The 56,164-nt window shown below is 56.4% G+C and carries 66 protein-coding genes (1 of these 66 cut by a window edge); 56 read left to right on the forward strand and 10 right to left on the reverse strand.

The genetic code is table 11. The features are described 5' to 3' along the window. Positions 1–308: 308 nt before the first annotated feature. The 37 genes from HX778_RS13040 to HX778_RS25140 all read left to right on the forward strand — a co-directional run bounded on the left by HX778_RS13040 (position 309) and on the right by HX778_RS25140 (position 35,298). Positions 309–1,430: a site-specific integrase gene (locus tag HX778_RS13040; protein WP_176982220.1), complete on the forward strand. Its 1,122-nt coding sequence runs from the start codon at positions 309–311 to the stop codon at positions 1,428–1,430. Between the two features lie 104 nt (positions 1,431–1,534). Next, complete coding sequence (pilM, locus tag HX778_RS13045) at positions 1,535–1,963, forward strand: type IV pilus biogenesis protein PilM (protein WP_176982221.1); 429 nt, start codon at positions 1,535–1,537, stop codon at positions 1,961–1,963. A gap of 4 nt (positions 1,964–1,967) precedes the next feature. After that, on the forward strand, positions 1,968–2,579 hold the full coding sequence (locus HX778_RS13050; RefSeq protein WP_176982222.1) for a prepilin peptidase: 612 nt from the start codon (positions 1,968–1,970) through the stop codon (positions 2,577–2,579). Further along, on the forward strand, positions 2,564–3,037 hold the full coding sequence (locus HX778_RS13055) for a lytic transglycosylase domain-containing protein (protein WP_176982223.1): 474 nt from the start codon (positions 2,564–2,566) through the stop codon (positions 3,035–3,037). The genes HX778_RS13050 and HX778_RS13055 overlap by 16 nt, the downstream gene beginning before the upstream one ends. A 3-nt stretch (positions 3,038–3,040) precedes the next feature. Then, on the forward strand, positions 3,041–3,460 hold the full coding sequence (locus HX778_RS13060; RefSeq protein WP_218167128.1) for a hypothetical protein: 420 nt from the start codon (positions 3,041–3,043) through the stop codon (positions 3,458–3,460). A gap of 59 nt (positions 3,461–3,519) precedes the next feature. Further along, positions 3,520–3,990, forward strand: a complete 471-nt coding sequence (locus tag HX778_RS13065) for a lytic transglycosylase domain-containing protein (RefSeq protein ID WP_176982224.1) — start codon at positions 3,520–3,522, stop codon at positions 3,988–3,990. A 50-nt stretch (positions 3,991–4,040) separates the two neighbouring features. Beyond that, positions 4,041–4,514 carry a DotD/TraH family lipoprotein gene (locus HX778_RS13070; protein WP_176982225.1) on the forward strand — a complete coding sequence of 158 codons (474 nt, stop codon included), beginning with the start codon at positions 4,041–4,043 and terminating at the stop codon, positions 4,512–4,514. Continuing rightward, positions 4,511–5,335: a type IV secretory system conjugative DNA transfer family protein gene (locus tag HX778_RS13075; protein WP_176982226.1), complete on the forward strand. Its 825-nt coding sequence runs from the start codon at positions 4,511–4,513 to the stop codon at positions 5,333–5,335. The genes HX778_RS13070 and HX778_RS13075 overlap by 4 nt, the downstream gene beginning before the upstream one ends. Further along, positions 5,335–6,501, forward strand: a complete 1,167-nt coding sequence (traJ, locus tag HX778_RS13080) for a plasmid transfer ATPase TraJ (RefSeq protein WP_176982227.1) — start codon at positions 5,335–5,337, stop codon at positions 6,499–6,501. Before HX778_RS13075 ends, traJ begins: the two co-directional genes overlap by 1 nt. Continuing rightward, on the forward strand, positions 6,498–6,788 hold the full coding sequence (locus HX778_RS13085) for a conjugal transfer protein (RefSeq protein ID WP_176982228.1): 291 nt from the start codon (positions 6,498–6,500) through the stop codon (positions 6,786–6,788). Before traJ ends, HX778_RS13085 begins: the two co-directional genes overlap by 4 nt. 30 nt (positions 6,789–6,818) lie before the next feature. Continuing rightward, entirely contained in the window at positions 6,819–10,490 is a 3,672-nt protein-coding gene (locus HX778_RS25135) for an LPD7 domain-containing protein (RefSeq protein WP_255483393.1), read from the forward strand. A 22-nt stretch (positions 10,491–10,512) separates the two neighbouring features. Continuing rightward, positions 10,513–10,863 carry a conjugal transfer protein gene (locus tag HX778_RS13100; protein ID WP_176982229.1) on the forward strand — a complete coding sequence of 117 codons (351 nt, stop codon included), beginning with the start codon at positions 10,513–10,515 and terminating at the stop codon, positions 10,861–10,863. A 51-nt stretch (positions 10,864–10,914) separates the two neighbouring features. Next, positions 10,915–11,565, forward strand: a complete 651-nt coding sequence (locus tag HX778_RS13105; RefSeq protein WP_370527390.1) for a DotI/IcmL/TraM family protein — start codon at positions 10,915–10,917, stop codon at positions 11,563–11,565. A gap of 223 nt (positions 11,566–11,788) precedes the next feature. After that, positions 11,789–12,574, forward strand: coding sequence for a DotH/IcmK family type IV secretion protein (locus tag HX778_RS13110; RefSeq protein WP_370527391.1), 786 nt, complete (start codon positions 11,789–11,791; stop codon positions 12,572–12,574). 2 nt (positions 12,575–12,576) lie between these two features. Continuing rightward, positions 12,577–13,884 (forward strand): conjugal transfer protein TraO, encoded by a 1,308-nt coding sequence (gene traO, locus HX778_RS13115; protein ID WP_176982232.1) that lies wholly within the window; start codon positions 12,577–12,579, stop codon positions 13,882–13,884. Continuing rightward, positions 13,877–14,638: a conjugal transfer protein TraP gene (traP, locus tag HX778_RS13120; protein ID WP_176982233.1), complete on the forward strand. Its 762-nt coding sequence runs from the start codon at positions 13,877–13,879 to the stop codon at positions 14,636–14,638. The genes traO and traP overlap by 8 nt, the downstream gene beginning before the upstream one ends. Before the next feature lie 9 nt (positions 14,639–14,647). Beyond that, positions 14,648–15,187 carry a conjugal transfer protein TraQ gene (traQ, locus tag HX778_RS13125; protein ID WP_176982234.1) on the forward strand — a complete coding sequence of 180 codons (540 nt, stop codon included), beginning with the start codon at positions 14,648–14,650 and terminating at the stop codon, positions 15,185–15,187. A gap of 72 nt (positions 15,188–15,259) precedes the next feature. Further along, positions 15,260–15,646, forward strand: coding sequence for a DUF6750 family protein (locus HX778_RS13130; protein ID WP_176982235.1), 387 nt, complete (start codon positions 15,260–15,262; stop codon positions 15,644–15,646). 208 nt (positions 15,647–15,854) lie between these two features. Then, complete coding sequence (locus HX778_RS13135; RefSeq protein WP_176982236.1) at positions 15,855–16,475, forward strand: conjugal transfer protein; 621 nt, start codon at positions 15,855–15,857, stop codon at positions 16,473–16,475. Continuing rightward, a complete protein-coding gene (locus HX778_RS13140) occupies positions 16,447–19,497 on the forward strand; it encodes an ATP-binding protein (protein ID WP_176982237.1) in 3,051 nt (1,016 codons plus the stop codon). The genes HX778_RS13135 and HX778_RS13140 overlap by 29 nt, the downstream gene beginning before the upstream one ends. Before the next feature lie 18 nt (positions 19,498–19,515). After that, positions 19,516–20,739 carry a conjugal transfer protein TraW gene (traW, locus tag HX778_RS13145; protein WP_176982238.1) on the forward strand — a complete coding sequence of 408 codons (1,224 nt, stop codon included), beginning with the start codon at positions 19,516–19,518 and terminating at the stop codon, positions 20,737–20,739. A 17-nt stretch (positions 20,740–20,756) separates the two neighbouring features. Further along, positions 20,757–21,518, forward strand: coding sequence for a prepilin peptidase-dependent protein (locus tag HX778_RS13150; protein WP_176982239.1), 762 nt, complete (start codon positions 20,757–20,759; stop codon positions 21,516–21,518). Beyond that, positions 21,515–22,087, forward strand: coding sequence for a conjugal transfer protein TraX (gene traX / locus HX778_RS13155; RefSeq protein WP_176982240.1), 573 nt, complete (start codon positions 21,515–21,517; stop codon positions 22,085–22,087). Before HX778_RS13150 ends, traX begins: the two co-directional genes overlap by 4 nt. Positions 22,088–22,112: 25 nt before the next feature. Next, positions 22,113–22,505 carry a hypothetical protein gene (locus HX778_RS13160; protein ID WP_176982241.1) on the forward strand — a complete coding sequence of 131 codons (393 nt, stop codon included), beginning with the start codon at positions 22,113–22,115 and terminating at the stop codon, positions 22,503–22,505. Continuing rightward, complete coding sequence (locus HX778_RS13165) at positions 22,498–22,761, forward strand: Hha/YmoA family nucleoid-associated regulatory protein (protein WP_370527392.1); 264 nt, start codon at positions 22,498–22,500, stop codon at positions 22,759–22,761. Before HX778_RS13160 ends, HX778_RS13165 begins: the two co-directional genes overlap by 8 nt. A gap of 74 nt (positions 22,762–22,835) precedes the next feature. Beyond that, the gene (locus tag HX778_RS13170; RefSeq protein WP_176982243.1) at positions 22,836–24,971 is read left to right on the forward strand and encodes a DotA/TraY family protein; all 2,136 of its coding nucleotides are present in this window, start codon (positions 22,836–22,838) and stop codon (positions 24,969–24,971) included. 65 nt (positions 24,972–25,036) lie between these two features. Beyond that, positions 25,037–25,699 (forward strand): plasmid IncI1-type surface exclusion protein ExcA, encoded by a 663-nt coding sequence (gene excA / locus HX778_RS13175; protein ID WP_176982244.1) that lies wholly within the window; start codon positions 25,037–25,039, stop codon positions 25,697–25,699. 111 nt (positions 25,700–25,810) lie between these two features. Continuing rightward, a complete protein-coding gene (locus HX778_RS13180) occupies positions 25,811–27,025 on the forward strand; it encodes a conjugal transfer protein (protein WP_176982245.1) in 1,215 nt (404 codons plus the stop codon). 15 nt (positions 27,026–27,040) lie between these two features. Further along, positions 27,041–28,174, forward strand: a complete 1,134-nt coding sequence (locus HX778_RS13185; RefSeq protein ID WP_176982246.1) for a thioredoxin fold domain-containing protein — start codon at positions 27,041–27,043, stop codon at positions 28,172–28,174. Next, positions 28,161–30,356, forward strand: coding sequence for an F-type conjugative transfer protein TrbC (gene trbC, locus HX778_RS13190; protein WP_176982247.1), 2,196 nt, complete (start codon positions 28,161–28,163; stop codon positions 30,354–30,356). Before HX778_RS13185 ends, trbC begins: the two co-directional genes overlap by 14 nt. A 428-nt stretch (positions 30,357–30,784) precedes the next feature. Further along, positions 30,785–31,318, forward strand: a complete 534-nt coding sequence (locus HX778_RS13195) for a phospholipase D family protein (RefSeq protein ID WP_176982248.1) — start codon at positions 30,785–30,787, stop codon at positions 31,316–31,318. A gap of 143 nt (positions 31,319–31,461) precedes the next feature. Further along, positions 31,462–31,716 carry a replication regulatory protein RepA gene (gene repA / locus HX778_RS13200; protein ID WP_176982249.1) on the forward strand — a complete coding sequence of 85 codons (255 nt, stop codon included), beginning with the start codon at positions 31,462–31,464 and terminating at the stop codon, positions 31,714–31,716. Positions 31,717–31,949: 233 nt separating this feature from the next. Then, complete coding sequence (gene tap, locus HX778_RS25320) at positions 31,950–32,021, forward strand: RepA leader peptide Tap (protein WP_176982307.1); 72 nt, start codon at positions 31,950–31,952, stop codon at positions 32,019–32,021. Then, the gene (repA, locus tag HX778_RS13210; RefSeq protein WP_176982250.1) at positions 32,014–32,880 is read left to right on the forward strand and encodes a plasmid replication initiator RepA; all 867 of its coding nucleotides are present in this window, start codon (positions 32,014–32,016) and stop codon (positions 32,878–32,880) included. Before tap ends, repA (HX778_RS13210) begins: the two co-directional genes overlap by 8 nt. Before the next feature lie 745 nt (positions 32,881–33,625). Beyond that, positions 33,626–33,769, forward strand: coding sequence for a hypothetical protein (locus HX778_RS13215; RefSeq protein WP_176982251.1), 144 nt, complete (start codon positions 33,626–33,628; stop codon positions 33,767–33,769). A 161-nt stretch (positions 33,770–33,930) separates the two neighbouring features. Continuing rightward, positions 33,931–34,305: a hypothetical protein gene (locus HX778_RS13220; protein WP_176982252.1), complete on the forward strand. Its 375-nt coding sequence runs from the start codon at positions 33,931–33,933 to the stop codon at positions 34,303–34,305. A 9-nt stretch (positions 34,306–34,314) separates the two neighbouring features. Continuing rightward, the gene (locus HX778_RS25140) at positions 34,315–35,298 is read left to right on the forward strand and encodes a DUF6685 family protein (RefSeq protein WP_255483394.1); all 984 of its coding nucleotides are present in this window, start codon (positions 34,315–34,317) and stop codon (positions 35,296–35,298) included. Here the strand turns inward: HX778_RS25140 and HX778_RS13230 are convergent. From HX778_RS13230 to HX778_RS13245, 4 genes are read right to left on the reverse strand one after another with little or no spacing between them, the layout of a single operon-like run. After that, complete coding sequence (locus HX778_RS13230; protein ID WP_176982253.1) at positions 35,288–35,998, reverse strand: DUF6884 domain-containing protein; 711 nt, start codon at positions 35,996–35,998, stop codon at positions 35,288–35,290. The genes HX778_RS25140 and HX778_RS13230 overlap by 11 nt on opposite strands. 8 nt (positions 35,999–36,006) lie before the next feature. Next, entirely contained in the window at positions 36,007–36,567 is a 561-nt protein-coding gene (locus HX778_RS13235) for a hypothetical protein (protein WP_176982254.1), read from the reverse strand. Positions 36,568–36,571: 4 nt separating this feature from the next. Beyond that, entirely contained in the window at positions 36,572–37,144 is a 573-nt protein-coding gene (locus HX778_RS13240; RefSeq protein ID WP_218167130.1) for a hypothetical protein, read from the reverse strand. Further along, a complete protein-coding gene (locus HX778_RS13245) occupies positions 37,144–37,401 on the reverse strand; it encodes a hypothetical protein (protein WP_176982255.1) in 258 nt (85 codons plus the stop codon). Before HX778_RS13245 ends, HX778_RS13240 begins: the two co-directional genes overlap by 1 nt. Positions 37,402–37,720: 319 nt before the next feature. Here HX778_RS13245 and HX778_RS13250 point away from each other — a divergent pair, with 319 nt between their 5' ends. Continuing rightward, positions 37,721–38,476 (forward strand): DUF4145 domain-containing protein, encoded by a 756-nt coding sequence (locus HX778_RS13250; protein WP_176982256.1) that lies wholly within the window; start codon positions 37,721–37,723, stop codon positions 38,474–38,476. A 98-nt stretch (positions 38,477–38,574) separates the two neighbouring features. Here HX778_RS13250 and HX778_RS13255 read toward each other — a convergent pair whose 3' ends face one another. Together HX778_RS13255 and HX778_RS13260 are read right to left on the reverse strand one after the other, a co-directional pair. Beyond that, complete coding sequence (locus HX778_RS13255) at positions 38,575–38,919, reverse strand: abortive infection protein (RefSeq protein ID WP_176982257.1); 345 nt, start codon at positions 38,917–38,919, stop codon at positions 38,575–38,577. A gap of 638 nt (positions 38,920–39,557) precedes the next feature. Beyond that, a complete protein-coding gene (locus HX778_RS13260; protein ID WP_176982258.1) occupies positions 39,558–40,823 on the reverse strand; it encodes a hypothetical protein in 1,266 nt (421 codons plus the stop codon). Between the two features lie 545 nt (positions 40,824–41,368). Between HX778_RS13260 and HX778_RS13265 the strand changes: the two genes are divergently transcribed. From HX778_RS13265 to HX778_RS13275, 3 genes are read left to right on the forward strand one after another with little or no spacing between them, the layout of a single operon-like run. Further along, entirely contained in the window at positions 41,369–41,698 is a 330-nt protein-coding gene (locus HX778_RS13265) for a hypothetical protein (RefSeq protein WP_176982259.1), read from the forward strand. A 44-nt stretch (positions 41,699–41,742) separates the two neighbouring features. Beyond that, positions 41,743–42,543 (forward strand): hypothetical protein, encoded by an 801-nt coding sequence (locus HX778_RS13270; RefSeq protein ID WP_176982260.1) that lies wholly within the window; start codon positions 41,743–41,745, stop codon positions 42,541–42,543. A gap of 33 nt (positions 42,544–42,576) precedes the next feature. Further along, positions 42,577–43,359 (forward strand): site-specific integrase, encoded by a 783-nt coding sequence (locus tag HX778_RS13275; RefSeq protein ID WP_176982261.1) that lies wholly within the window; start codon positions 42,577–42,579, stop codon positions 43,357–43,359. Positions 43,360–43,741: 382 nt separating this feature from the next. Here HX778_RS13275 and HX778_RS13280 read toward each other — a convergent pair whose 3' ends face one another. Beyond that, the gene (locus tag HX778_RS13280; RefSeq protein WP_255483395.1) at positions 43,742–43,945 is read right to left on the reverse strand and encodes a helix-turn-helix transcriptional regulator; all 204 of its coding nucleotides are present in this window, start codon (positions 43,943–43,945) and stop codon (positions 43,742–43,744) included. Between the two features lie 350 nt (positions 43,946–44,295). On the opposite strand from HX778_RS13280, the gene HX778_RS13285 reads away from it, so the two are divergent. Together HX778_RS13285 and HX778_RS13290 are read left to right on the forward strand one after the other, a co-directional pair. Next, positions 44,296–44,940: a ParA family protein gene (locus HX778_RS13285; protein ID WP_176982262.1), complete on the forward strand. Its 645-nt coding sequence runs from the start codon at positions 44,296–44,298 to the stop codon at positions 44,938–44,940. 105 nt (positions 44,941–45,045) lie between these two features. Next, positions 45,046–45,390, forward strand: coding sequence for a molecular chaperone GroEL (locus HX778_RS13290; protein ID WP_176982263.1), 345 nt, complete (start codon positions 45,046–45,048; stop codon positions 45,388–45,390). Positions 45,391–45,649: 259 nt separating this feature from the next. Here HX778_RS13290 and umuC read toward each other — a convergent pair whose 3' ends face one another. Further along, positions 45,650–46,921 carry a translesion error-prone DNA polymerase V subunit UmuC gene (umuC, locus tag HX778_RS13295; RefSeq protein ID WP_176982264.1) on the reverse strand — a complete coding sequence of 424 codons (1,272 nt, stop codon included), beginning with the start codon at positions 46,919–46,921 and terminating at the stop codon, positions 45,650–45,652. Position 46,922: 1 nt separating this feature from the next. Next, the gene (umuD, locus tag HX778_RS13300) at positions 46,923–47,351 is read right to left on the reverse strand and encodes a translesion error-prone DNA polymerase V autoproteolytic subunit (protein ID WP_176982265.1); all 429 of its coding nucleotides are present in this window, start codon (positions 47,349–47,351) and stop codon (positions 46,923–46,925) included. A 218-nt stretch (positions 47,352–47,569) separates the two neighbouring features. On the opposite strand from umuD, the gene parM reads away from it, so the two are divergent. The 3 genes from parM (at position 47,570) to HX778_RS13315 (ending at position 50,172) form a co-directional block, all read left to right on the forward strand. Further along, the gene (gene parM / locus HX778_RS13305) at positions 47,570–48,541 is read left to right on the forward strand and encodes a plasmid segregation protein ParM domain-containing protein (protein WP_176982266.1); all 972 of its coding nucleotides are present in this window, start codon (positions 47,570–47,572) and stop codon (positions 48,539–48,541) included. 2 nt (positions 48,542–48,543) lie between these two features. Next, positions 48,544–49,197 (forward strand): plasmid partitioning/stability family protein, encoded by a 654-nt coding sequence (locus tag HX778_RS13310; protein WP_176982267.1) that lies wholly within the window; start codon positions 48,544–48,546, stop codon positions 49,195–49,197. A gap of 699 nt (positions 49,198–49,896) precedes the next feature. After that, complete coding sequence (locus tag HX778_RS13315; RefSeq protein ID WP_176982268.1) at positions 49,897–50,172, forward strand: hypothetical protein; 276 nt, start codon at positions 49,897–49,899, stop codon at positions 50,170–50,172. Positions 50,173–50,252: 80 nt separating this feature from the next. Here HX778_RS13315 and HX778_RS13320 read toward each other — a convergent pair whose 3' ends face one another. Beyond that, entirely contained in the window at positions 50,253–50,558 is a 306-nt protein-coding gene (locus HX778_RS13320) for a hypothetical protein (RefSeq protein WP_176982219.1), read from the reverse strand. A gap of 292 nt (positions 50,559–50,850) precedes the next feature. Between HX778_RS13320 and HX778_RS25145 the strand changes: the two genes are divergently transcribed. The 10 genes from HX778_RS25145 to HX778_RS13370 all read left to right on the forward strand — a co-directional run. After that, positions 50,851–51,309, forward strand: coding sequence for a hypothetical protein (locus HX778_RS25145; RefSeq protein ID WP_255483396.1), 459 nt, complete (start codon positions 50,851–50,853; stop codon positions 51,307–51,309). Between the two features lie 327 nt (positions 51,310–51,636). After that, positions 51,637–52,320, forward strand: a complete 684-nt coding sequence (locus tag HX778_RS13330; RefSeq protein WP_176982269.1) for a DNA methylase — start codon at positions 51,637–51,639, stop codon at positions 52,318–52,320. Continuing rightward, positions 52,317–52,538, forward strand: coding sequence for a hypothetical protein (locus tag HX778_RS13335; protein ID WP_176982270.1), 222 nt, complete (start codon positions 52,317–52,319; stop codon positions 52,536–52,538). Before HX778_RS13330 ends, HX778_RS13335 begins: the two co-directional genes overlap by 4 nt. Positions 52,539–52,587: 49 nt before the next feature. Continuing rightward, a complete protein-coding gene (locus HX778_RS13340; RefSeq protein WP_176982271.1) occupies positions 52,588–53,004 on the forward strand; it encodes a DUF1380 family protein in 417 nt (138 codons plus the stop codon). 238 nt (positions 53,005–53,242) lie between these two features. Beyond that, positions 53,243–53,506, forward strand: coding sequence for a hypothetical protein (locus tag HX778_RS13345; RefSeq protein ID WP_176982272.1), 264 nt, complete (start codon positions 53,243–53,245; stop codon positions 53,504–53,506). A gap of 332 nt (positions 53,507–53,838) precedes the next feature. Then, positions 53,839–54,336, forward strand: coding sequence for an antirestriction protein ArdA (locus HX778_RS13350; RefSeq protein WP_176982273.1), 498 nt, complete (start codon positions 53,839–53,841; stop codon positions 54,334–54,336). A 35-nt stretch (positions 54,337–54,371) separates the two neighbouring features. Continuing rightward, a complete protein-coding gene (locus HX778_RS13355; protein ID WP_176982274.1) occupies positions 54,372–54,560 on the forward strand; it encodes a hypothetical protein in 189 nt (62 codons plus the stop codon). Positions 54,561–54,758: 198 nt separating this feature from the next. Then, positions 54,759–55,013 carry a DNA polymerase III subunit theta gene (locus HX778_RS13360; protein WP_176982275.1) on the forward strand — a complete coding sequence of 85 codons (255 nt, stop codon included), beginning with the start codon at positions 54,759–54,761 and terminating at the stop codon, positions 55,011–55,013. A gap of 615 nt (positions 55,014–55,628) precedes the next feature. After that, positions 55,629–55,856, forward strand: coding sequence for a hypothetical protein (locus HX778_RS13365; protein ID WP_176982276.1), 228 nt, complete (start codon positions 55,629–55,631; stop codon positions 55,854–55,856). An 87-nt stretch (positions 55,857–55,943) separates the two neighbouring features. Continuing rightward, positions 55,944–56,164, forward strand: partial view of a DUF4942 domain-containing protein gene (locus HX778_RS13370; RefSeq protein WP_176982277.1) — the start only. Its footprint extends 685 nt past the window's final position; 221 of the gene's 906 nt are visible here — the first part of the coding sequence; the start codon lies at positions 55,944–55,946; the stop codon falls past the right edge of the window.

The raw sequence follows: 56,164 nt of genomic DNA on the forward strand, positions 1-56,164 counted from the left end.
CCACACACCGGATTGACAGTTATCTCAAAGAGGGCAGTTATTTCAATTTCACTGCATAACACATCACGTTATCGACACTACATGTTTGATTATCTTCTGTACAAGCGTCTGAGCCTGTTGAAATCCACCCTTGAGAAGCAAGCCCTGAGGAATCTAATGATGCTTGGCAAATATCGCCATAATTGCTGCCAGAATTGACATACCACGTTTTGCGTTCCAGTGCGCCTGCACCTGATGGTTTCCACACACCGGATTGACAGTGAGTATGCTGAACTGTGTTATCGTCCCCTATTTTTTGAGGGGGGGTTATGACAGTTAAACAACGCATAAGAAAAATGGCCTTATCCAAAGCGCTGGATAAATATTGCCGAACCGTATCCGTACACAAGCGGGGGCATCTGCAGGAGTTTTACCGCATTAACGTGATTAAGCGCTCATCACTGGCGGAAAAGAACATGGATGAAATAACTTCCGTTGACATTGCCTGCTACCGGGATATTCGCCTGAGTACAGTCAGTGATCGGACGGGGCGTCCAGTCAGCGCAAATACTGTGCGGCTGGAGATGGCTCTGCTTTCTGCGATATACAATCTGGCGCGCATCGAATGGGGTACATGTACGCATAATCCTGTGGAATATGTGCGTAAACCCCAAGCGTCCTCCGGCCGCACGCGGCGCCTGACATCTGTCGAGGAGCGCCGGATAGTTCGCGCGCTGCGGGCACGAAACCCCGAACTGGCAGTGATTTTTACTCTTGCCTTGGAAACGGCCATGCGCCAGGGCGAAATTCTTTCGTTGCGCTGGGAGCATGTGGATCTTCATCTGGGCATCGCTCACCTGCCGATGACCAAAAACGGTACTGCCCGAGACGTGCCACTTTCATTCAAGGCACGGCAGGCACTTAAAGAGTTCGCCGGTTCGTTCTCTGGTCCGGTATTCAGTTACACCTCAAACGGTTTTAAAAGCGCCTGGCGCAGCATACTCGCGGGGCTAGAAATTGAAGACCTGCACTTCCACGATTTGCGTCATGAAGCGGTAAGCCGTCTATTTGAGCTGGGCACACTAAATGTGATGGAAGTAGCCGCGATTTCAGGACACAAGAGCCTGAATATGCTGAAGCGCTACACGCACCTGCGCGCCACGCAGTTAGTGAGCAAACTTGATGTCAGGCGGCGGCAGGCTCAGAAATTTGTGGCCCTGTTTATCCCTTATCCCGCCGAGTTCTGCGATGTGGATAACGGGGTGTCGGTGCACTTTGCAGATCTTGAACATTTGACGTTGCCTGCCTCGTCAAGAGAGGAGGCTCTCAGGCTGGCAGCTACGGACCTGTTACGCATACAGGCTCTGGCCGCCTGCGCCGGAAAACGGCTACCTCCACCGGGGGTTGTAAAGGCTAACGACAGTCGCTGGATTCTAATCCGGCCGCTCTGATCGACCAAAGTAACACAGCTATTCCGCTATGCGGGGGACCTTGCCCTGCAGAACAATCCCTGTCCGCTATCCGGACTGGAAAAACTCTCAATCCTGGATGTCACATGCGATCTTCTCTTTTTTTTGCTGCCGCGTTGCTCGCGGCGGTGAGCATTCTGTTGTCCTGCGTGAATGATTCGAACCGTGACGTTGTTGCCAACGTGACGCAGGCGCAGCTGTCGGAGCAGTTTCTCAACTACGTTTCCGCCTTCAACGACCTCTGGAACGGCACTACCCCGGCCGACGGCGACGCTGCCGCACGGATAACCCTGCCAGACTGGCTGCCGCGCAACACCAACATTCAACTGCGTATCAGCGGGGGAGAAGGCTATATTTACGCCCCGTCTTCGCCGGGTTTCTATGCGCAGTTGCTGAAGGAAACGGAAAACAGCTCGCACTTTGGCCTGAGCGATGCGACCGGTATCAATACCCCATCCGGGAGACTTTCAAGGCCTGACTTTATTCCGGCCGGCTATGTAGTTTACGTGAGGTAACGCAATGCTGATTATTCCCGCGGTACTGATTCTATCGGTCATGCTCGCCTTTAACCTGCCGGCGCTCTATGCCGGCGCACGGTTCGCCGCTGAAGCATCCATTGCTGAAACACAGACTTACCCGGATGTGGCGCCCGTCCGGCCTCTGCTGGCCGTGGTGATGCTCTGTGGTGGAGTGATTCCCGTCTGGTTTCTGACGCACAACCTGGCTTTTGCTCTGTTTGTGCTGCTCCTGGCCAGCGCTGCTTACATCGACTGCGTGACTCAGTGGGTGCCGGATCTACTCATTTTCCTGCTCTCCTGGCTGGCACTGACAACCCTGCTGCCGGGGGGCCCCGACGCCATACCGGCACTAACCGGGGCGGCCGTTATGCTGCTGCCAGCTCTGCTGCTGAATCTCATCACCTGGCTGCGGGCGCAGCCGCTGGCGCTGGCTTCCGGTGACCTTTACGTGCTGCCGGCCATTGGCGCGTGGCTGACCCCAACCTGGTCGGGGGCGTGTCTGGCAATGAGCCTGGTGCTAACCGCGATTGCAGGAAGGTTTGTACGTGGCGTGCCGTTCATCACCGTGCTCTATCCGGTTTTTGTGGCGGTGTCACTATGTGGCGCGCTGTGATCAGTGGCCTGCTGCTTGTCGCTGCAGGCGGGACGCAGGCGGCGAAAGTGCCGCCGGATGCTGCACGTTGCTTCCGTGAGGCGGGCGTGCGGTTCAGCGTTGACTGGCGACTCCTGCAGGCCATTGCCGAAGTCGAAAGCGGACTGAACCCCGGTGCCATCGGGTATAACAAAAAGAACGGGCGGGTGCTTAGTGAGGACCTCGGCATGATGCAGATTAACTCCTCCTGGCTGCCAGTGCTTCGCCCCATGGGCATTACGCGGGAGGTTCTGCTCGGTAATGCCTGCCAGAACATTCACGTCGGTGCCTGGATACTGGCGAAGAATATTGCGCAGAACGGAGTGAACTGGACGTCGGTCGGGGCATACAACGCCGGCTTTAAAAACGCGAACGAGCCGTTCCGCATGCGCTACGCCCGCAAGGTGTACGCGCGCTATATCGAACTCACAGGAAACTGAATCATGCAGAAAGTAATGTTTAAGCGGGCGGGCATAACAGCCTGTGTCTTTTTACTCGGCTGGTCGGGGGCGGTGGGGTATCTGAGCTGGCGATATGACTTCAATTTTTCACCCTGGCAAAAGGACGAGGCGTCCATTCTCCCCCTGACGCTGGGCATTTTCAAGAAACAGTGTGTCAGCGAGAACAATGCGTTACTGAGCCGCTCGGTGATGCCGGGTACTTTCAGCGCGGCCTTTTTAGGCTGCCTTTCCGACCGCTCTGAGGTGCTCATGCACCGTCTGTCGCTAGCTGTGAGCGGGTACACATATCTGAGCTGTATGCAGCAGGCTGAAAACGAAAGGCGTCCCGGGGATGAATGTAAAAACGCCATGGAGACGCGGATGCGAGCGCAACCTCCACTGAAACAACACGCCGCACAATGACAACGTCCGCCACAACACAGTAGCCATAGGCCCGGCTCTCCGGTGCCGGAGAATGTTCCATGCAAGTTACCCATTTCTGGCGAACGCTGCTGTTGCTTGCGGCTGCGCTGTTTTTCTCTACCTCCGCCCAGGCTTACTGCTTTCGCGAAGCCGGCGCCCGATATCACGTTTCGCCGCAGCTGCTGCGCGCCATTGCACAGGTGGAAAGTGGCATGAACCCGCACGCGGTGGGCTACAACCGTGACCGACAGGGCCGTATCACCAGCCGCGACTTTGGCCTGATGCAGATTAACTCCACGCACCTGACAAAGCTTAAAGCCATGGGTGTTATCAGTGACGAACGCGATCTCCTGACGCAGCCCTGCCTTAACGTGCAGACTGGCGCCTGGATCCTGGCACAGCACCTGCAGGTCTGCGGCCTGACCTGGCAGTGCCTCGGCAGCTACAACGCCGGATTTGCGGACGGCAATCAGGCCCGCCGCATGTTGTATGCCCGAAAAGTCTATTCCATCTGGCTGGCCAGCCGCTGAACGGCACCACCCGCTTACCCTTCTGAATACCGGCAATTTCTGGAGATTTAATGAAAAAACGCATTTTGACCGCGCTGCCGGCGCTGCTGCTGTGCGGCTGCCAGCTGCATCTTCAACCTCAGCCGACCTCACCGGCACAGAGCGTCACCTCAACTCCGAAGCCTTCGCTGCAGCAGACGCAGCTGTGGATGGACGGTGAACTGCGTGAAGCGGCGCCGCTGCCCTTCGCAGCCATACGTGCCGACAGCGATCGCGTCGCCTTCAGCTGGAACGGCGACGCCGTGGAGCTGCTGAGCGCGCTTTCCCGTGCGCGTGGACAGACCTTCAGCTACGCCGGCGTGCGCCTGCCGCTGCCCGTGGACATCGAGGTGCAGGGCATGACCTACGCAAACGTGCTGCGCCTGATTGAGATGCAGACCGCCTGGCGCGCGACGCTCGTGACCTATCCCGGACAGATGGTGCTGCAATTCATGCCTTCTCTACCAGCTGAGCCGGTCAGCAACAAAAGAGGAATCCGCCGATGAAAGCCCGACTCTGCGTCCTGCTGTTGCCCGCGCTGCTGGCGGGCTGCGCGGGATTTCACTTCACTAAGACGGCACCCACGCCCGGTCCCGACGGCGCAGCGCCACCAGGTCCGGAAGCCTACCTGTCGCCGCAAAAGCGCAGCACATCTGACGTCTCTGATAATCGTCGACAGATGCTGACTGAAGGTGGACGTACCACCGGCTTTCGTGGCGGCAAGGCGCAGCGCGCGTGGGAACTCCGGCGTGACCTTGAGGCGCGCGCAAAGCTGCTCGACGCCACCTATGACTTCCGTCCTCTCATCAGCGCACGCGGCTGGCTGCCGCCGGTTATCACAGAGGCTGTGGATGTGGCGCACGTCACGCCCGATCAGATACGCACCGCGAGCCACGTGTACGAAATTGTTCAGCCTGAGCGCTTCGTCAGCAACCCGCCGACATGGAGGGGATGGCTGTTGGCCGGACTCAGCACCGTGCCACCGGATGAGCCGGAGGGCGGGCTGGTCCCGGTGAACGGGGTGCAACGCGATATATGGCAGGCGGCGGTGAACGAAGGCTGGGCAGAAGGGCGCCAGAGCGCCGACGAGACGCTGGAGGCCAACGTCAACCGCCTGACGCGCGACTACAACGGCATGCTGCAGTACGTACTTCTGCGCCGTCAGAACCTCATTACCGCGCCGGTGGTAACCGAACGTCAACAGACGGTCACAGGAAACAGCAACAAGCTCACCACTGGCGATCGCGAACGTCGTCTGGAGTCCCGCGCCGGTTTCGTCACCGACAGGGCGAAGTGGAAGCCGGTCATCAATACGGAGAAGCGCTGATGTCAGTCTCTGACCTGAAACTTTACGACTTTAGCGGCGGGCTTAATGCCGACGCGCTGCGCGGCTTCATGGTGTGGTGTGCGCGCAACAACGTGAGCGACATTCACCTGCAGGGCGACAATCACTTTGCCGTGGGCCGATACGGCCGCCTGCTCAGGGCAAGCCCCTTCGTGGTGGCAGAGGACACCATGGCCAAACTGATGGACGAGGTGTTCACTCCGGAGCTGCGCCCGCAGGTGCGCGGCGGCAATTCAGTGGATCGTGCAATGCAACTCGACGGCGACATGAACGGCCGCTGGGGCCTGAGCCGCGGCGAGCGCATACGCTATCGTGTCAACCTGCTGCAGGGCACTGCGGGGCGTCAGGACAGCACCATTGCCTGGACCCTGCGCGTCATCCCCTCGGAAATCCCGCCGCTGGAAGGCATGGGGCTGGAGCCGGAACTGATGGCCAACATCCTGCCTGCCAAGGGCATGGGGCTGTGGGGCGGTATCACTGGCTCAGGTAAGAGCACGGCGCTGGCCTCCACTTATCGCTTCTGTCTGGATAAATACCCTGACCGCAAGGTCACAACTAAAGAAGACCCGATTGAGTTCATCCTCGGGCGCCCGGGCGATGTACTCCCCCCATTACAGTCTCAGGTGGGTAAAGACATTCCCGATTTTGCTACAGGTATCCGCGCCGATTTGCGCCGCGCGCCTTCGCTGATTGGCGTCGGCGAGATGCGTGACCGTGAGACCATCGATGCAGGTATCCGTGCGGGGCAGCTCGGCCACCTCTGCCTCTCCACGACGCACATTGATTCGCCGGGCGAAGCGTTCCCGCGCCTGCTGATGGAGTTCCCGCACGAGAGCCGTGAGGCCATGGCGTGGTCGCTGCTGGGCGTACTGCAATACGTGGTGGTCCAGACGCTGCTGCGCACCACCGACGGGCGACGCACAGCGGTGCGGGAGTACATCATCATCGATCACGATCTTCGCGAGAAGTTGGGCAGCATGCCGTGGTCAAGGTGGGGCGCGCACATCAACAACATCATCCGGCAGGAGAAGCGTCGCATTGTCGACCAGGCCTGGCAGCTGTACTGCGCCGGACGCATTGCCGAATCCGAGCTGGCGGTAGTGATGTCGCCTCGCCAGCGGCGCGAGTTTGAGGAGGGCACCGCGTGAGCGAGTTCAGAAAAGAGGATTATCCGCCGGGCTTCTGGCGGCGGGCCGGCAGCGCCCTGGACTTCGTCGGCATCCCCGTCTGGCTTTTTCTGCTTTATCTCTTCTGGTTCCGCTTCCCCTCCATGAACACCCTCTACGTCGTCACCGGCATTATCGCCGCGTTTCGCGTGCTGAAAATGTTTGGCTGGGGCGTGACCGAACTGCTGACGCGTGTGGCACGCCTTGCGCGTGGCAAAAGCCTGAGCGGTCGTCCGTGGTGGTACCGCCGGTATACCGACGGCGAGTAGCCGTCCTGACACAGAGTCACAGGAGGATTAATGAAAACAGCGGACTACCCGGTGTGGCTTGCGGTCATGCCGGACCAGCGCGATGCTGCGCGCGCCGACGCCGGGAAGCACCCGGACGGGGGCAATGCCATCACGTGGGATAAGGAGGCGCAGCTCTGGTACGCCCGCCCGGGCGCAGACCTCAGCCGGCTGCAGGCCTGGCTGCCAGACCCGATGAGACGCAGTGGCGGCGGGGACCCGCAAACAGAGTTTCTGGATGCACTGACCGACGCCGGATTGATTATTGACGGCCTGCCGGTGATGGATGGCGAGATACACCGGGTACCTGTCACCGACGGGCCTAAAGGCAACGGCGACGGCGTCTACCGCGGATTTCTGAATGGCAGTAAGCCGGGTGGCTGGTTCATCAACTACTGGACCGCCAAAACGCATAAGGACATAACGAAGTGGAAGGGCACGGGCGGGGAATCCGATCCGATTGCCCGCCTGCACATGAAGGCGGTTGCACGCCAGTCCCGCGATGACTCCGCGCGCAGGCAGGCGGATACCCATGCCCGGCAGACGGCCAAAGCGAAGGCGCTTTATGAGCGCCTGCCGCCCGCCGACCCGGACCACGCCTACCTTCAGAGAAAGGGCGTGACGGCGGATGACGGAATCCGGCAAACGCGTAACGGCGCGCTGGTTATCCCGTTTCAGGACGTGGACGGTGCGTTCCGCACGTTACAGTACATCCCGCCGGACGGCGAAAAGTACCTGTTTTCCGAGGCACCGAAGGCTGGCCATTTCAAGGTGGTGGGCGGAACGCTCACGGACGGGGAGCCCATCCTGTACGCCGAAGGCTACGCCACGGCGCGCAGCCTGAACGAGGTCACCGGCCGTCCGGTGGTGATGACCATTGACGCCGGGAACATGCTGAACGTGGCGAACGTACTCAGCAACCGTTATCCGGGAAGCCCACACCTGTTCATGGTCGACTTTGATCACAGCAAACCGGTTAACACCGGGCTCGTGATGGGGGAGCAGGCAGCGCTTAACACCGGCGGCAAAGTGATTATCCCCGAATTTACGGCCGCAGAGCGCGCGGCGGGCCTGACCGATTTCAACGATGTGCACCAGTCCCGCGGTACGGAGGCCCTCCGGGCTGACCTCCTGCCACAAATCCATCAGGCCCTTACCGGGCTTCACTATAAGGAATATGTCATGGCTACATCTGACGACGCACAGCCTGCGTCGGATAATCTTCCACCACCGTCCCCGGCCGCTGACGAAGCCACACCTGCACGCCGTCCCGGGGTGGCTAAAGAGAAGACTGACGAGATCCTGAAACTGCGCGATGAAGGGCTGAAGCCCACACAGATTGCAGAGCGACTTGGTATAGGTCAGACCAGCGTTTACCGTATTTTGAAGGCGCAACAGTCAGATGCTGCTGCAGAGCCTGTTACATCGGCACAGGATCGTGACGAAGTACCATTGATAGAAACAACACCAGACGTTGCCAGCGATGAAGCATTAACTCTCGTTATTAGTGAGTCGGATTCTAAAGCCCCGAGCTTTGAACCTGTGGAGGCAAGGAATGCTCAATCACCGTCAGAAAGCTTGACAGCCGTTAATAGTGAATCACCTTCTAACGAAGTGGTTTCTGAACCGCTGCAGACAAGGGGAACTCAACTATTGCCGGAAAATGCAGACAATATTGCGCGGGCGATTGCCCTCTCTGCATCCGGGCTGAGTCTTGCGCGTGTGGCTGCCGAGCTGAACCTCGGTATGGGGGAGACGCACCGTCTCATCCAGGCAGGAAAGCAGCAGGAGTCTTCGTTAGCTAAAGCGACATCAGGTCATGATGAAGTAGATTTCAGTTCTGAATTCGGTGATATCAACCGCAGGCTACGGATTCTGAAAGATGAGTCTGACACTCTTACTTCGGACGAGAAGGCTATGCGGCTGGGAGAGCTCATTAATGAGCGAATAGGGCTGACGGCAATGTGGGCACTGAGTAATCCTTCAGGAAGTGGTCAGTGGCCATCTGATGAAAGTGAAAAGTTGGAGGCTGAATTACGCGTTGAATTGGACAGACATTCTGAATTTTCACCTTCCCCTTTAGCAGCTGCTTTCGGTGAGGAGAACGCCATTCTGGTAGGGGCAGCCCGAGTATCGCCGCAGGCAGAAGATACGCCGGCGTCTTCCGGCTCAAATGCGTCCCGCATCGATGCTGACAAGCTGTTGAGCCGCATAACGCACGAGAAGCAGCCGGATGGCCAGAGTGTCCTGTACCGCCTTGACGGCGATCCCGCCTTTATTGACCGGGGCAATCGCCTGGTCATGGCGGAGGGTGCCAGTGCCCACGAGGAGAAAGTGCTGGCCGCGCTGCTGACCGCTGCCAACCATTATCATGGGCGTATTGAGCTCACCGGCAGCGAAGAATTCAAGGCGTTTGCCATCAGTGTGATCGTAGCCAATAAGCTGGACGTGAGTATGAAGAACGCCAGCCAGCAGGCGGACCTGGACGCTGCTCGTCGCGCAGCGGGCCAGCCGGCCACGCCAGTCGATGCGGTGCGCGGTGACCCGCAGGCCCCGCGTACGACTGAGGCCCCACCCGCGCAGCCAACGCCGGCCAGCGAATCATTGCAGAATGCCGTTCCAGTGACAGTGTCACGTCAGCAAGGCCCCGAACCGATCCCTGATCCCGCGAAGCCGAAGATTTCTCCGGCGGTTCACACTCCAGCGGAAAAGGCCCGCGAGCCTGTGACCGGCAAGGTCACTGCCTTCGGCCAGGCGCCGTTCCGATTTGAAGAAGGTCAGAGCGAAAGCACCTTTATCACGCTGCGATCGAAAGAGGGGCAGCAGACTTTCTGGGGTAAAGAGCTGGCCGGGCTGCTGCGTGAGACGAACTTGCAGCCCGGGCGTATGGTGACGCTTCAGTGGCTGGGTGAGCAAGCGGTGACTGTGAAGGTGCCAAAGAAGGATGGCGATGGCCATATCACACACTACGAAAACGTTCAGGCGCGCCGCAACCAGTGGTCGCTGGCGCCGCTCGGTGGAACCCGCGTGCAGACGGGGGCCGCCGACATGGTGCCGCTCTCGGCCGTGGACGTGAACCGCTATACGCAAATCCAGCACACATTGGTTAGTCGCCTCGGGCTTGACATGGACGCACCGCCGAAGCCGGCAGATGGCCTCTACTGGCTGAAACCGGACGGGCAGGGAAGCGCGCAGCCAGGCGACCCGCTGTCGGCACCGCGTCCGGAGCACAATGAACGGGCTGGTACGCCGGTGATGTCCGCGTGGGGCAAGGACGGGCGACCCGACCTGCTGCTGGTCCAGGGCGACGGAGACTACCTGCAGGGCATCGTGAGGCAGAACGGACACTACCAGCACGTGCTGGTGAGCCTGCCCGGCAGCACGGAGGCGCCGCCGATGGTGGTCAACCTGCTCACGCCGGAGGGCGCGCAGCCCATCGGCAACGGCAACGGCATCAACCGCTCCAACGGGCAACCGGTGCAGCGCGAGCATGTGGTGGTGCGTCTTACTGGAGACGAGCAGCCGCGCATTGCGAAGCTCGATGCCCCGGCAGACGTGCCCGCCGCGCTGCACGCCCGCCTCGGCTACGACGAGCGCTACAAAGCGGAGTCCGGCTGGGTAAAGGAGCAGCCGGCAGCAGCACCACAGGCAGCACCGGTCACGCCGCCGCGGCCGGCCCAGTAATCGATCCTACCGGAGATTTCACATGAAAAAGTACACAGCGACCGCCCTCATGGCGGTCTTTTTCTGTAGCACCGCCTTCGGTGCCGGTGCCGCCACCTGTCGCTCCGGCACGGCGGCACAGACCGGCAGTGAAGCGGGCTATAACGCTGCCAAAAAGGCGAACGATGCGTGGGCGGCCCGCGAGAGTCAGACCTCAGAACAGTTGCAGAACTGCCTGTCCGGCATCCGCAACATCTCCATCAGTCTGCCGCATCTACCAAGTTTGCAGGACATCATGAATCAGGCGTCAGAGAAGGTCTGCGGGGCGCTCACTGACAAAGTCAACAGCCACCTGCCGACCAGCATCGACCCGTGGCAGTCCTACGGCCTCTAAGGAGCACTCATGCAAAACCCTCAACCCGCAGCGCCGCCCGAGGGGGCGGGCGTGGCTCTGACTGACCCTGACGCCTATGAACACGCGGTACAGGCGCAGCACGCTCGGTCGCTGGGCGCCGAGTTTGCGCGCAGTTGCCTGAAGAAGCTGGGATGGAGCCTTATTCTCAACGTCATACTGGCCATTACTGTCGGTGTGCTGTTTTTCCTGTATCTGAACGTACCGCGGGAGTACTTCGCCACGGAAGGCGGGCGCATCACGCCTGTTTACGCGACAGATAAGCCGGTGTGGAGCGAAAGCGACGTGCGGCAGTTCGGAGCGGACACCATCAGCAAGGCCTTTACGCTGGACTTCGTGCACTACAAAGACCAGATGACGGCGGCGGCAACGGACTTCTCCGAGGAGGGCTTTGTCGGCTACAACCAGGCGCTTACCACCGGTTCCAATATTCTGGCGCTGATTAAGGACAAGCGAATGAACCTGTCCAACACCGTGGAGCCGGGTGTCATTACCCGGCGTGGCGTAGTTGGCGGGCGTTACACGTGGGAGTTTCAGTATCCAGTAATGATGAAGCTACAGGGACAGAATAGCAGCACCCCACCGCTGCGCTACATCTTCACACTTCGCATTCAGCAGGCGGACCCGCGTCTCAAGCCACGGGGCCTCGAGGTCACGCAAACCATCACCAATAACGCAGGATAATCCTATGAGCAACTTTCGCACGCTGGCCCTGTGGCTGGCGCTGTGTGGCAGCGCGGGGGCCGCCACGTCAGCGGGCACCGCCCCGACAGCTGAAACCGGTGGCGGGTGGCGTTCCACTGCACCTGCTGGTACTGCAGCAACCGATCAGACCTCTGCGGCACAGGCTGCGGGCAGTTCTGCCGCATCTGCTGGACCGATGCCGGGACAGGCGCTGCCGCCGCCCGTGTCGGTATCGTACGACCAGGCGCAGGCAACCATTGCCCCGCTGACGCCGGATGAAATTCGCCAGCTGCGCGCGCAGCAGACCGAGCAGACCCGGGCGCTGGCCACGCCCGGTATCACGGCGGTACCACGCATCACCGCACAGACAGTGAGCCTGCAGCCGGGCGCGAGCCTGCCTCTGGTTCGCACCGCGGTGAACTGGCCAGCGACGGTGAGTTTTATCGACAGCACCGGCGCGCCCTGGAAAATTCTCGGTGATCCGGTGAGCGGCTCCCCGGATATCGACGTGAAGTGGATACCGGGCATGTCCTTTATGGTCATCACCGCAAAGCGTGACTTTGTGAACACGCTGGTGACGGTGGGGCTTGAGGGGCTGCCGGTGCCGCTGCAGATAAGCGTGATGAGCGGCGAAGCCGACACCGCGAAAAAGACCTGGACGGTGGACGCGCGTCTTGACCTGCGCATTCCCCGCCGTGGTCCGGGTGCGGCGCCTGACGCGCCGGGCCCCTCGCGCATCGGGCTGCATGACGATGTGCTGCAGGCGTTCCTGGACGGCGTCCCACCGTCGGGCGCGAAGCGCCTTAAAACCACCGGTAGCGTGCCGGACACGGCGGTGTGGCAGCAGGGCGACGACCTCTACATCCGATCGCGCGCGGATATCCGCGACGAGTTCGACACCACGCTTTCTTCGGCCGACGGCACCCACCTGTGGAAACTCCCACTGACGCCGCGCGTGGCCTTCTCCGTTGACGGGCGCACCGAAGCCATCAGCATTGCCCTGGAGTAATCATGAGCGATCAACAGAATACTGGCGGCAGCAATGTCCGCCTGATGATGAGCCTGATAGCAGGCGGCATCGTGGTGGTGATCGGCGGCGGTTACGCGCTGTGGAGCTGGCTGGCCACGCCGCCGCCGGAAACCTCCAGCGTGAACCTGACCCGTGTCGGGAGTACCACGCAGGTCAGCGCCCAGGAACAGCAGGACTACCGCGAGCGGCTACGCGAGAGCAATGCGCTGGGCGCGCAGGCCGCCGCCGCACGCAACACGAGCTTTATTGCCAGCATCCCGCTGCAGCAGGACGTTGTCACTCCAAAACCTGCCGCAGCTGCGGCGCAGGCGGCGGTATCCGTATCGCCCTCGCGGCCTCAGCCCCGCGGGCGCACGCCGGAGCAGGAAAAGGCACTGGCGGACGCCCGCGCGAAGTCACTTAACGCGCTGTTGGCAAAAATGCAGTCGGAGCCGAAAACAGACGATCTGCCGGTTGCGCAGTTGCTGGGCGGCAAGGAGAGCGGCTGGACGGCCTGGCGCGATTCTCAGCCCGGAAGCTACGTTCAACAGGCCGCGGCGCGCACTCGTCAGGCCGCCGCAAACGCGCCGCCAGCCTCTGTTGTGGTGGCGCCGTACTGGCGCGGGCCCGGTGAGATTTATACCGGCGTGAATTCTGACAACGGTACCACGCCGGTGCTGGGCCGAATCACCACCGGTCAGTACTCGGGCGCGGTGCTGAAGGCTCCCGAGGGGGCGAAGCTCTCCGGCGATGGTGTCATCATTCACTTCACGACCATGGCGCTGAACGGTCAGAACTATAAGGTGGACGCCTATGCGCTGCAGGACGATACGCTCGTGGCGAACATCGCCACCGACGTTGATCATCACTACTTCCGCCGCATTGTGCTGCCCTCGATCTTCGGTGGCACCGGTGAAGCGGGGCAGCTTTACGCACAGTCCAACACGCAGATGCTGAACAACGGCTTTAACACCGTAACGGCCCGTCCCGGACTGCCGGACCCGACTGCGGTGGCGGGGGTGATTGCAGGCGGCATGGCTCAGCGAGCGGGCCAGGTTCTCACGAACGACGCGGCCCGTCTGCCGGACCGAACCGTCTATGTTGACAATGGCGAAGTGGTGGCCATCCAGTTCATGCGCGGCGTCTACAGTACCGACGTAGAATCACCGCAGGGCATTGCACAGACGACGTCGGGCAATACCGCACCTGCGCCCCTGAGCAGTAACCCGACCCCGACCGCCGCCGAGCTGCGGACGGAATCACAGGCGCGCATCCGCGCCGCCGAACAGAGAGGTACTTCCCGTGACTGAATTCGACCCGCAGCCGGCGCAAACCGCTCCTATGCCCCCGGCAGCGTCACCGTCCGACGCCCATAAGCAGGGCATCCTGACGCGTCCAGTGCTGCTGGGCTACTCCTTGCCCTGGCTTCTGGGCATTTTCGTGGGGCTGGGAGTGCTTGCCTGGTTCCTGTTCTGGCCCTCATCCACCTCTCAGGATGCCAGCCATCGGGCTTTCGGTCAGGATGGTGGGCTCGAGTCGGTTCAGCAGCCGACCGCGATGCCTGTTAACCCCGTCCCTGTGCCCTCGCCGCCGCAGACCGGCGACCTCACCGTTCCTGTGACAGTAAACACGGGGGCAGTGGCCGGCAGTGCGCCGGATGACCTGACCGCCGTTGTCCGCGAGGGGCGTGAGTTCGAGGCGGCTAACCGCGAGGCCATCACCCGCCTGTCAGACACGGTGCGCGCACAGACGAAGGCGCTTGCCGCGTTGCAACAGCAACTTGACGGCGTGGCGCAGGAGAATGTGCGTCTGGGCAAACTGGTTACCGTGCTGGCCGTGAGGCCACCGGCTGACGGTTCGGGGCGAGCTTCTGCAGGACGCACAGGTACGCGTTCCGCGCACGCCGGCATGCGGCTGGAAAGCCTGCAGGACGGCATGGCATGGATCAGCTGGCAGGGTCGCACGTGGGCGGTGGAGCCCGGCGACAGCCTCGGCGGCGTCACGGTGCGCGATATCAACACCGCCGAGCGCAGCGTGACGACCAGCGCTGGCGTGCTGCACTAGGGAGGCGTCATGGGCAGTTCTCTCGACGGCATTCAGATGTTGTCCAACCTGGCCTCAGGGCTGCAGGGCGCGTTCACCAACCTTGCGCTGACGCTGGGGGCATTGTTTGGCGTGATCGGTGCCGGCGGCTTCCTCGCCCGCCAGTCCTGGCTTGCCCGCAGGGTGCCCGGGCAGTCGGCGAGCGGCGGGGCGGTGCTCGCCTGGATACTGCTGTGCGGCTGCCTTGTGGGGCTGGACCAGCTTATTGGCGCGGGTGCGCGACAGGTGGGCTGGCAGGTTTCGTTTGACGCGATCAGCTATGTCGATCAGGGCGCATTCGGGCAAGGGGCTGTCGCTGCCAACGCCCTGCTGAGCTTGCTGCGTATGATCGGCGTCTGGTTCGCGCTCTCCGGCGTTCTGCTGTGGCGCCGGTCCAGAAAAGACGGTCACTCCGGGCTGACGGCGGGTAACGACGTCACCCAGGGCACCGTGAAATTTATTATTGGCGTGATGTTTGTGTGTAACCCCTATCTGCTTGACGCCTTACAGAAAACCCTCGGCCTGCTCTGAGGCGGCCGTTCAACCTTACGTCCATGCGGACGGACTCAACCGGCCATCCGGCCATTTTCAAAGGAAATTACCATGCTTACTCGCCTTTACCGCGCGGCCTTTACCCGTGCATTCATGCTGTCTGAATCCCTGCGTCAACTCACCCTGCGCGGCCTGTGCGCCTGGGCGGCGCTTATTTCGCCGCTGGCCATGGCCGATGGTGACCTGGCGGATATGGCCAAGGCTGGTGCCGATGGTGCCAAGGCTATCCAGACCAGCGGGATCACCATTATTCAGGTACTCGGTTTCTTTTCCGTGGCAGGGGGGCTGCTCTCCATCAAAGCCATGAAGAACAATCCGCAGATCAAGCCTTGGATGATCGTACTGGCCATCGTTGGCGGCCTGCTTGCTATCGGTATTCCGGAAATCATCAAACGCGGCATGACGCAGATTGGCATGCAGCCGGTCACCGTCAGCTGACGTTCAGAGCCGCCCCCCGGGGCGGCACTTCTTTCTGTTCATTCTGATACTTTCCGGCTCTCCATGATGAAAACTTTATTGCGCTCGACCGCAGCTTACAGCTTAACCCCCATTAGACTTTCGCTGCCCCACCGCGACAAACCGCTCTGACTTTTGCATCACTCCAGCATCATCAATTGCATCAGGCCCTGCCTGTAAGGACCCCCATATGTCTGTTTATCAGCCACCTGCTCAGGCGGGCGGTCTGCTGCCGCTCTTACCGGACGTCAGCGGTGAAGACGCAGCCCCGAGTCCCGTTCCTGTTCAACCTGGACCAGCCTGCCGCTGCTGCGGCACCCGAGCGCAGCGCCTCTGGCAGGGGCCGGACGTACAGCCGCTCTGCACGCTGTGCTGGCTGACATTTAATCTCGACAGCCCCACGGCGGCACATGGACATCTGGCCTGGCTGCCCGATGCACAGCCCGCCGACATCATTAATCTGCAGCGCCGGGCGCTTATCGGTCAGCACAGCGACAGCAAAGCCGTACGTAAAGCCTCACGGAAACTCTGGAACTGGCTCGCCCGACACGTGCGCGAAGTGGAGGGCATGTGGGGCACCTCGCGTGCATCGGAGTTTGCGGCTGCCTTTGCACGGCTGCCACCTGCAAAGCGCAAGACTCTGCAGCAACGGCTTGAAGGATGCGTTCTTATTCTGCCTGCCGACGTATTCACCAACCTGACCCTGCTACTGCCACTGGGGCGCACCGCTGAGAGCGCCGTGCACACCCCGGCCTGGAATACCTATACCCGGAGTGACATGTATGCCAAACCGCCTTGTCCGCTGGACTGAAGAAATCATTACCGCCGCGACCCGATTTGCCGTGTCGCGCGACCTGCCCGACTACTGCGACCTTGAGACCGTGGTGCGCCTGACTGACGATGACCGCATCCGCCATCCGGAGCTCAGCGCGCCGTACATCATGGTGACGCATAACGGAGACTACCTGTCGGTGTATGAAATTGCTGGCAGCTACCGCGAGTCAGATGAATCTCTGCCGGCTTCGGACGAAGACGCGTGGGAGGGGCGTTTGCAGCGCATGACAGAGACTCTGACCGCCCACTTTCGCTACACAGGCCACCGGATAAGCATCGTGCACGAGTGTTCACCGGACAAGGGAAAAGACGAAATTCGCCAGTTACTGGCACCGCAGTATCAGTCGCTGAAACGCACCGGGTTGAAGCTGCAGTACCTGCTGGACGAGCAGGTCACGAAGCTTGCACCCTGGGTGAACCGCGAACGCACATGGCTTGTCTGCTATACCGGGCGGGGCGTGCTGGCCGGACACGAGCTTCGCGATGAAAACGCGCGCCTTAGCGAGCTGGTGAAGGCCAGCCCCACGGCCACCTTCGGGCAGAATCCGCTGCCCACCGAGCTGGCAGGGCTTAAAATCCGCCATGACGCCTTCCTCTCGCAGGTTGAGCGAGCGCTCGGCGATAGCGGTAAGGGCGTACTGATGCACCGCATTGATGCACACGAGGCGGGCCGTGTCCTGCGCGCGCAGACAGACCCGGGTACAGGAAACGTCTGGCAACCCCTGCTGCCCGATGACCGGATCATCCCTCGCGGGGTACGTCAGGGAACGGACGCCACGCCCTTTCTGGCCCCCTGGCTGAAGTTTCAGGTCATGGGCGCATACGTTGATGAAATACGCAATAACCTGCTGAAAATTAATGGGGTGTGGCACGGTACGGTGGCGGTGAACATCGGGCCGCAGAATCCGCAGAGCTTTGCAAAACTGCGCGAGCTTATTCCGCGCAGCGTGCCGTTCCGCATTCGTCAGGATTTGATGCCCGGCGGCATGCGCCGGCTCGGCGGTAAGCAGGCTGTGCTGAGCTTTACCGAGTGGGTGCCAGGCCTCAGGCCGATATTCCAGTCTATCTCGCTGCTCGCCGAACGCGAGATGCACGAGCCAGTGTGCGTAATGACCATCACCGCTGCCACCTGGGGGGACTCGCCGGAGACGGTGACGCGCAACCTCACGCTGCTGCAGCAGGCGCTGGGCTCCTGGGGCGTCTGCGGCGTAACCCAGACCTTCGGCGACCCGGTGAAGGCCTGGGTGGCCACGCTCACAGCGGCATCTGCGGCAAGTGGCCCGTGCCTGATGTATCCGCCGATGTCCGAGGCGCTGAATCTGATGCCGCTCACCCGCCCGACAACGGCGTGGAGCGGGGAGGGTAACGCGGCATTTATTACGCCCGACGGTAAGTTGATGCCGGTGGCGCTTTCGGCGTCTAACCAGACCAAGAAAACCACTATCGTGGCGGGGGAGTCAGGAGGCGGTAAGTCTGTACTGATTAACCGGCAGCCGATAGCACTGGCCATGTCCGCACAGCAACAGCTGCCTTTCTTTGCGGGGATAGACAAAGGGTTCAGCGCTGTAGGGCAGGTGTCGATACTGCGCGCGGCGCTGCCGCCGGAGCGGCAGGACGAGGTACTGAGCATTATCCTGCGCAACGATGAGGAACACTGCCGCAATCTATTCGACATCCAGCTGGGCCTGACCGCACCGCTCAGCTATGAGTCAGAATTTATGGAGAACGCGCTCACAGCGCTGTGCATCGACCCCGGCAGGGGCGAACCGCCGAACGGTCGAGATACGCCGGCCATCCTGCGCCGGCTTGTCAGCGACTCCTTCAAAGCCTGCCGCGAGGAGCCCCGCCGCTTTGAGCCGGGGCTGGTACCGGAGGTCGACGATGCGCTGGAGGAGGCCGCCATCTGGGAGGAGCACCCGGATTATCGGGACAACGCCACCTGGTATGAGGTACGCGACCTGCTGCAGGATGCGGGGTACCCGGAGGCGGCGCAGCGGGCGCAGTTTCAGGCGGTGCCGGAGCTCGCCGATATGGCACCGCGCCTGACGTCGGCCGATTACAAAGGCATGTACGGCAGCATCCAGCGCGACGGTAGCAGTGAATCGCTGATTGAGTACATGGCGCGCTGCCTGCGTGACGCCTGTGGGCAGTACCGCATGTTCGCCGGGCGCACACGTTTCAGGATAAGCCCGAAGGCGCGCGTCATTACGGTCGATATTCAGTACGTCGCTGGCAACAAGTCAAAGGCGGGCTACCTGCAGACCGGCATGATGTACCTGTTTGCCGGGCACATCGCAGGCGGTGACTTCGTGCTACCGCAGTATCAGGACGAGCTCTTTTCGGCGCTGCACACGCGCTGGCACCCGATGCACCGCGCACGCGTGCAGCAGCTGGACGAGGAAGTCAAAACCAAGCAATACGACGAACTGCACAACGCCAAAGGCGTGCCCTTTATCTTCCCGATGCTCGAGACCGAGAACCGCGAGGAGCGCAAGTTTGGCGTGCGCACCGTGATGTCCTCGCAGTATTTCCGCGACATGCCCGAGGCGTTGCGCCAGTCCGCGAACAACGTCTATATGGTCGGCGTCGATCCGGAGGACCGCCGGCTCCTCAAAGAACGCTTTAAGGTACCTGACGTGACGCTGGACCGCTTTGATCGCATGGGCAGCGGGCCGTCGGCCGACGGCAGCGGTGTGCCGTTCCTTGGCATCTTCCGCATCAAAGGCGGCAGCACCATCGCCCACATCATGAAAAACACAGTGGGCCCGGAGGAATTGTGGGGTCACAGCACCACACCGGTGGATATGTCGCTGCGTCGGACGATTGAAAAAGACGTCGGGGCTGACACTGCCCGCCGCATTCTCGGCCGCTTCTTCCCAAACGGCAGCGCCGAAAAAGTCATTGAGCACCGCCGCCGCACTGCCGGCGAAACAGGCGGGGATAGCGTCATCCGCGCGCTTGCCACCGAGCTTATCGATAAACAGGGCTACGACCTCTGATTCTTCAGGAGTACTGATATGCAATCATCCACACACTGGCGCCCTGCGGGGTGCCGGCTGCTTGCCGCCTGCGTACTGGCGGCACTTTCCCCCGTTGCCCTTGCCTATCCCGTTGAGGTTATGTCCAGCGTGCCGGTTACTACGGTCATTCAGCCAGCTCTCGGCACCATGCAGGCAACGCTCGGCGAAATTCTCGCCGCTGAAACCGAAACCGGCACAGCCGTTGTGCAGAATGCGGACAAAGTGACGACCGCCGTCACGGAGGCTGCACGTACCCAGCGTGAGGCTGAGAACTTCAACCGTCAGGCGGACCGCCTGGAGAAGGCCCGCGCGGCCTATACGGTGCCCGACAGCATTTGCAGCGAGTCGGCTTCGGGCACGGCCTCGCAGGTGAGTCAGGCAACCCGGGCGGCAGCCTCGAAGCTTGCCGGTGGCAGCGGGGTGTCGAACGCAGCCGTGCGGGAAACGCTGGCGAGCCTCCCTGTCTCAACCCGACAGGGTGGCTACCGTAGTGCGCTTATTCATGCTGCTTACTGTACTGCGGAGGAGGCAAAACTCTACGGCGGTACAGGACTGTGTCCGTCCGTGTCAGCACTTCCGGGCGGCGATACCGAGGCACGATCGCTGTACGACGGAGCAGGAGTGGCGGGTAAAGACCCGGAACTGACCTTTACTCAGGCGCAGACGGACGCGGCTATGGCCTATGTGAACAACTCGGCAAAGCTTGACGCCGGGCGCACGCCGGGCAAGGGCGAAATCCAGACGGCTACCGGACAGGAGTATCAGGGCCTGCTCACGCAGTACAAAGCCATGCAGAGCGCGGCGATGCAGCCGCAGCTGGACATGGTGGCGGCCAGCCAACCGCAGGACGCCACGCAGGCCGCGCTCACCGAGGCGCGGCAGGCACCATCAGCGGAAAGCTACTTCCAGCAGACCGCCTCGGCGCAGGCGAAGCATACCGGCACCATGAGCGAGCGTGAGTTTGAGGCGTTCGAAGTGGGCCGTCGCTACGCCAACACCGCCTGGGTGACTGACCTGCAGGCCATGGACGGAGACAATCTGGCGCGTGAAATGGCGCGTCAGCAGAGTCTGGCCAACTGGCTGGCACTCGGCATCAAAAACGAGCTGCGTCAGGCCAACATCATCAGCGGCCAGCAGCTCGCGCTGGCAGCAAAAAATGAGTACGCCCCTCAGTTGCAGGCGCTGTCCTCGCAAATGAGCGCCGGCGTGAGCGCACAGTAATCCTTCAGGAGTATTCAATGACAACAAGCGGTACCTTTGCGCCGGACGTCGGCGCGCTTTTCTCTCTGCTGGACGCGGGTAGCGGCCCGGTGTTGGTGCTGGATCCCTGCGGCGCGCTGTGGGACGCCTTCTGGCAGACTCCGCGCTGGAAAAATCTGTGGCAGGCATGGCGCTTTGCGCCTGGGCAGGCGCAGGAGGGCGACGTCTGGGATGTGCTCAGTGCTCTACGACAGGTTGACCCTGCAGACGGCGCCACCGCGGTGGCCGCCGCGCTGTTCCCGGCGGACTGCCACAGCGACCTGACGCGTCGGCTTATGACTTGCGTCGTGGCGTTCGCGGACGACACGGGGCACTTTACCGGACGCGCTGCCGGGCTTGGGGCGCTGGCCGGGCAGCTCTGGGCTGGAGACATCTGGAGTAGTATCGCCCGCTGGAGCCGCCAGTATCCGCACCATCCGGCACTGCAGACGGCACGCGCGCTACTCACGCTTGAGGGGGCCAGCGCGTCGGTGCTGGCTATCCGCAACCGGATGGAAATCTTCCATCATCCGCACGTGGCGGAGACCTTCACGGGCGCATCGGGATTCCGCCTCAGCACGCTCCGCCAGCGGCCGGGGCAGGTCATCTTCCTGACGCCCGACATCCGCTGCATGGAAAGCGAGGATCTGACCTCCGTATACCGCTTTCTCGCGAGTGCGCTGCAGGCGATGGCGGCGCTTCATCACGTGACGTTTTCGCTCGTTGAACCCGGTCTGACTGCAGAAGGAGAACCTCTGTGAAAGAAAATGAATCAGCCGACCGACAGGACGGCGCCAAAACAACCCGCATCACCGCGAAGCGGGCTGGCTGGATAGCCCTGAACGTGGTGCTGCCGGCATGGGAGGTTTCGAGCGTGACGCGCCACGCCGGGCGCAATGTGTCGCGCCTGTGGCAGCGACTGCGCGACGTCACGGCGGGGCGGGGCTACGGCGACTACCGCCCCGCAGACTGGTCACAGGCAGTGGCGGACAGCGGGCAGACGCCGGAACGGCTGGCCCGAAACCTGCGCCTCAGCCGCTGGATCTGGTGGGGGCTGATGTGGCTCACGGGCCTGCCGGTCGCGGGCTTTCTGTTTGCGCTGATTGCTGCGAGTAGCAGCATCGGCGGGACCGGCTGGCTGCGCGTAGGCTGCGTCATACTCGTGCTCATGCTGCTCTCGGCGACAGGCTTCGTGCAGGCGCTCGCCTCAGGCTACCGGTTGTGGCAGCTCACGGAAAAGCGAGTATCGGCGTCAGAGAACGGTAGTTTTCAGGCTTATTTGCACGAGACGCGCTGGTGCCGGCAGGTGCTAAGCGGCGGCCTGCTCTGAGCAACCATTAAAAGGTATGTTATTTATGAAAATTAATAAGCAAGAACAACTTTTTATCCGAATAATCTCGTTACTGGATAACGCAGAAATGGGGGAGCGCCGCGAAACCATTCTACATCTTATGCACAGTGCGCGGCGTGCGAGTAGCGATCGTGATGACTTCTCTGCATACAAACATAGCCTGAATGCGCTTAGTCAATTGCGTAAAGCGAGACATAGCATGAGGCTCGGCGGAGCGTCAGAACAGAATATTACCCTGCTGGAGTCTGCTATTGATATGCTCTTGCCTGTACAGAAAGAGGCTGAGTCGTACTCGTATATCTCCACTGTGGTGTCTTCTCGTGGGTTTCTCTATTTGCTGTTTGCCCTGCTGCTGCTTGCTATCTGCCCGATAGTATTCTGGGTACTGCGTGGCTAACAGTCTGCATCACCCTGCAACTTTTGAAGTTCAAATAACAGATGGAATACTGATGACCCGAAACGACTGGCTACTGAAGTTCCGGCGGTACCGGAATCTGGAAACGCTGGAAAAGGTTTACGAGCACCTGAGCTATACCGGCAATTCTGAGAATGAATTTGCGATGACGCAGGCCTATGACCACCGCAAGGAAGAGCTCGCTGCTGGAAAGTTGTTTGACCACGTACCTAAGCATGTCTGGCAGTACGTGAAGTAATCCATTCTGATGCCGTCCTCTGCAGGCGGCACCCAATTCTCCCATCAGGTCAGCTCCTGGCCCGCAGGTAACTCATGAAGCTACTGACAAAAATTCAGGCGGCGGCACTGCTGTGCGCCGCGTCCTGCCCGGCGTTTGCCGAGAGCGTGGACTACCAGACCATCAGTGACGCTGCAAGCAAGACCGGGGACCTTTCCCGTCAGGCACTTGTGATGATATTCGGCGACGTGGTTCTTACGCCGTTCCAGCCGGGACAGCAGACGCTCATCGGGTCGCTGTTCGCGCTGTTGAACGGCGTGCTGTGCGCCGTGGCGTTGGTGTGGTTCCTTATTGTGACGCTGAAAACGCTGTTTAAAGGCGGGCAGGACGGCAAGGTGTTCAGTACGGGACGCACCTGGTTGCACCCCGTGATGAGCTTTGCCGGTTTTATCACGCTCATTCCGACCGCGTCGGGCTGGTCACTGTCGCAGCTGGTGATGCTATGGGCGGCCTCCACCATGGGGGTCGGCAGCGCGAACCTGTTCACAGACAAGGCGGCCGACATGATAAGCAGCGGCATGTCGCTGGTTGTGCAGCCCACTGCCCCCTCCACGCGTTCGGCGGCGCGTGGGGTGTTCGAAATGAACCTCTGCAAGTACGCTACCAACAGCGAGCTGTCCTCGCTCTATCAGGACGGTCAGGCGCGCACGGCGTTGATGACAACGAAGGGTGGGAACGGCGACTACTCCATAGGAAACGGAAGCGCGATTTGTGGCACGGCCCGTATCCCTGAGCCATCCACCGGCGTGCTGGACAGCCTGTTCGGGTCTGCAGTGAATACATCAAGCGTCACTACGGCATCAAGGGGGGCGCTGGATACCATGCAGTCCACGCTCGATGCCGCCGCACAGGCTTACGTGGAGGCATATCTCAACCGTCGTGATCAGGACAGCGGAACGTTAGTCGATCCGGAAACGAGCATTCAGAACGCGGCTGCCGCGTATGAAACCACCGTCAACAACGCGCTGAACCAGCTGAACTACAAGGACTCGTTGCAGAGCCAGCTGACGACGCAGCTCAAGACCTACGGCTGGATTTCGCTGGGTGCCTGGTATAACACGTTTGCGACGGCCAACAGCAAAACGAACGAGGTGGCCAACGCGGCACCTGTGACGTCCGGGGCGAGCCTGCACGGTGAAACCGGCACCGGTGACCTATATCATCAGGTATTTACGGCCTACCGTTCGCAGGTGCAGAACAGCACTTACACGGCCCCGCTGGGGACGCAGACGGCGAAAGATGATGGTGCAGCCTCGAACTCGGCCGACCCAGATGCAGTTTTTGTAGGATTATTGAAAAGTCCCATTCAGAGACTTACGACGGTTTTTGCAACTGGCATGACAGGGACTGAAGCTAATTTCTCAAATCAGGTTAATCCACTAATTAAAATGCAAACTGTTGGTGACTACACGTTAGGTTCTACAGAGATAGCGCTTACTGCATATGTCACAGCTTACGGCGCAGCTGCTGCTGTTGACCATTCACTGGTTGGGAAGTTTGGTGAGTTAACACAAAATCCCGCCGGAACAATAAAAGATATATTGGGCTTATTATCGCCTCCATTTTATTTCGTGATGTTGTTGCTCTTCGCCATTGGTTTTTCTCTGGCTGTATTCTTGCCAGCAGTGCCATTTCTTTACTGGATGGTCGGGGTGTTTAACTGGCTGGTCAGCGTCATGGTAGGGTGTGCCGCCGGGCCTATGTGGTCTGCGACACACCTGGGGGCCGAGGAGGATAAGGGGAGTCGCAGCGCTTATGGCTATATATTCCTGATCGATATGATGCTACGTCCTTCTCTGATGGTGCTGGGATTCTTTTTTGCATCAGTAGCAGTGATAGCGGGCGGAACGCTTCTTAACATGATGTTTGGTACCGCTCTTGCTAACGCGAACGCCGATTCTTTAATGGGATTGGTGAAATTGGTTGGGTGGCTGATGATTTATGCCCGTATTGCAACATTTGGCGTGACGAGGGTATTCGGTCTTCAAGCAACGCTGGCAGATTATGTGATCACGTTCTTGGGGGGCGCTGGTATGGCCGGCATCATGGGTGGAATGGTAGATGACGTCAAAGGGATGTTTGCTGCAGCAGGTGGCGGCTCACGTAGGGCTCCTGGGTTGAAAAATATGCCGAATCGACAGGCACCATCAAACGAAGATGGAGTGAAGTAATTATACCTGGCTTTATCTACAGTGGCGCGTATAATTTAAACAGAGGGAATAGGCAGGAGGATGCCATGAAAAATGTACAACGTAATGAAAACCACTTTGGTTTAGTTTTGGCTTTAACTCGTTCAGCTTACTATTTCATTGCTCTCCCATGTGCACTGATATTGGCATCAATCACCCTGGTTGTTGCCCTCGGTAGCTCATACAGATATACGTTATATTCGACAGATTATTTCCTGTTAGGGTTGTTGTGGGCAACAATTTTAGTCCCTCTCACTTATCGTCGAATGAGTATTAATTCTCGTCGGAATAAAATCAGGAAGATGGTTGCGTTGCTCAGTTCTGCTGAGCGCTTCATGCCTCAAAAAGAAATTCTCAATGCAGCTCATGGCAAATACTTTGGAATAGATACTAAAAGCGGAAACATTTTATACATTAATTTGGTCAAAAAAGGATTAGTGGATGTTATTGGCTTAACTATGAATGACTGGACTAATCGTGAATTAGAAGGCAGCACGTTACGACTGTTTACGCGTAATCCTGATTTCCCAGTGCTAAGTATTAATGCTTCTCCTCTTATCACTAAAGAACTGTTTGATATTTTGGGCGCAATGGACGGCAAAGGTTATTCAGAGTCATTCCCTCAGGAGCCATGGCCATTGCACGTAAGTATTCAGAGCCGCTTTGTTGAGTTTGAGCACGACGTGGTGGTACCTCAGGCCAGTAACTGATTACTCCTGACATCCTGACGCTTTTCCCCTGACACCGGCCACTGCGCCGGTGTTTTCCTGTCTGCAGTCCGGCGGGCCACTGCGCCCGTCTCCGCTTCCGGAAATTCTCACATGAATACCTACCATCCTAACGCCGCCGGCAGTAACGAGCCGGCCATGGTGCTGATGACCTTTTGTCTGGCGCTTCTGCTCTGCTGGCTATTTTTCGCTGACTTCGTGCGCTGGAGTTGCTGGGCGCTTTACTGGCTGTGGCGCTTCGCTGACTTCCCGCACATTCACCGCTACGCAGCGGAGCGCATTAACCTGCTGGCCACCACAGGCAATGGGGCGGAGTCGGTGGGGCTCAATGAATGGCTCGACGTGATGAACCACACGGCCAGCATCTTGTTTGTGCCTATGGTGCCGTTGATTGCGCTAACCAGCTGGGCGCTGGTGCGTCACCCGGCGCTGGGCTTCCGAAGCCGGCGCGCGATTGACATTCACTCGCTGCCCCGCGTCATGGCCACCTTCGCGCCCTCCGTAATCCCTGTGCTCTCCGGACACCGCGGCGACGGGATGATGAATGACACCTCGCCTGAAAACGCGTGGGCGCAGAAGCCGGAGGAGTTTGCGGAGGTGCATGGGCTGATTAAGCGCCAGGTACTTGACCGTGAGGCGGCGACCTCCCTCTTCGACGCGCAGACAGGCCCCGCGATGACGCCACCGGAGTTGTGGCAGCCGCATGAGCGCGCGCTGTTGGCCGTGTTTGGCCTACAGGTGTTCACCGGGGATCGCAAGGCGGCCACCAGGCTGCTGGACAACCTGAACCGCTCGTGCCTGATCCGCCGGCTGTTCCGGGAGCCGGAGTTCCGCACAGTGCCCGACTGGCAGGTTGCAGAAAAACACGTGTCGCGGGTGCTGGCGAGTCCCGGGGTGAACGAGTGGCTGAAGACGCACCGGACGGTTCGCTCTGCGCTTGCCGGTCTCTACGGCCGCGACCTGCGCCTGCCGCCCGCACGATTTCGCTGGCTGAAGGGCTGTGACCGAACGCTGTGGTACGGACTGCACACTGCAGACACCGCGAAGGTGTTTGTCGAAGGCGCAGGCATCATCGCGCAGGCCCGGGCAGAGCAACTGGCCGCCCGGCTCGGCCTGCCGTGTCCGCCGCTGATGACCGGCGAGGCGGTCGATGGCCTGCAGCTGGAGCTCGAGTCACTGGGGCTCGTGTACCCGCGTGACGTACGAACCAAACGCGTGAAACAGCAACGCGAAATGCCTTTCCCTGACGCACTTTATCTGCCCGGTGAGAGCGAAGATGAATTTTCTGACGGCGCCGGCGTGCGCTGAGACAAGGACTTTACCATGAATTATTTACACAGAAATGGCCCGTTCGTGGCTGAAATAATCGGCGGCCTGCTGCGCGCCCGCCGTGATGTGACTAAGGATGTTTCAGGGGGGGAAGGAGCGCACTTTCTCAGTGTGTCTTTATCAGAGCCTATTTTTGTTTTGCCGGTTACAGAGAAACCGTGGTTTGTGATGCATGGAGACGGGCTGTACGCGCAACACGCACACGATGGGCTGGCACCGCTCTACCGCGGGAGTGACGCGGCGCAGTTGTTGGATTGCATTACTGATCTGCTGACTACCGTGGAGAATAAACGCAGCCTGCGCGGGGGGATTATAAAATACGGTTACGCTATTGTAGCGGCCTGGCTAACAGGCGTTTTGTTGGGGCTCACCGGCTATGCATTTTATCAGTTGATGGAGCCAGACGTCCGCCAGCTCACTACAGTGCATGCCCCTCAGGTATTCCACCCTGTGGCTGATCCAACCCGCTTTATGCCTGCTGATTCCAGCGTCCGGCCCGTAATGCCGAATCTGAATAATGACACTCGAGCTGACCGTCTGGTCGAGCAGCAACCCAAACCGCTGGCTGCGGTTGCCCCGGCCGACGGATGGGACCTGCCTCAGAGTGTGCGCGCTGAGTTGCCAGACAAACTCCATAAAGCGGCGTCACGCGGTCTGTTCACCGTGCCGCTGTCAAGTGGCCACGCGCGGACCATTTACGTATTCGCCGACCCGGCCTGCCCTAACTGTCAGCGCATGGAGCGCCACTTTGAAACCGCTGCTGGCGCTGTGAATGTGGTGATTTTCCCGGTCACCATCGAGGGCCGTGAAGCATCACTGAAAGCGCTGACGCCGGTGATGACCCTGCCGGAGGCTGAGCGTCCTGCAGCCTGGAAACAGCTGTTTGCAGCTGATGCCGGTATCGGCGTGCCAGGGGCCGTACAGGCCGCGCCAACGGTCATGGATGAAAACAAGGCTGAAACAGCCCGCGGGGCAATTGGCGTCAACGAAGTCGCCTTCCGGGCCTACCGCCTGCCGGGCACCCCCTGGACGATTTCAGACGACGGGCGCTACGTGCCGCAGGGTGTGCTGAGCTCGCCAGCGGCGCTCATGGACTTTTTAAACGGAGGTGGCCATGACGGACAGTAACGCTGCGCTCGACAGCGCGCGCGTCAACCGGCACGCGGGGCGCTCGTGGCTCATCGATGTGCTAAGTGAAACTGGCACGCTTGCCTGGGGGATTCTGGCAGCGGTCGGCTCTGGCATTGTGTGGCCGGCCACGCTGGTACTGAGCCTGCCGGTGCTGATGTTCTGGTCGCTGGTCGTGACGCCCGCCGGACGCTGGAAAATGCCGATGCGCATGCCAATGGACATGAATCGGGATGACCCTTCGACCGAACGAAAGGTGCCGGTTAAGGTGCTGGGCTTTCTCCCGGTGACCACTCTGCGCATTTATACCGATCGCGCGGCCGGTATCCTGTACGCCGGCTACCTGCGCGGCAGGGACGCAGGGCGCGAGTTGTGGCTCTCGATGGACGATCTTACGCGTCACGTGCTGATGTTCGGCACCACCGGCGCCGGGAAAACGGAGACGTTGCTAGGCTGGGTGTTCAACGCGCTGTGCTGGGGCAAGGGCGTTATTTTCTCCGACCACAAAGCGCAGAACGACGTGGCGCTGGCCATGATGTCTATGGCCCGCCGGTTCGGCCGTGAAGACGACCTGCGTATGATGAACTTCATTACCGGCGGTCGTTCACGTGCGCAGGAACTACTGGAAGACGTGAAGGGGCGTCCGCAGACCAACACCACTAGCGTCTTCGGCATCGCACAGGAGACCTACACAATCAACCTGATGGACTCAATGCTGCCCAAAACCGGCGGCAGCGGCGGTGACTGGCAGGAGAAAGCGCGCTCCATGAATCAGGCGCTGGTGACTGCGCTTGTCTACAAGTGCCGCCGTGAGGGTAAGGTGATGTCGCAGCGTACTATCCAGTCCCACCTGCCACTGCGCAAAATCGCCGGGCTCTACGTGCAGGCGGTTGAGGAACAATGGCACGAGGAAATCCGCGTAGCGCTGGAGAACTACCTGAGCACACTCGCTGGCTTTGACATGGACAAGGTAGCCACGCCCTCCGAGTGGGACCCGGAGGCGAATCGGCAGCACGGTTATCTGATGCAGCAGTACACGCGCATGCTGACCCTGTTTAACGACACCTATGGCCACGTGTTTGCGCGCGACGCCGGCGACATCGACCTCCGGGATGTGGTGCACAACGACCGCATCCTGATTGTGCTGGTGCCGGCGCTGGAGCTTTCCGCTACGGAGAGCAGCACATTGGGGCGGCTTTATCAGTCTCAGCTGGCCATGATATTAAGCCAGGACCTCGGCGAAAAGCTGGAAGGGCGGCCGGAAGACAATATGAAGGTGCGGAAGTTTAAGGACCGCTTTCCGCTGCTCTGGATTATTGACGAGGTGGGTGCTGGCTACAGTGAGAAACTTGGCGAGCTGGCAACTCAGGTACGTTCGCTGGGCTACTGCCTTCTGTTGGCCGGACAGGAGGTGCAGCGCCTGAAAACGGCGGCGGGTGACGCGGTGTGGACGCTGATTGCTAACATGGGCGTGCGCATCACCGGCAAAATCATGGATCCGAAAGACACGCTGGAAATTCTGCAACTGATGGCCGGCACAGAGTACCGTGCGCACATGAGCGCGTTGGTGCAGCAGGGTAGCATCCTCGGCAGTGGCCTGAGCGATGACCCCCGGCTGCAGGTGAGCGAAAAGAAAAAGGTCGACGTAGAGGAGGTGCAGGCGCTGCAGGAGGGCGAGAACGTAACTCTGTTCCGGGGACAAGTGATCCGCGGCAGTTCCCTCTACATCGCTGACGCTGACAAATTCACGAAGGAGGTGGTGCGAATCAACCGGTTTCTGGAGGTAAGCCCGCCATCCGAGTCCCGGCTACTGGCGACCATGCCTTACCGCAAGCGCCGCAGCTACGTGCGGGCAGACCGGGTGCAGCACATTCTGCAGGTGCTTGATGCCGAGCCCGGTGCGCAGGATACCAGCCGACTGGTGCTGACCGACCCGGCGCTGGCCGCAGTCTGTGAATTTTCCCTCGAATGCGAGTACAGCTGGAAGCGTTCCCCTTCAGCGGCGGTCCGTTCGGCGGTGCTCTGGCACATGGTCATGGAAAGTCTGCCGGCGCGGGGCAAGGGCTACAACGTACGCCTGCGCGAACCCCGCCTGATGGGGGTGGGGCGAGAGGCGATTGATAAAGCCATGCAGAACTACGTGGCAATGGCCCCTATGAAAGCAGTGTCACAGGAAGCCTGACAAAAGGAGACGTGATGATGAGAACCGGCGCAAAGCCCGACCGTGAACCCTTATTTTGTCTGACAGCCCTGCGGCTGCGCTATTGGTGCTGACCGATACCGGTTACAACCGGTGACCCGGTGAAAGAACTGCATGCAAACATACTCTTTCGAAGCTATTTAGTGGGGCCCTCAGGGGCCCTCTTTTTTTGCTTTCCCCTGGTACCGCCTTCTGGATGGAGATGCCGCTGACTGGTGCCGGCACCGTTGGCCTTTCAGCGGAACAAAATCTTTGCGCTATCAGAACTGCCGCACAGACATCGAGTTGTGCCTGGGAACTGTCTGTCGTGCTATGGGACGTGAGTGGTGCGTATGAACAACGCACGACAGCTTTGAATCATGGTTTATGAACTGACTCACCGGCTGTGGCCGGATTAAAAAGGAACCTAAATGAAACTGAATGCACGAATCGTAGCTACCGCGTTGTGGCTGACCTTTTCCACCGATGCCGCCGTTGCGGCACCCTCAATTGACGTTGGATTTTCGCCGGAAGGCAGCGCACAGAAACTCGTGCTGCGCACGCTGGACGATGCCCGGGTGAGCATCCGTCTGATGGGCTACAGCTTTACCTCACCTGAAGTGGTGAAAGCCCTGGTCGCGGCGAAACGGCGGGGCGTAGACGTCAAGGTGGTAGTGGATGATAAAGGGAACCTCAGTAAAGCCAGCCAGGCTGCGATGAGCGTGGTGGTGAATGCCGGAATCCCTCTGCGCACCAACGGTCAGTTCAAAATAATGCATGACAAAATCATCATCACCGACGGGCAGAACGTGGAGCTCGGTTCGTATAACTACACCCGCAGCGCGGCGGCGTCCAACTCCGAGAACGCGCTGGTTGTTCGGGATGTACCGTCGCTCGCGCAGACCTATCAGGCGCACTGGCAGTCACGGTGGGACGGCGGTAAGGACTGGCAGTCACCCTACTAATTATTTGCCACATGCTTCTTCCCCTCTCTGGCCAGACTGTGCGCCAACGCAGTCTGCTCACCACTGTAAAGTTAAGTCGCTGATTTAAGTGATCTGTAGTATTCTCTGCATAATTGATTCTGAATTAAGCAGAGGGGGGCGAGATGTCGCAGTCCTTTAACGCAGTTAGTTCCTCTTACAACGCTGAGCGAGTTGATTCTAAACCAAGGCCGTTGACTGCTTCGGAGCGTCAGAAAGCTTTGGTAGAACGTCGTAAAAAAACCCATAAAGAAATTAAAGTTCAAGTCACTTCAGACCTTAAAGAAAGTTTGCAGAGGCTTTGTAAAACTGAGGGTATAACTCAAGCCGAAATGATTGCTCGCTGGATAGAAAAGGCGACTTCTTCATCAGATATGTAGCTCGTTATGGGTTAACGCTTGAGGGATACGGTGTTCAGTGGTAGATTGCTGATCGTTTAAGATTTTTGGCTGGCCACGCCGTAATGTGGCAGGAGACTGGTGCTGACAGGTAACTGAAGACCAGAAAAAACAAAACCCCGATAATCTTCCTCAGTTTGGCGACTCAGGAGAAGACTAACGGGGCCCATTTATTCTGCATAGAAGCTGTTGCTCTATGCGGGGAGTATAGATTTATGCCCGGAAAACTGCAATACCTTCTGTGCGTACTCCTTCTGTGCAACATAAGCGCAGGATGGCGTGACTAAACAGGATATTGAAAATCCTTCAATTTATCGGCAGGTAAAAAATCCTAATCCTGAATTTTTTCCTGAGGATGGGAAGAAAACCCTGCCGTTCTGCGAAAAAATTCGCAAAAAAGCAGCTGGTTTTACCTTGAGAATGGAGTTCCAGACTCTGGTGGCTATGTCCATTTCTCGGGGGGAACGTAAGCGGCGTCCACCTGAATTACGTCGGCGCGCTCTTGAAGCTGCGCTGCAGGCGTTGTGTCATTACTACAATCCATTGGCTAATCGTGTCAGCGCGTCTCTCACAACGATGAGCATACGTTGCGGGTTAGCAACCGAAAAGAAGCGCTTATCCATAACTCGCCTTACGGGCGCCCTACAGTTTATGGAGACGCTGAAGCTGATCACTTATACCACTGAGTACGATAAAACTATTGGCTGCAATATTCCCACGGATATTACTTTTACCCCCCTTATGTGGCAGGTTCTTGACGTATCTGAAGAAGCTGTAGCTGCTGCACGACGTGGTCGGGTGGAGTGGGAGAATCGCAAACGAGAGAAAGCTGGCCTGCCACGTGCGGGCATTGATGAGCTTATCAGCTCAGCCTGGAACTTCGTTCGCGAACGTTTCCGTTCTTATCACAAGGAACGTAGACAGCATGGCCTTAAGCGTTACAGAGCAAGAAATGATTCTGGCCGTTCCCGGAATGACATTGAGCAGATCGTCCGGCAACAGCTGAGCAAAGAAATCCGTAACGGGCAATTCTTTGGTAGCCTCGATGCCGTGAGGAGAGAAATTCAACGTCGGGTGAAAGAACGGATGGTGTTGTCTCGGGGTAAATATGGCCGAATAGGCGATGACCTGGTCGTTGTTACCTGATCATACCGTTATTCATTGAACGGTAGATTCCCTCTGGTACTGGTGTGATTTACCAGTGACCAGGTGAGTTTTTTAAACCATTTAGTCAACATTTAGGCATTTTTTAATTATCCGGCTCGTTCCGGAGGTATTGTCACATCCAAACAAAAGCATAGGTCGTTTTATGAACAGGGGCGGTCAGCGGAAACTGATGCAGCAGACATCTTTTATCTTTTTCGCATACCCAAAACCCGGAGGCATTCATTCAATATCTTCGTTTGTTGAGTTATCCACATTAACTACGAGAGGGTTCTATTCTTGACTAATAGCCGAGCTTTCAGTTAACCAGTAATCGAGATTTTCGTTAACCGCGCTGATCCTTTTAAAACACCGATCACTACTCTCTTTTAAAACACCTAAAGAATTTACTATTAAAAAAAAAACCTATGCGCACACGTCCTGTGGACATGCGTATAACGACCGCCCTTGCAGCGGGCTTCACCCGCGCCGGTTCGGTTTTGCCGCAAGCGGCATAGGTAGCACCCGCTAAAGCGGGCAATTAAGAACAAGTGACACACTTAACGCTGATATTTATTGTCACTGTCGCTTTACCATTGATATACACGGCCGTAAGCGCCCCTACGGGGCACTAACGCGGAGATACGTTTCGTACCTCCCTAAGGTCGTTACGAAACCACTCCGACGCCGTACAGTGACACAGAGACGCTTTCAGCGGGTATGGCTTAACAGGGCGGAAGGTTGATTGGTGAAACCTATAAACAACGTACCGGCTACGCCGGGTCACGGCGCTATCACCAGACGTGACATATTCAGCGACAGAGAGCGCCTTTATGCGCCGTTGGCGCATTCAGTGAATGCCTGCGCGCTGCTCGGCATTCTTACGTCGTAATCCTCTGCTAAGCTCTCGATTTGGATTTCGCCACGCAGCTGCGTTTCGGTTATACCGGTGCCTTTTCTGGTAGGCTCAGGTTTATTTTCTGGCAGGATTAAAAAGGTACAATTCTCGTCTATGTAACGTCACGAACCATATGAATCAATCAGGGTATAAAAATGAACGAACCTATTTCGTTAAGTCATTATCTGGGCCTATGCCAGCGTGCCCTGGAGCAAAATAAGCCTGAATATGTGAACGATATATATGAGTTGTTGAAGGCACGACATCCTGAGTTCAGGAGTTCCTTCAAGGTGAAATTTCAGACAACACTCCTGAATCATTACCTGATAAGAGACCTGAAGCCTTTTCCCGTGCCTTCTCCAGACCTCTATACCGTTTTCACTGCCTGGGAAAAAAACAATCCTGCATGGCGTAATAGCCTTGCTGAAGCTCTAGATTTCGGCAAAGTTGAGACCTGCGCCGGTTTGCTCAAAGAATCGTTCGGGACTTATGTACACAAGGTGATGGCGAAACCCGTGATTAAGATTTGAGAGGATACGATGACTGCAAAACATGGAAGAGAAGCCTTCCGTAAAGATCAAGTAGGGCAGATATTACCTTTCTGGCGTCGGGTTACGGACTCAGCACTGGATGATTTCCTGCACCTTGTCGGATACCCGGCGGCGCTGAAACGCGCGATCGCTACAGGCCGGCTGTCTCCTAAGCCCCTTAAAGCTCCCCCGGATACGTTCTGGACCCGCTCGGTAGTGGCGTGGCATAGCTGGATGGAATCATTCCCTACTAGCTCATGTTCTCTTCCCTATGCGCTAGATTATCGGAAACCCGGAGCCAATCACTCCATGGATGCTGATTGTTTACCGGTAGCTGAGGTCGCGCAATTGATCCGTGAAGAGACTATCGATCGGTTTAACTGTGATATTTCCGATATTAATGGCCTCTCAGCTTCCAAATCGCATGACTCTGATATTGTCGACATTGATGAATTCCCGCACAAAGCCTGCGTGGAATTAGTGGAGCCGGTGTCTGCAGAGCATCTGCAGGAAAACATGCGTCACAGAGGTTTGTTTCTTGATCGAATGCGTTTCGCGGATTATCCATGGACTGAAAGACGTATTTACTGGCTAAACGAAGATGGTTCACATCATTTAGCGGCGGCACGGTATCAGGCCCGACGTCTGTGTACCCAGGTGCCACTGACAGGCACGCTGTATCGATACCATGTTAATGGCCAGATGATTGTTGCCCTGCGTAATAAATGGAATATGTTCCTGATCCCGGATAAAGATCTGTTTGGCAGCTTTTTTGATGCCATGAAGGATTTTGGGTGCCCGTTTGGTAATGGCGAGCTGCCGCACAATATGCATGACGATACGAAAATATCAGAAAAATTGTGCGTAATCTGGCTGGAACGGGGAGCGCGTAAACCGGATGCGGTTGCCCGCGTACTCACCCTTGCTGGTTTTCCTGACTTTGGCTTGCAGCTGGAGAGTCTGGCCAGAAGAACCGGAGCATTTAGTCGCTGATAAAAACAGGACTTCCGTTATGAGAGTTCTTGCCTGAGAGAGCCTGGCTGAAGTACTTTTCAACGACGGCCAGCGCATAGCTGATGTTCAACCCGGTCATGTTGGTATTGAGCGCTCTCATCATCCCGGCATTCACGTATTCCACACTTCCCTGAAGACTGCCCTTGTAAGCTTTTGACGTCACAATTGTCAGCTGAGACGGAGAGCTCAGCGCGTCCCTGCCAGCAGCCAGGTCTTTTTCCACCGCCCGCAAATACACAGGCGAAGCGGCGATCACGAACCGGTCATCTTTCCGGTCCTGCATCAATGCCTGCAGGGAACGGCACCGGCGTTGGGTCGGTGGATTTTCTGTCAGTTCAGCCCAGAGAGCCTGGTGACAAAAAGGCATCGCTGCAAACGTTGCCTCATACGGGATTATCGGGTCTGTGACATGGAGCAGGCCGAGACCGGCAGAGATAACCCAGCGCTCACACCCGGTTATGCGGGCAGTCTCTGCCGCCCTGTGCCAGTGCTGGCCGGTATACAGTTCGCCGGCGGCGATAGTCGGGTTCAGTTTAATTGCCAGCTTCAGAATCTGCTGCCAGCTTTCACATGCCGAAGCGGCGTCATCTGCGGCGGGGAAAATGGTCGTGCCGGCGGACACTGTTTTACGTCGAGTACAGGTTGTGATGAGGTGAACGCTTCCTGGTATCTGACTCATTTAAGGTTTCAGCTTTCCCCGTTCTGCCACAATTCAATGATAAGTCGCGAGGGCTCCTGCCCTTTGCGCGGTTTCCTGGTCCCCGTGAATTCGACGTCGGTCAGCGGCATATTGATGTTCGCAATATCCCCCCCGGAGAACAGATCTTCGACGATGTAATTCATCTTCTGCGTGTTCGGTACGGCCATGAACTGGTAGCCGGCTACCTCAAAAGCACTCCTGCAGTCCGGCCTGAGCCCGTATGCGGCCATCGCGCTGGCTGTCAGCTCGTCACGGGCAGCCATCAGCAGGGTGTTTATCGCCTTCAGCTCCCGATCGCAGGTGGCCATCAGCTGGCGCAGCTGCGTCAGAGGCGCGGAACCATATCCCGCGGCATCAGCCTGATCGGCGGCTGCGCTGACGGCGGCCAGGGTTCGCTTCAGGTCGGTGTCGAAATCAATGATGTGGGTGACCACGTCGGTACACTGAAATCGTTTCTTTTCTTCCGGCCCGGGCTGCCAGCGGCCCCCCAGATGGACTATCCGATGCTCCAGGCTATCGTGAAACTCTGCGTCCTTCCCGTATTGCATCGTTTTACGCCTCCTCATTCACCTGAACACCGACGGCCACGCCGGCATTCAGGCACTGGTGATACCAGCCGGCAACCTGCAGGGCATCGCCGTCCAGGTACACCCATCGCCCGCCCGCCAGCGTCAGCCGCAGGACGGTGGCGCCATTGAGGTGCACCACAAAATCGCCCCGGATAACCTCGTAGTCGTGGCCGTCCAGCGCAATCAGTACCGGGCCATTCGCGGTGCCCGGCCGCTGCGCCAGGACACTGACGGTGGTTTCGCGCCGGCGCACCATTTCGGCTTCGCGTTCGGCGGCCAGCAGCGGGGTGGCCTGGTCGCGCCCGGCCCCGGTCAGCTCGACGGCCAGCTGCAGGTTCGGGGCCCGCAGCGTGCGGAGCAGACCCGCGGCTTCCAGCCGGCGGCAGGAGGCGCGCAGGTTCGGCCCGTACACCGGGGCTTCCCCGCTCTCTTCCAGTACCCGCTCAATATCCCGGGTCGCCACCGGTCCCGGACGTTTCTCATCCAGCGCGGCCAGCACAATCAGCACCCGCCGCTGCAGCGGCGAAGGCCGACGCGCATTTTTCACATCGGTCATTACAGCTGCCTCATGGTCTGGATTTCGTCAATCATCAGCATCAGGCGCAGCCTGTCCGCATCGATGATTTCCGGGCGTGCGTTTGCCGCGACGGCCAGACTGAACCAGAGTGACAACACGGCAAAGGCCTTTGCCTGTTCGAGCTCCAGGCCAGTGCCGTCGAGGAGCTCCGTTCTGGCCAGATGTTTTCTGATTGCGGCTTCACATTCGCCCGTCAGGATGTCATAGGGGAGTGAAGTGTTCTGTTCTGGTTCCATACTGCACGCTCCATCTGATAATGTCCGGTGAAAGTAAAATCATATCATGAATGCTTTAAGCCTTTTCTGAAAAATATCATATCAGATATCATTTTCTCAATTATGATAAATATCACACTCAGTATGATTTTATGTGCAGTGCTTAATTATCAAATCGACTGCGTGCTTTCCGCCGCGCAGATCCGAAAATATGCTTACTCGGAATTCATTTGCTGCTCATTGATGACGCCCCTTGAGTGGAGTTAACATACACTTCTGAAAACCGCGTCATTTCCCGTATATCCCACAGTGTCTAAACGAAACTGAACCAGGCTAATCCATGAATCCCTCTTTGTTAACGTTCTTCACAAAACACCAGTGCCCGGACTGGAGCTGCCCCTCCTGTCATTCGGCTTCGCTGGCCATCATGCCGGATACCTTTCATTCAGAAGCAGTCCCGGAAACGGTGGTGCGCTTTCAGGAACCTGATGGTTGCCTTGAAGACATACGTCTGGTGTTCTCCTGTCTGCTGAAATGTGAACGTGCACGCTGTGGGGCGGTGGTGGCTGTCAGCGGTACGGGGGAAGTTCAGCCGGCACATGATAAGGATGAGGAGGAGGACGGAAATCCGTATTTCAGCCTCTTTCAGGCCAGAAGCTTTATACCTGCGCTTTCTGTTTTTGATCTTCCTGAGCAGTGTCCACGTAATGTCGCTGAGCCTCTGAAGGAGTCATTTGCACTGTTTCCGGGTGCCCCCGGGGCGGCGGCGAATACAATACGAATTTCGCTGGAGCAACTGATGGACGCCCTCGGCGTGCAGGAAATGCGCTCCCTTCATAATCGCATTGTGGCGTTGCCGGCAGAGTACGTGGAGCACAGGGAGGCCCTTATGGCGATAAAGTTTCTGGGTAATGCCGGTAGTCATGAGCTTGATCGCGTGACGACGCTGGACATTGAACATGCTTTCTTCATCATCGAGTTTGTGCTGCGAAAAATTTATGCGGGCTCGACTCAGTCGGTTCGCCAGCTGATTAACCGACTGACGGCTCAGTTTGATCCAAACTTCGTACCGCATAATGATGAGCGTACTGTTTAACGGACGTGCCGAAACGCCAGTGGGCACAAAGGCCACTGGCGGGAGGAGAGGGTGAATATCTGTTGACATTCACCCTCGGTTCGTGTAGCTTGCAGCTCTTACTTTAGTAGAGTAAACTTTCGGCAAATGGCGTCCACCATTTTACCGATACTCCAGAGCAGCAATCTCTTTGCTGGCGTGACCCATAGTGCCGAAACGGCAAATTTCGACACAATGAGAGTCTTCAGCCAGGGCACTACAGCCCACACCACCGCAGCAGTGAGTCCCACGTAAGCCAGCAGAAGCAGAACGCAGAGACACGAGCTCCAGTATTGTTTCTGTCCGAAGTGCCCACAGGCACTGACGGAAAGGTTTTTAGCGGTGGTGAAAATCGCCAGAACAAAAGCGATTTCAGTCTGGAATGGGAATAAAACCGTTCCCTCGGTGTCTTTCAGAAAGTCCATAAATTCTCCTATGGATGGTTGTTGTTAACACGAATGTGTTATTAGTGATCATCTTCTTGACCTCAGTTTTTTGGTAAATGGAACCCAGCGCCTCACGTATGTGAACGCTTTGGATACCGTATAGAATGTTGTCTCTCCGGGTGCTGCTATGATGTATCCATTAACTTCCTCCTGATTGCTGAACTGATTTTAAGCTTGTCACGGACGCTCCCCGAAAAAAAATCCAAAAAAATCCAGGCCGGAATGACGTTGATCATTCTGGTTGGAGTCAAAAGGATTTCAGGGATGGAGCGGGACGGAACAATGCTATGAGGTTATTTTAGCAGTTATCGAGCGATTGTCAACGCGAAATTATCCACAAATATCACTATAGCATGATATTACCAGCCTAATATTAGCAAAAAGTGCTATCCGTTGTTTGGTGCATGTCTATTTTCCTGCGTATCCGGGCAACTTGGCGAATACAATTTTACTTTTTTTGCCCCCTGCTCCCTCAGAGTACCGACACGAACGGATGTGCGGCCACGGCCTGCCGGCGTCCAGTAAGCAGCGCTTCTGCCGTTCCCGCTGACACAAGCATTTTCGTACACGTAAAAAAACAGGCCCGTAATCTGGCCTGTTTGTTCAGAGCTGTGACCTCAGGGGATAAAATCACTACAGAGCAGATGGACCTTATCCTCGCTGAGGATGCCGGACGTCATGGCCGCGAAACGGACCGGATCGCGGACGGTACCAAAACTGCCAAACTCCGCGCGGAGCTGCTGCAGCACCTCATCCGGCAGTTCACTGGCCGCCTGCAGCACCAGATCATACGTGTTACCCGTGCCGGCCGGACTGTCCAGACGTCTGCGGCTGGCGTATGGCAGGTATTTATCCAGCATTTCCTCGGCAAATTTGTAGGCAACCCCAATTTCCAGCCCCGTAGTGACAGGCTCAGCTTTCGGGTTGAGTAACAGCACGGCACCGAAACAGGCCTGATAAAAGAACTGTTCCCAGGAGTCATAGCGCCAGCCAATACACAGCCCAAAGTCGTACTTTTCTGAATACTCAGTACCTGCGGCGAAGGTAATGATACCGGTTGAGGGCATGCCTGCCCGCTCACGGTTGTGGTCGTAGAAAGCCTGACGACAGATACGGACCTCATCTGTCATTTTACCGAAGCGATTCTGTGCCTCGGTAAGCAGCAGATACAGGATCGCCTCGCGTGTATTGTTGGCCTCAAGGCACCATTCACGGGGAGACAGACACAGGGCTTCAGGGGCCTGAGCGAGGGTAGCTTTCAGCCCGGTCCGGGATGCCTCGTTTATCCCGCTGACCTCATCGATCATTCGTTCAAACAGTTTCATGACCGGAAGGTTGAGCGTCATGGACTGGGTGGCATAGCGCATTCTTCTCAGAAGCTCTCTGAAGGTACCATTTTTCAGGCTGGCTATAACGGCGCTCTCCCAGCCCGGCTCGCCTTCTGCCCATTTTATGACATCAGCGCTGTTGCTGTAGATACACAGGTAGTTGTGGACCTTAGCCGGTGCGGTTTTCAGCACGTAGTCGAGACTGTTAGGGTACATAGCGGTGTACACCGCTATGCACGCCTCCAGCTCTTCTGCCACACCATTGCTCAGCAGTTCGGTCATCAGGGTACTCATGGCGCCGTGTGGGGTAATGTATTCACGTGAACCTGCTAAGGTCAGCACCTCAATAAGCGCCTCCCGGGTCGCCGGCGATAACTGATCGCCTGTCTGCGCGACCAGTTTCTCCGCATGCTCCCGGCGCAACATGAGCTCAATCTCATTCAGCTTATGCAGACCTTCAAGCGTCCAGTAAGTAATACGCTTTTCACCCTGTCCGTTTTCAGTCGAGAACGTCCGTTTTTTCCTGGAGCGTTCAATGGCGGTTTTAACATTCATTGTAATTCCTCTTTGACTTTAAAAGTGTTAACTGAAAATAACCGTGCGCGAACGGTTTAATTTATAACTTCAAAAAAATCCCGTGAGGGATTTGTGTAGAATAGCAAAGGGAAATCGTTACGCAATAGGGCCAGAGACTTTATTTTCTTACTTTCACTCAAGATCCGAAAACTCATTGTTCCGGATCTGCCTGCCTCGCCCCGGCGCCCCGCGGCCAAGAAGCACAAGATGTAGCGGTATCATTAGCTGCCAAAGGCGCTATATGTTGTGTTATTGCCCTCCCCTGTGACCCGGCGCCCCCCGCCAGAAATGGTCGTTGCGGGGCCCGCTCTGCCGTGCCACACTTCCGGAAAGTCGTCTATACGCCGAAACTCGGATCAGCCGGAAACGGGCACCTGGTAATTTAATAACGTTGTTATTTGTCTGCTCATTATCAGGTGAGTGATTATCATTTTGCGTGATAATGCAAAAGGAAGGGATGACGTCAGGGCAGGGATGATTTCAGGGTGGGACTATTTTTATGGGAAGGATTGCAGAGGGAATACGTGGACGAACAAAAACTTTTTGATGAGCTGAATGAGAATGGCCACCGGTTCGTGTGGTATCTCTGCGAACCTGGTCTTGTACATCCGGACGGGATCTCCCCTGATACTCAGTTCATCGTTGATCTGAACGGGAAGGAACTGGCCCGCCGGTTAAACATTCATGAACAGCCAGAAGATGGCTGGCGAATCGACGCCTGGCACGCCAGAGATTTTGGGGGGCTGCCGGAAGGTGCTCTGAAGGTGGATTTGCATCTGCTGTTAACCCGGCTCCTTATCGGAGAAACGGGTTCGATGTTTTCGCGGCCCTTATTCCTGTCCGAAGAAGAGTGATCATAATGGTGGGCGGGATTTCTGTCACTAAAGGTGAGATGTAAATGGGAAGTATGAAAGAACTTTTGTATGAGCGGCAGGAAGCGGACGCATTGAAGTGGATCAACGAACATTTTCCTGATGCTGAGGAAGGAACCCCTGAATGGGAAATGGCCGCACAGAATTACAGCTGGATGATGGATGATTTAGCCGAACAGGCGGAATGGCAGTGGTTTCAGGATTCACTTAATGACCTTGACGACCGTTACATCCATGCTGCCCGTGAACTCGATGAACTGAAAGAGCTGTCTAATTCAGCGCAGGCTGACATTGTTTTCCGCATGGCTTATGCCCATACCGTAACAGTGATGGAAGCTTTTCTGATGTACTCTGCACGCGCTCTGCTTAATGACGCTGAACACCTGAACCGTTTCTATTCACGTATTGCACCCGCGTTCCCGAAACAAATAAAACAGTGCAGGTCAGTTGTACTCAGGAATTCTCAGCAGACTAAAGAAGAGCTTTCTCTCAATGATACTGATCTGCAGCGTCGTACTGCCCAGTTGTTTGTTAGTCAGCAAACTTTTCATAACTTAGATAATCTGCAGAACTATTTCTCTTCGGTCCTTGGATTGCCGTATGAGTGGCCTTTTGCCCCTCTCAAATACATTGTTGATACCCGGCAGGATTTGGTGCACCGGAACGGTGTCAGCAAATACGATGAGCAAGTACATATCGGCCGCTGGCAACTGGAACGAGCTATTCGTGATATCCGGGCATTTGTAGACGCGGTGGCTCTCACCTTGCGCCGTGAAACGGGGGCAGACGACACGCTGCCGGTTGTTCACCTCAGGGATTCTTTCTGATAACTGAGTAACAAAAGATACTGGAGATATCCTATGCTGCCAGCCCTTACCGGCAATATCGTCCCCGCTGCTGTCTCTCAGCTCCCAGTGGCCATCGACTACCCGGCTGCACTGGCCCTGCGCCAGATGGCTCTCGTTCAGGACGAACTGCCGAAATACCTGCTGGCTCCGGAAGTGAGCGCCCTGCTCCACTATGTGCCAGATCTTCACCGCAAGATGCTGCTTGCAACCCTCTGGAATACCGGCGCGCGCATTAACGAAGCCCTGGCGCTGACACGTGCTGATTTTACCCTGGCGCCGCCCTACCCTTTCGTGCAGCTGGCCACACTCAAACAACGGAATGAAAAAGCCGCCAGAACGGCCGGCCGTTTGCCCGCCGGCAGTCAGCCTCACCGGCTGGTCCCGCTTTCCGACAACCAGTACGTCAGCCAGCTGGAGATGATGGTGGCCACGCTGAAAATTCCGCTGGAGCGGCGCAATAAACGAACCGGCAGAACGGAAAAGGCGCGTATCTGGGAGATCGCAGACCGGACCGTCCGCACCTGGCTCAGCGAAGCGGTGGAGGCCGCAGCCGACGACGGGGTGACGTTCTCAGTGCCGGTGACGCCCCACACGTTCCGGCACAGCTACGCCATGCACATGCTGTACGCCGGCATTCCGTTAAAGGTGCTGCAGAGTCTGATGGGGCATAAGAGCATTAGTTCGACGGAGGTGTATACAAAGGTGTTTGCCCTCGATGTCGCCGCGCGGCATCGCGTCCAGTTCCAGATGCCGGAAACCGACGCCGTGAGCATGCTGAAAAACCTGAAGGTATAAACAGGAAACGTCAGGGAAAATAATTCCTATCTGATCTGCCCGGGCAGTGGACATTTCTTCCGACTATGCCGTTTCGTCCAGGGTGGTGAGGGTTTTCCACAGCCCTTCGGCCTCGTGAAAATCTTCGTAGCAGCGGCGCAGGCACTATATGTGGTGTCGGTCGCAGCTGACGGAGCCACGACATGTTGATTATCCACAGATTCGGGGGAGAAGTGCGGGATAACTGGACAGAATCACCGGCACGTCCAATGTGATGAGAGGGTTCCAACCATCATCAGGTCTGCAACAAACGTTGAACCCTAAATGTAGACTGGTACTAGATGAATCATGTGTAATAAATTTGGACAAACCATGAAGAATATCCTGATTTAATCTGGATAAATCAAACATCACAACCTCGCTGGATCATTGTTAAAGCAAAAGTGGCAAGTTCTATCAGTTTAGATATCTCCTTCGCGTTCTCATAACGCTTATATGTTCGTAAACTAATACCCAGTTCTTCTGCCGCTCGCTCTTGATCCCAGTTAAATCCACGTCGCCATAGGCGTAATTCAAAACCACTCATCATAACCAGCTCAAGTGACATTTTGGCACTTTTGTAGCATTTTTAAACGATTATGTATACCCTTCCCTGAAAATTCTCGGCGGGGATAGTGGCTCGGGGATTGAACTCGAGACTATCAGTTTACCAAAGTACAGAGGTCTTGATCTGTACGTATATCCGGCTTTGAATACCCAATAGATGTTTTAGGGGTATCTATTGGGTATTCATTGGGTTTATCATGGATGTACAATGGATGTATGGTGATATACTGATTTCAATTGACAACTCATCTGACCTGGGTTAGAAAGGTGTTCTATGTACATCCAAAAGGTATCCCTCGTGTATCTTAGAGAGATTCCTTGGATATTTAACAGGAGTCAGAGGGATACACTATGCCTATTATTACTAATGCTCATCCTAAGGGTGGGGCTGGAAAGACAACATCATCTGTGAATCTCATAGGTGAGATGGACTGCGATGCGCTCGATCTTGATACGCTTACAGGCCTTTCAATTATTCTGGGGTTGCGCCCTAGTAATAAACTCATTTCAGTAAAAGTTCCCAAAACTGTTGATGAGCTAATAGATATAATGACCCCATATAAAAACAGCGAAAAAATACTGTTTATCGATTGTGGTGGTTTTGACTCTGACCTTACTCGTACTGCTGTTGCGTTTGCTGATTGTGTAATTGTTCCATCCAAAGATTCTCTTACAGAACGGATCGGCCTCATGCACTTTGACGGAGTTCTCGATGAGATAAGCACTATCATGGATAAGGAGATAACTGTGCATCTTTATCTCTGCAAAGTTAATCCTAATAAAAAGAATTTCCCAAAACTTGAAGCAATTATTCCGTCTTTCAAACACATAAAACTGATGAATAGTCGAATCTCATCACGTGCTGAATTTGAGGAAGTTATTGAAAGTGGTATGGGGATCACTGAGACCGTTCATGGGCGAAGCACGGCAGGGGGAAAAGAAGTTATTGCGTTAGTGGATGAGATTAAGAGCTTACTAATGAACTCAAGTCAGTAGATATCACTTGTATACCTATTGTATACCCATGGTGTGTTTATCGTGTATTCTATGTGTATATTATGGGTACTTTATTGATACCTTTAGAGCATCCAGGAAATAATTATGAGTAAGACAAATTTTACTGAGCAGGCAGAGAAACTTAAGAGCTTGGTAGGTACTGCCCGGTTAACAACAACACCTTCAGTAGCTGTAACGAACGCTCCCTCTGATGTAAACCAAGGGGACGCCGCTGAAAGTGAAATACCAGCTGCAGCTAAGGCGCATCATGAAGTTGGCCAGCGCATCGAACCGGCCAAAACAAAAGCTAAAAACCTCAAAGCTATACCTATCTCATATTTTGATGCACATGCTGATCTTAAAGCTACAAGTAGGACCTCACTGGATTTCAGCTCATATATTATTGAAGCAATCAGAGAGAAACTTGAACGTGATGGCGCCTTAGGTTGAATGCGGTGTATTCAACGGATACACCATGAGTATTCTTTATGTATCCATGTGATATTTGATGGGTTCCTTATGAATACCTGATGTATATATTTCTTGAGGCTGAGTCAGATAGGTTTCTCAGGAAGTGTTGATAGCAGTATAAGTCTCCGAATTAACTATGAATACACCAAGGATTCCCTTTGGATATCTTTGGTATATTCGTTGTGGATCTGATGTGTATCATTTGTGTGTCTTTAGTGTACCTTTGGTATCAAGGGTATTACATTCGAGCTTTTGGAATGTCACTCCACCGAGTAGTATATGCCGGTGATAGCAACTCCCGCTTCATCTGCCAGGATTGGGCTGTTCCTCTTCCAGCAAACCAGACCTTCCCCAGTCCTGAGTGATTAATGCCATCGATGACCTTCATCAGTTGTTCTGAGTTATGATGCGGCTGTACGTCGTCAAACAGCTGTAGCTGGGCAACGCCTGCAGGTGTAAAATCGTTGAGCATAACGCCCGCTTTAGCATAGCGACGGTCATCGAGCCAAATATGCTCAAGAGCCCTTACAGCAGCGGCTATGATGTCTCTTGTGTCGCGCGTGGGGATCAGCAGCTTCTCGCTTGCAACGTTGCCGTAGTAAGTTTCATTGACGCTGAAGGGCGATGTTTTGATAAAAACAGAGATATGCCTGCAATGCTGGCGTTCTTCCCGGAGCTTCTCCGCAGCGCGCTCAGCATACTGACAAATTGCCTGGTGCATAGCGTCATACGTCGTTATCCGTTCCCCAAAACTTCTGCTGCAGACGATCTGTTGTTTCGCCGGCGGCGCGTCTTCGAGAGCAATGCAGCTTTCCCCGTTCAGTTCGCGGACAGTCCGCTCGAGAACGACAGTGAAGTTCCTGCGAACAAAGGCAAGGTTCGCGCGGGCCAGCTGCAGCGCGGTCGTTATCCCCATGACCTGCAGTTTCTTTGCGGTCCTGCTGCCGACGCCCCAGACTTCCTCGACTGGCTGAAGGCTGAGTAGCTTTTCTGTTCTTCGGGGGTTATCGCGAGTCAGGGCCAGGACCCCCTTAAACTGTGGCCATTCTTTGGAAGCCCATTGCGCTGATTTTGCTAAAGTTTTGCTTTCTCCCAGGCCAACGCCAATCGTCAGGCCCGTAGAGCGAAGAATATGCTCGCGCAGCTGCTGGCCATATTCTTCAAATGGCATGTATCGGTCGATGCCGGTGGCCTCAACAAAGCATTCGTCAATTGAGTAAGCCTCGACTCGGGAGGACATTTCTTCCAGCAGCATCATAAATCTGTGACTGAGATTCGCATATAGCGAATAATTACTTGAAAATACGTTGATTTTTTCAGTAAATACCTGTTCCCTGAGCTGAAACCACGGGGTGCCCATTCTTATGCCCAACGCCTTCGCGGGCGCGTTCCTGGCGATAACGCATCCGTCATTATTGCTGAGGCAAACTATTGGTTTTCCACGTAAATCAGGCCTGAACACCGCTTCACAGGAGGCGTAGAAGCTATTCACATCCGCGAGAGCGAACATCTCAGCCTGCATTCCGTGTTTTATGGATAAACGCAGTCACAACACCGAAGATCTGCAAATGCTCTGGCTCTGGGTACAGCGTCGGGTAGGTCGGGTTCATCGGCTGAAGGGCGATACGGGGCTTCAGCAGCAGACGTTTTACTGTAAATTCCCCGTCGATTTCGGCAATCACGATATCACCATGTAAAGCTTTTTCAGCTTTATCCACGATCATCAGGTCACCACTGTGCAGGCCAATGTCATTCATTGAATCTCCCAGGGCTCTGACGAAGTACGTGGAGCTTTTGCGGTGAATGCAATAATCGTTCAGGTCCAGTTCAGCGTCGGTGTAATCAGCAGCCGGGGACGGAAAACCTGCCTGACAATGCTCGGTAAAGAGCGGTGCGACAAAGCTGGCCGGGCTGGTAGCCGGTTTGGTTAGCTGTAACATACATACCCCATTTATACTGTGTTTATATACAGTATAACGAAAGGGAAAAGGAATTCCATCATATTTAAGTAGCTCAAAATGAGTTACTTAAGTGACTGTAAAAACACTAGTAATATTTTTGTGAGTGTTTTATTTGTCTCAATATGAGTTAAATAAGTGGCTCTTTATGATTCACAATGTATAATTATACTCAATCTGAGACAAATGAGGGGTCTGAAATGGTTAATATCTATTGTGATGATGGTTCTACAAACGTTAAGCTGGCGTGGTTTGCTGATCGCGAGCTGAAGACTTTCGTTTCTCCCAATTCTTTCCGGCATGGCTGGAAAGTCGACTTCAGCGGCGCGGTATTTAACTACCAGGTTGGTGCCGTGAAATACACCTGGGACAGTATCAGCCGGGATGCCGTCTCTACCACGAACGTGGAGTATCAATACGGCGATATGAATCTGCTGGCGGTGCATCATGCTTTGCTGAATAGCGGCCTTCAGCCCCAGGATGTCATGCTGACCGTTACGCTGCCGTTGAGTGAATACTACGATCAGGATTGTCAGAAAAATGAACTTAATATCCGGCGTAAAAAAGAAAATCTGCTGCGGGAACTGGTCCTGAACAGGGGCAGTGTGTTTACCATCAAGGATGTTGTTGTGATGCCGGAGTCTCTACCGGCGGCATTCACGCGCTTATCAGTACTCCAGCCCGGAGATGGAGAGAGTACGCTGGTTATCGATTTAGGCGGAACGACACTGGATGCCGGTGTCATTGTGGGGCAATTCTCTGATATCAGCGCGATTCACGGAAATCCGTCTATAGGCGTGTCTCAGGTTACCCGTGCTGCTCAGGCTGCGTTGCGTGTGGCAGAAAGTGAGACCAGCCCGCTGATCGCTGACAAGGTCATCCGTGGAAGAAAAGATCGTGCATTTCTGAACAGCATCATTAATGATGCATCCAGAATTGACTATGTTATTGACAAAATTGAAGAAGCAATCGTGTCTCTGAGCGCCAGAGTTATCAGCGAACTGACTCACTTCCGAAACGTAAACCGCGTCTTGTTGACCGGGGGTGGGGCTCCACTGATAGAAGAGGCGATACGTCAGGCATGGCCACTGGCGAAGGAACGCATCGAGGTAATTCATGATCCTCAGCTGGCCCTGGCGCGTGAGATTGCCCTATACCAGAAAGAGGACTGACTGTGCCTGCCGGCAAATATTCGCTCTATCTCTACAATGATGACTCCCGGGATATACAGGCCCGGGCCACCATTGAACGGGTATCACAGCCGCTGCGGGGCGAGTTTCTTCGCACTGTAGCCATATCCGGGGGCATTCTGTATCGCATCGATGTCCGGCTTCCTGCAATGCTGACATCTCTTTATCTGGAGCAGCTGTGCCCTGAAACCTTTATGGGTGTGCTTGCTCTCCTTTCCGGGAGTGAATATCTGCAGGGCAGGGGGGAAGGGAAACAGCTGCCCTGGGTACAGGGAAAATATACCGGCACACAGGAACGTCGGCGTTTCAATCTGATCCTGAACGAAGGAGAAGATGCTGACAGATTTACTGCGTTGCTGGATGACGCTTCGAGCCGGCAGCGGGGTACGTTGCTGAGAGAACTGGTTATCGCAGGTTGCGTGTTGCATGAGTTCGATAATCGTTTCCCACGACTGATATCCAGCCTTCCGGTGCCGCCGGGCACACTGGCAGAGCTGCAGGAACTGGCGGCGGAGCTGTCTGGCCATGCAATTGCCCCGAACCAGCCGATGCCTGCAGAGCCGACGCCGGTCATCAGGGATGAGGTACCGTCTTCCGGTACTGAAGTCACCCGGAATAATATGAAAAAGATGTTCTAAATACTGTGGAATGATGCTTTTACTTTCAGTTCTGGGAGTGATCCCGAACTTTATATGGCACTTTTCCTCGCTTGTCGTCACGTTGAGGCAGGTAGCATGGGCATCTATGTTGTTCCTGGGCTGCACGCTTGCGATGGAGCCAAAAACAAAACCACAGAAATAATATATTTTATCCGAGTGGATAATTTTAAGGCCCGCTTTGCGGGCCTTTTTATTGGCAAGGATGAGTAGGCTGTCGCTAGAATCGCCATATCGTATAAGGATTGATTATCGATAATTGCGCCAGAACCGTTGCGCAATTATCGGTCTGGTATATGAAATCAGCACCCGATCAAAATTTTCATTTTTTTTGCATCCCATTGACAATTCTCTCAAGCCTTATGTGGCGTGGACTTACGAAAAAAGTACTCCGCCGAACCTTATTTTACCGTCGAAATCAATACTTGTACTGAATGGAATCGTCACTAGAATAATCAACATATACCCAATATTTTGACGCGGGGCACTATATGTTGGAGACAGTGGGGCTTTCTGGAGGATAAAAAAAAGCCCGGGTGATGAGGCCAGGCTTTTTTTTCGGTAAAACGTTTGAGCGCGAACTCTTCCGTTTGACCTTCGTCGCATGTGTTTGCCAACGCTTTAAAGAGTAACAAAGGATAAGGCTGACAGACAAATTTATATCGGTCGAGTTAGCAGCAATTGAGACAACAGCCTGATTTTTTGTTGGTTTTAATTTGTAAAAAATCCATCCTCCTGGTGATGCGGGAAGATAGCCCAAACCAGTTCAATCCGCATGTGTTTGCCAACACATACGCTGCAAAGGAAAGCCCAGGGGCTTTTGCGGAAGGAGAGAACCACAGAGATAAAATGAATGTCAAACTGGACACTTCTTTTAAAACTGATGCAGCCTGTCGTGGTCATTATTGTGATCATGATGGAATACTGGAAGTCAAAGTAACTGTCTTCCGGATGTAACGTAAGGCCCGCTATGCGGGCCTTTTTCAGAGTATTACTCATCTCACCAGACTGTGTGGGGATAGCTATTGTTGTTTGCGCTAACGAGCGTTGCCACGGCCTTTGCCCGAAGGGTTACCCGTTGTGCTGGGCAAGTTACCACCGTGTAATCGCTCGATGAGGGCGTCGTTGTCATCAAGGCTTGTACGAATCTCCGCTATGCTTCCTGAATTAACCGACTCCACAAAATGAATTAGCTCAACAGAAGCTTTCGCACGAAGCGTCGGTTCTTTGGCTAACTCACCCAGGATTGTCTCAACATAGGTGAGGAATTTTGGCCAGTCATTATCTGACAGAGGTCCTTCAAATTGGCCAGAGCGTTGTTCCAGTGCCTTTTTTATATTCATGACATGCTTCCATATAGTTTAAGAACGTAACTTTCCTGAATATAAAGATTTTTTGGTGTCCGGGATAGTCGCCTGGTGCAGGCATATTATCTTCACCGTGCCTTCACGATAGCCTGGCGGTGCCGAAATAAAGGGTTCGCAAGCCGCCATCCTCACCCGTTCTCAAAATAAACGCGCATTCAGCCCGTTTATTTCTCCGCTGCGGCTTCCGGTGTCGCCCTTTATTGCGTCCCTGTTCGCCAGGCTGTTGTTTCGGCACGGCAAAGAGAGCCGGATGACCGAGGAACGCAATATGTTCAGACTGACCCGAGTTGTACTGAAAAGTGGCGAGTTTTCGCTGTTTATCAATGGCCATTACCTGGCTGGCCACGCCAGCGGCGCAGAGCAGCTGCAGGAGATGGCCGATAAATTGTCCCGATTACCGGGAGTGCAGGCGGAAGAGGTTGTGTGGCCAGAGCCCCTGGGAGATGACCAGAGCTGGGCAGATATCGGCGCCGCGGCTATTCAAAATGTCTTCCCGCGCTCAAGAGGAACTGCCGGTGACCTGGCGAGCCATCTTCTCCAGTATCCCGCAGACACGTTGTGCCTGAGCTCGCTCTGGTTTGAGGATGATTTTCTGTCCCTCGATGACACGCTGACACCCGATGAAATTGCGCAGGCGATGGATGTGGCCGATGACAGGCATGACGCCTGTATTGGACTGAACTGGGACTCTCTGCAGGCGGCCATCGATTACGTAAAAGGAGACTGAACCCAGGGTGTACGCCAGTAGCCGGCGTACACCGTTCTTCAGCTGCAGATGACATGACCCCGACTCTCTGAAGGAGGTCGGTTCCCTCCGCTATATGCCGCCTGACGGCGGCGAACTGTCCACGCCGTGCCTTCACTGTAGCCCGGCGGCGTCGTCCAAAAGGGTTCGCAAGCCGACATCCTCACCCGTTCTCGACATAAACGGCGCATTCAGCCCGTTTATGTCTGCGCTGCGGCTTCCGGTGTCGCCCTTTTTCCCTCCGCTGTTCGCCAGGCTTTAGTGGCGGCACGGCGCAACCGGCGCCGCATTCCAGAGAGGAGTAAGGTTATGTCACGTTTTATTCATGGTGATTGTGTGCAGGTCATGTCCCGTTTTCCCGCGCGGGCGATCGATTTTATTCTCACCGACCCGCCGTACCTGGTTGGCTACAAAGACCGGACTGGCCGCACGCTTGCCGGCGATAACAGCAGCGAATGGCTCCAGCCCGCCTGCAACGAGATGTACCGTGTGCTGAAAAACGACAGCCTGATGGTGAGCTTTTACGCCTGGAACCGCGCCGATCTGTTTATCAGCGCCTGGAAAGCCGCCGGGTTCCGCATTGTTGGCCATCTTGTCTTTGCCAAAACCTATGCCTCGAAATCCACGTTCGTCGGGTACACGCACGAAAGCGCCTATCTGCTGGCAAAAGGCCGCCCGCAGACGCCGGCTAACCCCATCCCGGATGTGATCCCCTGGAAATACACCGGGAATCGCCACCACCCGACAGAAAAGCCGGTCTCAAGCCTTTATCCGCTGATTGAGTCCTTTACCCGGCCAGGTGGCATCGTCCTCGACCCGTTCGCCGGCTCAGGATCAACGTGCGTCGCCGCCGCCGAAGCCGGTCGCCGCTATATCGGCATCGAGCTGATGGAACAGTACCACGCCGCCGGAGTGAGCCGGCTGGCCCAGGTACAACGGGCTATCCGGATGCCGGCAGCCAATGACCCGTCCTACTTTCCGGAGGTCGCTTGAATTACGAAGGACTGGAGACGCTGCGCGCGGACGTGGCCGCGCTTTCTAACGGGATGTGCGACCTCAGAACCACGCTTAACAGAATGGAATCGCAGTATCGCTACGATGCCGGCACCCTCGCCGAAAGACTGGCTTCCCAGACGCTGCGCCGGATCAACGGGCTGTTTCTGGAAGCCTACCGCGAAATCCTGACGCTGGATGAAACATTCCAGGACTGACTCACGACGCCGGGCGCTGCCCGGCTCAACAAAACAGAGAGAGACGAACATGTTTGGAACCCGTGAAGAATTAACCGCAGAGCTGGACAGAATGTTTACCCCGGACGAGCCGCTGGCGCTCCTCGTCTGGACGGCAGAAGCGGTACGTTTCGCCTGTGAGGAGGATAAGCCCACCGACGAAGAAACCCTGCTGCTACTGGAAACGATTGGATCAGTTGATATGGAAATTTACCGTGAGGAGGGCATTACAAACACGGGGACACGTGAGGTGCTGGGCACGCTACGGGAAAACGATAACAAGATGGTCAGTGTGCCGGCAGCAATCCTGTTGCGCCTGCTGAATAAGCTCGAGAGTGACCTTATTCATGAAGAAGGGCTGGCCTGGGAGAATGGGCATCCTGCTTCAAAGCGGCAGGTTCAGGCGATGGATGATGTTCACGCCCTGAGAGTACGGCTGGCTGCCTGATGAAAATGCCGGGGAAAATCCCGGCTTGTTACCCGCCGTGCCTTCACTATACCCCGGCTGCGAGGTCTGCAAGGGTTCGCTTCGCCGCCATCTTCACCCGTTCTCGCCATAAACGGCGCATTCAGCCCGTTTATGTCTGTGCTGCGGCTTCAGGTGTCGCCCTGGCATTCCACGCTGATCGCCGGGGTGTCGTGGCGGCACGGCGCAACCGGCGTCGCATCTCAATGAGGATTTTTATATGAGCTATACCGTCACGAATAATCAGGCAGACGTTCTGACAAATGCACAATTTCTCGATCTGTTCTGCTATGTCATGCGCGCGGCTGAAAGCCAGCTACAGCCCGACGTCTTTTCTATGCCGCAAGGGACGCCGTGCCTGGTGATTGAGGGGCAGGGCGAAACCCCAACGATTTTCTACCGGGACGGGTGGCCACTGGCCATCAGGATACCGGAGTCCGGATATTTTGCGGTGCTCAGTGGGATCAACAAACCTGTTCAATGACGCCCGACCGCAGCCCGCCGGGGCGGGCTGTTTATCCCGTTTTTCTTCGGATGTCGTTTCACTCCGCATCCACGGGCCCGGTTGCCCGGGCCGGGATAAAATCCGTGTCGCGGCGGGTAACACCGTGCCTTCACTTTAGCCGGGCCGCTCACGCTGCAAGGGTGCGCTTCGCCGCCATCCTCACCCGTTCTCACCCGGAACGGTGCATTCAGCCCGCTCCGGGCTGCGCTGCGGCTTCCGGTGTCGCCCCTGCATCCCTCGCTCGAAGCCCGTCTTTTGTGGCGGCACGGTGTCACCCAATTCCGGCGTGGCGTTGAGAGAGGAGAACAGGCATGACTACCCCTGCGGTTTACGTTGGCACATATCATAAATACAACTGCGGCAGCATTTTCGGTAAATGGATGAAGCTGACAGATTTTGACGGCCAGGACGACTTTGAAGAGGCCTGCCGGCAGTTGCACAAAGGGGAGGCTGACCCCGAGTTTATGTTCCAGGATTGTGAGGGCATTCCGTCACGGTTCTATTCGGAATCCAGCATTAACTGGCACTTCATCGAAGGGTACAAGCAGGCGGTAGACGAGGGGCAGAGCGACGCGTTTCTGGCGTGGGCGGACTATTCCGGCCGGTGTGATTATGCGGAATTTATCGGGGCTTATTACAGCGAAGCCGACAGCGAAGAAGATTTTGCAATGAGCCAGGTGGATGATCAGGGCTTACTGGACCAGGTGCCGGAGCCGCTGCGCAGCTACTTTGACTATGAGGCCTACGCCCGCGACCTGTTCAGCAGCGATTTTGTATTTCATGACGGCTTTGTCTTCAGCAACCACTGACCAGCTGGCGGGGGAAACCCCGCCCGGAGAAAACGATGAAAATTACCCCGGAAACCCGTGAAATTATCAGCCAGTACAAAGCCCGGATCAATGCACAGCGCCGGGAGCACGGCCTGAGTGCGCTTAATACCGCGCAGGTGATAGACGAAATATGTGACTATCTGCGTTACCAGCCCGCCGTGTATATCGGCGGGGCTTATCTGCGCCAGTCCGGACGTGAGTGACAGCCGGCAGGCGGTGGATGCCTGCGCCTGCGGCGCCGCATTCCCGGTCGCCGCCTGGATGTACTGTCCGGCGCACCTGCCAGTAACGGAAATATCGCTGACGCTGGCCTGAATATGTCGGATACTGGCGGCCAGTAAAGGTGAAATCAGCCCACTGCCGGATAGCTCGTTGGTGGCCGAAAATTCAGGAGAATCAGTATGTCAGAGTTCAACATCGCCAGGTTTTCGAAAGAAGATCAGGACAAAGTGAACGTTGACCTTGCCGCGTCGGGCGTCGCGTACAAAGAGCGAATGAACCAGCCGGTGGTATCGGAAATAGTAAAGCGTGAGCAGCCGGAGCAGCTTCGGCAGTATTTTGACGAAAGGCTTAAGCATTATCGTAAGGTGGCCACGCAGCTGCCGAACGGAAACGATCCAAAATACGCGCTGATGGCCGAAGCCAACAAAAAATAGTGACAAAATGGCACTTTCTCAGATGTCCGGTGGCTGATTTATTGCGCGACTCCGGGCGTCCGGGCGGGCTGTCATGCTACGCACAGAGCCAGCAAGCTGTCTCTGCCCGGGCCCAAAAAGACGGGCCAGCGGGTTTCCATCCCATGACGCAACACCAACCCCGCTTGCAGCAGCCGTTCCGGCTGCGCCGCTCAGTCGCGCCGTGAACGTCGCTCCCTGCATCCTGCCGGTAAACACAACGGCCACCGGCAGGACGTAAGGGGCAACGTCGTTTCGCCGCGGCTCGTCGCCGTTGCGGCGGTGGCCTGCCCTTTACCTCCGGTGTTATCCCCCCTTTAAGCCCCTCTCGCCTGGGCTGAGACAAGCACAAACCGTCTGGCTGTCCAGGTACTGCTGAAGCACGGCCGCAAAAACTTTTTGCCTGGAAACACAAAAACTTTTCACGTCCGCCCTGGTCATCTGCGCCGGCCCGTGCTCGTTGACGCCCTTGCGGCGAAGGTTCTCAAACGGGTGATGGTTCACAGCCCGGTTAAACCGGCTGCCCTCCGCAAAACGTCAACACCGCGGCTCCCGTAACTCAACGGGTGATGTTCTTTAAAAACTGGAGAGAGAAGCATGCACGAACAGCACTTACGCACGTACCAGGTGGCTTTCAATGGCCGGGGTGAGAAGTGCGACATTCCGCTGCATACGCGGGTGAAAGCCGTCACCGCAAAAGGAGCCATCAGGGCGTTTAAAGAGATGTACAAGCCTGTCGCCGGGAGTCTGCTGGGTGATCCCAAAGACATTACCGAACAGGTGCTGAGAGAAGAAAGAGAGGCGCAAGGCACCGCGCAGAAATGAAAAAAGCAGGGGAAACCCCTGCTTGTTCCATACCGTCATCCCCCACGGATTGAACGGCTTCATTAACAGCCCAAAGGAGTTAACGAAATGACATTAGCGATTCTTCCATCTTCCAACGCCACTGTAAACCCTGCTCACCATGCCATCAGCGAGGAAGTTCACGCGCAGAACAGGGCGGGCGACATTATCCCGTCCGTTCCGGTCGAGCGTATCGTCGCGCTGCGTGAAAGCGGCGTGGATGACTTTATGAAGGGGATTGCCCTGCTGCAGGCCGCACAGAAAAAATTTATGGAGGCCGCCGGTCGCGA

This window comes from Cedecea sp. P7760 (assembly GCF_013386425.1).
In the GTDB taxonomy this organism is placed as follows: domain Bacteria; phylum Pseudomonadota; class Gammaproteobacteria; order Enterobacterales; family Enterobacteriaceae; genus Cedecea; species Cedecea selenatireducens.

Bases quoted from the DNA above. Each gene is read 5' to 3' on its own strand.
- HX778_RS13135 (WP_176982236.1), top strand. From the start codon at position 15,855: ATGTCTGTTTATCAGCCACCTGCTCAGGCGGGCGGTCTGCTGCCGCTC.
- HX778_RS13150 (WP_176982239.1), top strand. From the start codon at position 20,757: ATGACAACAAGCGGTACCTTTGCGCCGGACGTCGGCGCGCTTTTCTCT.
- HX778_RS13360 (WP_176982275.1), top strand. From the start codon at position 54,759: ATGTCAGAGTTCAACATCGCCAGGTTTTCGAAAGAAGATCAGGACAAA.
- HX778_RS13060 (WP_218167128.1), top strand. From the start codon at position 3,041: ATGCAGAAAGTAATGTTTAAGCGGGCGGGCATAACAGCCTGTGTCTTT.
- traQ (WP_176982234.1), top strand. From the start codon at position 14,648: ATGGGCAGTTCTCTCGACGGCATTCAGATGTTGTCCAACCTGGCCTCA.
- HX778_RS13220 (WP_176982252.1), top strand. From the start codon at position 33,931: ATGAACGAACCTATTTCGTTAAGTCATTATCTGGGCCTATGCCAGCGT.
- HX778_RS13280 (WP_255483395.1), bottom strand. From the start codon at position 43,945: ATGTCACTTGAGCTGGTTATGATGAGTGGTTTTGAATTACGCCTATGG.
- HX778_RS13075 (WP_176982226.1), top strand. From the start codon at position 4,511: ATGAAAGCCCGACTCTGCGTCCTGCTGTTGCCCGCGCTGCTGGCGGGC.
- HX778_RS13065 (WP_176982224.1), top strand. From the start codon at position 3,520: ATGCAAGTTACCCATTTCTGGCGAACGCTGCTGTTGCTTGCGGCTGCG.
- HX778_RS13290 (WP_176982263.1), top strand. From the start codon at position 45,046: ATGAGTAAGACAAATTTTACTGAGCAGGCAGAGAAACTTAAGAGCTTG.
- traO (WP_176982232.1), top strand. From the start codon at position 12,577: ATGAGCGATCAACAGAATACTGGCGGCAGCAATGTCCGCCTGATGATG.
- umuC (WP_176982264.1), bottom strand. From the start codon at position 46,921: ATGTTCGCTCTCGCGGATGTGAATAGCTTCTACGCCTCCTGTGAAGCG.
- HX778_RS25140 (WP_255483394.1), top strand. From the start codon at position 34,315: ATGACTGCAAAACATGGAAGAGAAGCCTTCCGTAAAGATCAAGTAGGG.
- HX778_RS13055 (WP_176982223.1), top strand. From the start codon at position 2,564: ATGTGGCGCGCTGTGATCAGTGGCCTGCTGCTTGTCGCTGCAGGCGGG.
- HX778_RS13270 (WP_176982260.1), top strand. From the start codon at position 41,743: ATGGGAAGTATGAAAGAACTTTTGTATGAGCGGCAGGAAGCGGACGCA.
- HX778_RS13345 (WP_176982272.1), top strand. From the start codon at position 53,243: ATGAGCTATACCGTCACGAATAATCAGGCAGACGTTCTGACAAATGCA.
- HX778_RS13070 (WP_176982225.1), top strand. From the start codon at position 4,041: ATGAAAAAACGCATTTTGACCGCGCTGCCGGCGCTGCTGCTGTGCGGC.
- HX778_RS13170 (WP_176982243.1), top strand. From the start codon at position 22,836: ATGAAGCTACTGACAAAAATTCAGGCGGCGGCACTGCTGTGCGCCGCG.
- HX778_RS13255 (WP_176982257.1), bottom strand. From the start codon at position 38,919: ATGGACTTTCTGAAAGACACCGAGGGAACGGTTTTATTCCCATTCCAG.
- HX778_RS13245 (WP_176982255.1), bottom strand. From the start codon at position 37,401: ATGGAACCAGAACAGAACACTTCACTCCCCTATGACATCCTGACGGGC.
- pilM (WP_176982221.1), top strand. From the start codon at position 1,535: ATGCGATCTTCTCTTTTTTTTGCTGCCGCGTTGCTCGCGGCGGTGAGC.
- HX778_RS25145 (WP_255483396.1), top strand. From the start codon at position 50,851: ATGTTCAGACTGACCCGAGTTGTACTGAAAAGTGGCGAGTTTTCGCTG.
- trbC (WP_176982247.1), top strand. From the start codon at position 28,161: ATGACGGACAGTAACGCTGCGCTCGACAGCGCGCGCGTCAACCGGCAC.
- traW (WP_176982238.1), top strand. From the start codon at position 19,516: ATGCAATCATCCACACACTGGCGCCCTGCGGGGTGCCGGCTGCTTGCC.
- HX778_RS13185 (WP_176982246.1), top strand. From the start codon at position 27,041: ATGAATTATTTACACAGAAATGGCCCGTTCGTGGCTGAAATAATCGGC.
- HX778_RS13040 (WP_176982220.1), top strand. From the start codon at position 309: ATGACAGTTAAACAACGCATAAGAAAAATGGCCTTATCCAAAGCGCTG.
- HX778_RS13320 (WP_176982219.1), bottom strand. From the start codon at position 50,558: ATGAATATAAAAAAGGCACTGGAACAACGCTCTGGCCAATTTGAAGGA.
- HX778_RS13340 (WP_176982271.1), top strand. From the start codon at position 52,588: ATGTTTGGAACCCGTGAAGAATTAACCGCAGAGCTGGACAGAATGTTT.
- HX778_RS13100 (WP_176982229.1), top strand. From the start codon at position 10,513: ATGAAAAAGTACACAGCGACCGCCCTCATGGCGGTCTTTTTCTGTAGC.
- HX778_RS13275 (WP_176982261.1), top strand. From the start codon at position 42,577: ATGCTGCCAGCCCTTACCGGCAATATCGTCCCCGCTGCTGTCTCTCAG.
- HX778_RS13235 (WP_176982254.1), bottom strand. From the start codon at position 36,567: ATGCAATACGGGAAGGACGCAGAGTTTCACGATAGCCTGGAGCATCGG.
- HX778_RS13365 (WP_176982276.1), top strand. From the start codon at position 55,629: ATGCACGAACAGCACTTACGCACGTACCAGGTGGCTTTCAATGGCCGG.
- HX778_RS13130 (WP_176982235.1), top strand. From the start codon at position 15,260: ATGCTTACTCGCCTTTACCGCGCGGCCTTTACCCGTGCATTCATGCTG.
- HX778_RS13260 (WP_176982258.1), bottom strand. From the start codon at position 40,823: ATGAATGTTAAAACCGCCATTGAACGCTCCAGGAAAAAACGGACGTTC.
- HX778_RS13230 (WP_176982253.1), bottom strand. From the start codon at position 35,998: ATGAGTCAGATACCAGGAAGCGTTCACCTCATCACAACCTGTACTCGA.
- HX778_RS13250 (WP_176982256.1), top strand. From the start codon at position 37,721: ATGAATCCCTCTTTGTTAACGTTCTTCACAAAACACCAGTGCCCGGAC.
- excA (WP_176982244.1), top strand. From the start codon at position 25,037: ATGAAAAATGTACAACGTAATGAAAACCACTTTGGTTTAGTTTTGGCT.
- parM (WP_176982266.1), top strand. From the start codon at position 47,570: ATGGTTAATATCTATTGTGATGATGGTTCTACAAACGTTAAGCTGGCG.
- repA (WP_176982249.1), top strand. From the start codon at position 31,462: ATGTCGCAGTCCTTTAACGCAGTTAGTTCCTCTTACAACGCTGAGCGA.
- HX778_RS13350 (WP_176982273.1), top strand. From the start codon at position 53,839: ATGACTACCCCTGCGGTTTACGTTGGCACATATCATAAATACAACTGC.
- HX778_RS13355 (WP_176982274.1), top strand. From the start codon at position 54,372: ATGAAAATTACCCCGGAAACCCGTGAAATTATCAGCCAGTACAAAGCC.
- HX778_RS13180 (WP_176982245.1), top strand. From the start codon at position 25,811: ATGAATACCTACCATCCTAACGCCGCCGGCAGTAACGAGCCGGCCATG.
- HX778_RS13140 (WP_176982237.1), top strand. From the start codon at position 16,447: ATGCCAAACCGCCTTGTCCGCTGGACTGAAGAAATCATTACCGCCGCG.
- HX778_RS13240 (WP_218167130.1), bottom strand. From the start codon at position 37,144: ATGACCGATGTGAAAAATGCGCGTCGGCCTTCGCCGCTGCAGCGGCGG.
- traJ (WP_176982227.1), top strand. From the start codon at position 5,335: ATGTCAGTCTCTGACCTGAAACTTTACGACTTTAGCGGCGGGCTTAAT.
- HX778_RS13050 (WP_176982222.1), top strand. From the start codon at position 1,968: ATGCTGATTATTCCCGCGGTACTGATTCTATCGGTCATGCTCGCCTTT.
- HX778_RS13160 (WP_176982241.1), top strand. From the start codon at position 22,113: ATGAAAATTAATAAGCAAGAACAACTTTTTATCCGAATAATCTCGTTA.
- HX778_RS25135 (WP_255483393.1), top strand. From the start codon at position 6,819: ATGAAAACAGCGGACTACCCGGTGTGGCTTGCGGTCATGCCGGACCAG.
- HX778_RS13330 (WP_176982269.1), top strand. From the start codon at position 51,637: ATGTCACGTTTTATTCATGGTGATTGTGTGCAGGTCATGTCCCGTTTT.
- umuD (WP_176982265.1), bottom strand. From the start codon at position 47,351: ATGTTACAGCTAACCAAACCGGCTACCAGCCCGGCCAGCTTTGTCGCA.
- HX778_RS13285 (WP_176982262.1), top strand. From the start codon at position 44,296: ATGCCTATTATTACTAATGCTCATCCTAAGGGTGGGGCTGGAAAGACA.
- HX778_RS13195 (WP_176982248.1), top strand. From the start codon at position 30,785: ATGAAACTGAATGCACGAATCGTAGCTACCGCGTTGTGGCTGACCTTT.